Annotated in this window: 50 protein-coding genes, 1 other RNA gene, 1 pseudogene and 1 riboswitch (1 of these 53 only partly in view); of the genes and pseudogenes, 27 read left to right on the top strand and 25 right to left on the bottom strand. The window is 65.8% G+C overall.

Annotated features, from left to right (window positions below):
* The 5 genes from B0I00_RS00270 to glmU all read right to left on the bottom strand — a co-directional run.
* A protein-coding gene (locus B0I00_RS00270) for a putative bifunctional diguanylate cyclase/phosphodiesterase (RefSeq protein ID WP_100866399.1) crosses the window boundary here: on the bottom strand, positions 1–2,043 show its 5' portion. Its footprint begins 216 nt before the window's first position; 2,043 of the gene's 2,259 nt are visible here — the first part of the coding sequence; the start codon lies at positions 2,041–2,043; the stop codon falls past the left edge of the window.
* Positions 2,044–2,255: 212 nt separating this feature from the next.
* Complete coding sequence (glmS, locus tag B0I00_RS00265) at positions 2,256–4,079, bottom strand: glutamine--fructose-6-phosphate transaminase (isomerizing) (protein ID WP_100865385.1); 1,824 nt, start codon at positions 4,077–4,079, stop codon at positions 2,256–2,258.
* A 15-nt stretch (positions 4,080–4,094) separates the two neighbouring features.
* Positions 4,095–4,463 (bottom strand): PIN domain-containing protein, encoded by a 369-nt coding sequence (locus tag B0I00_RS00260; RefSeq protein ID WP_100865384.1) that lies wholly within the window; start codon positions 4,461–4,463, stop codon positions 4,095–4,097.
* A complete protein-coding gene (locus tag B0I00_RS00255; RefSeq protein WP_100865383.1) occupies positions 4,460–4,645 on the bottom strand; it encodes a CopG family transcriptional regulator in 186 nt (61 codons plus the stop codon). Before B0I00_RS00255 ends, B0I00_RS00260 begins: the two co-directional genes overlap by 4 nt.
* Before the next feature lie 31 nt (positions 4,646–4,676).
* Positions 4,677–6,044: a bifunctional UDP-N-acetylglucosamine diphosphorylase/glucosamine-1-phosphate N-acetyltransferase GlmU gene (glmU, locus tag B0I00_RS00250; RefSeq protein WP_100865382.1), complete on the bottom strand. Its 1,368-nt coding sequence runs from the start codon at positions 6,042–6,044 to the stop codon at positions 4,677–4,679.
* Positions 6,045–6,106: 62 nt separating this feature from the next.
* Between glmU and B0I00_RS00245 the strand changes: the two genes are divergently transcribed.
* Together B0I00_RS00245 and B0I00_RS00240 are read left to right on the top strand one after the other, a co-directional pair.
* Positions 6,107–6,763, top strand: coding sequence for an HAD-IA family hydrolase (locus B0I00_RS00245; RefSeq protein WP_100865381.1), 657 nt, complete (start codon positions 6,107–6,109; stop codon positions 6,761–6,763).
* Between the two features lie 139 nt (positions 6,764–6,902).
* Positions 6,903–7,811: an SDR family oxidoreductase gene (locus tag B0I00_RS00240; RefSeq protein WP_100865380.1), complete on the top strand. Its 909-nt coding sequence runs from the start codon at positions 6,903–6,905 to the stop codon at positions 7,809–7,811.
* A gap of 59 nt (positions 7,812–7,870) precedes the next feature.
* On the opposite strand, the gene B0I00_RS00235 is transcribed toward B0I00_RS00240, so the two are convergent.
* From B0I00_RS00235 to B0I00_RS00220, 4 genes are read right to left on the bottom strand one after another with little or no spacing between them, the layout of a single operon-like run.
* Entirely contained in the window at positions 7,871–8,218 is a 348-nt protein-coding gene (locus tag B0I00_RS00235) for a DUF2794 domain-containing protein (RefSeq protein WP_100865379.1), read from the bottom strand.
* Positions 8,215–8,931 carry a serine O-acetyltransferase EpsC gene (gene epsC, locus B0I00_RS00230; RefSeq protein WP_100865378.1) on the bottom strand — a complete coding sequence of 239 codons (717 nt, stop codon included), beginning with the start codon at positions 8,929–8,931 and terminating at the stop codon, positions 8,215–8,217. The genes B0I00_RS00235 and epsC overlap by 4 nt, the downstream gene beginning before the upstream one ends.
* A 29-nt stretch (positions 8,932–8,960) precedes the next feature.
* Positions 8,961–9,575 carry a P-loop NTPase family protein gene (locus B0I00_RS00225; RefSeq protein WP_100865377.1) on the bottom strand — a complete coding sequence of 205 codons (615 nt, stop codon included), beginning with the start codon at positions 9,573–9,575 and terminating at the stop codon, positions 8,961–8,963.
* On the bottom strand, positions 9,575–10,858 hold the full coding sequence (locus tag B0I00_RS00220) for a heavy-metal-associated domain-containing protein (RefSeq protein WP_232730050.1): 1,284 nt from the start codon (positions 10,856–10,858) through the stop codon (positions 9,575–9,577). Before B0I00_RS00220 ends, B0I00_RS00225 begins: the two co-directional genes overlap by 1 nt.
* Before the next feature lie 72 nt (positions 10,859–10,930).
* Here B0I00_RS00220 and purM point away from each other — a divergent pair, with 72 nt between their 5' ends.
* A complete protein-coding gene (purM, locus tag B0I00_RS00215) occupies positions 10,931–12,022 on the top strand; it encodes a phosphoribosylformylglycinamidine cyclo-ligase (protein WP_100865376.1) in 1,092 nt (363 codons plus the stop codon).
* The gene (gene purN / locus B0I00_RS00210) at positions 12,015–12,968 is read left to right on the top strand and encodes a phosphoribosylglycinamide formyltransferase (RefSeq protein WP_100865375.1); all 954 of its coding nucleotides are present in this window, start codon (positions 12,015–12,017) and stop codon (positions 12,966–12,968) included. The genes purM and purN overlap by 8 nt, the downstream gene beginning before the upstream one ends.
* Here purN and B0I00_RS00205 read toward each other — a convergent pair.
* Complete coding sequence (locus B0I00_RS00205) at positions 12,965–13,207, bottom strand: hypothetical protein (protein WP_100865374.1); 243 nt, start codon at positions 13,205–13,207, stop codon at positions 12,965–12,967. The two genes, purN and B0I00_RS00205, sit on opposite strands and share 4 nt — an antisense overlap.
* Positions 13,208–13,275: 68 nt before the next feature.
* Here B0I00_RS00205 and cls point away from each other — a divergent pair, with 68 nt between their 5' ends.
* The gene (gene cls, locus B0I00_RS00200; protein ID WP_100865373.1) at positions 13,276–14,721 is read left to right on the top strand and encodes a cardiolipin synthase; all 1,446 of its coding nucleotides are present in this window, start codon (positions 13,276–13,278) and stop codon (positions 14,719–14,721) included.
* 64 nt (positions 14,722–14,785) lie between these two features.
* Here cls and ndk read toward each other — a convergent pair whose 3' ends face one another.
* The gene (ndk, locus tag B0I00_RS00195) at positions 14,786–15,208 is read right to left on the bottom strand and encodes a nucleoside-diphosphate kinase (protein ID WP_100865372.1); all 423 of its coding nucleotides are present in this window, start codon (positions 15,206–15,208) and stop codon (positions 14,786–14,788) included.
* A gap of 173 nt (positions 15,209–15,381) precedes the next feature.
* Here ndk and B0I00_RS00190 point away from each other — a divergent pair, with 173 nt between their 5' ends.
* The gene (locus tag B0I00_RS00190; RefSeq protein ID WP_157812437.1) at positions 15,382–16,026 is read left to right on the top strand and encodes a dioxygenase family protein; all 645 of its coding nucleotides are present in this window, start codon (positions 15,382–15,384) and stop codon (positions 16,024–16,026) included.
* A 2-nt stretch (positions 16,027–16,028) separates the two neighbouring features.
* On the opposite strand, the gene B0I00_RS00185 is transcribed toward B0I00_RS00190, so the two are convergent.
* The 3 genes from B0I00_RS00185 to B0I00_RS00175 are packed head-to-tail and all read right to left on the bottom strand — an operon-like array spanning position 16,029 to position 18,079.
* Positions 16,029–16,463 carry a DNA polymerase III subunit chi gene (locus B0I00_RS00185; RefSeq protein ID WP_100865370.1) on the bottom strand — a complete coding sequence of 145 codons (435 nt, stop codon included), beginning with the start codon at positions 16,461–16,463 and terminating at the stop codon, positions 16,029–16,031.
* Positions 16,463–16,603 carry a DUF2256 domain-containing protein gene (locus B0I00_RS00180; RefSeq protein ID WP_100865369.1) on the bottom strand — a complete coding sequence of 47 codons (141 nt, stop codon included), beginning with the start codon at positions 16,601–16,603 and terminating at the stop codon, positions 16,463–16,465. The genes B0I00_RS00185 and B0I00_RS00180 overlap by 1 nt, the downstream gene beginning before the upstream one ends.
* A gap of 12 nt (positions 16,604–16,615) precedes the next feature.
* On the bottom strand, positions 16,616–18,079 hold the full coding sequence (locus B0I00_RS00175; RefSeq protein WP_100865368.1) for a leucyl aminopeptidase: 1,464 nt from the start codon (positions 18,077–18,079) through the stop codon (positions 16,616–16,618).
* A gap of 97 nt (positions 18,080–18,176) precedes the next feature.
* Between B0I00_RS00175 and B0I00_RS00170 the strand changes: the two genes are divergently transcribed.
* From B0I00_RS00170 to rsmA, 4 genes are all read left to right on the top strand, one after another.
* Positions 18,177–20,465, top strand: a complete 2,289-nt coding sequence (locus B0I00_RS00170) for an LPS-assembly protein LptD (protein ID WP_100865367.1) — start codon at positions 18,177–18,179, stop codon at positions 20,463–20,465.
* A gap of 216 nt (positions 20,466–20,681) precedes the next feature.
* On the top strand, positions 20,682–21,977 hold the full coding sequence (locus B0I00_RS00165; protein WP_100865366.1) for a peptidylprolyl isomerase: 1,296 nt from the start codon (positions 20,682–20,684) through the stop codon (positions 21,975–21,977).
* Positions 21,977–22,981, top strand: a complete 1,005-nt coding sequence (pdxA, locus tag B0I00_RS00160; protein WP_100865365.1) for a 4-hydroxythreonine-4-phosphate dehydrogenase PdxA — start codon at positions 21,977–21,979, stop codon at positions 22,979–22,981. The genes B0I00_RS00165 and pdxA overlap by 1 nt, the downstream gene beginning before the upstream one ends.
* Positions 22,982–23,007: 26 nt before the next feature.
* Positions 23,008–23,832: a 16S rRNA (adenine(1518)-N(6)/adenine(1519)-N(6))-dimethyltransferase RsmA gene (gene rsmA, locus B0I00_RS00155; protein ID WP_100865364.1), complete on the top strand. Its 825-nt coding sequence runs from the start codon at positions 23,008–23,010 to the stop codon at positions 23,830–23,832.
* Here the strand turns inward: rsmA and B0I00_RS00150 are convergent.
* The gene (locus tag B0I00_RS00150) at positions 23,829–25,931 is read right to left on the bottom strand and encodes a malate synthase G (RefSeq protein ID WP_100866397.1); all 2,103 of its coding nucleotides are present in this window, start codon (positions 25,929–25,931) and stop codon (positions 23,829–23,831) included. The genes rsmA and B0I00_RS00150 overlap by 4 nt on opposite strands.
* 181 nt (positions 25,932–26,112) lie before the next feature.
* On the opposite strand from B0I00_RS00150, the gene B0I00_RS00145 reads away from it, so the two are divergent.
* The 4 genes from B0I00_RS00145 to B0I00_RS00130 all read left to right on the top strand — a co-directional run bounded on the left by B0I00_RS00145 (position 26,113) and on the right by B0I00_RS00130 (position 29,959).
* On the top strand, positions 26,113–27,318 hold the full coding sequence (locus B0I00_RS00145; RefSeq protein ID WP_100865363.1) for a hydrolase: 1,206 nt from the start codon (positions 26,113–26,115) through the stop codon (positions 27,316–27,318).
* A 3-nt stretch (positions 27,319–27,321) separates the two neighbouring features.
* Positions 27,322–28,353 (top strand): arginine N-succinyltransferase, encoded by a 1,032-nt coding sequence (locus B0I00_RS00140; protein WP_100865362.1) that lies wholly within the window; start codon positions 27,322–27,324, stop codon positions 28,351–28,353.
* 2 nt (positions 28,354–28,355) lie between these two features.
* Positions 28,356–29,621 (top strand): N-succinylarginine dihydrolase, encoded by a 1,266-nt coding sequence (locus B0I00_RS00135; RefSeq protein ID WP_100865361.1) that lies wholly within the window; start codon positions 28,356–28,358, stop codon positions 29,619–29,621.
* A 95-nt stretch (positions 29,622–29,716) separates the two neighbouring features.
* Positions 29,717–29,959: a hypothetical protein gene (locus tag B0I00_RS00130; protein WP_100865360.1), complete on the top strand. Its 243-nt coding sequence runs from the start codon at positions 29,717–29,719 to the stop codon at positions 29,957–29,959.
* Positions 29,960–30,011: 52 nt separating this feature from the next.
* On the opposite strand, the gene ssrA is transcribed toward B0I00_RS00130, so the two are convergent.
* Both ssrA and mscL read right to left on the bottom strand, forming a co-directional pair.
* Positions 30,012–30,357: a transfer-messenger RNA gene (gene ssrA / locus B0I00_RS00125) on the bottom strand.
* A 26-nt stretch (positions 30,358–30,383) separates the two neighbouring features.
* Positions 30,384–30,791, bottom strand: coding sequence for a large conductance mechanosensitive channel protein MscL (gene mscL / locus B0I00_RS00120; protein WP_100866396.1), 408 nt, complete (start codon positions 30,789–30,791; stop codon positions 30,384–30,386).
* A 175-nt stretch (positions 30,792–30,966) separates the two neighbouring features.
* On the opposite strand from mscL, the gene B0I00_RS00115 reads away from it, so the two are divergent.
* The 5 genes from B0I00_RS00115 to B0I00_RS00095 are packed head-to-tail and all read left to right on the top strand — an operon-like array spanning position 30,967 to position 34,504.
* A complete protein-coding gene (locus B0I00_RS00115; RefSeq protein WP_100865359.1) occupies positions 30,967–31,641 on the top strand; it encodes a LemA family protein in 675 nt (224 codons plus the stop codon).
* Positions 31,642–31,661: 20 nt separating this feature from the next.
* A complete protein-coding gene (locus B0I00_RS00110) occupies positions 31,662–32,498 on the top strand; it encodes a TPM domain-containing protein (RefSeq protein ID WP_232730049.1) in 837 nt (278 codons plus the stop codon).
* Positions 32,498–33,184 carry a TPM domain-containing protein gene (locus B0I00_RS00105; RefSeq protein WP_100865358.1) on the top strand — a complete coding sequence of 229 codons (687 nt, stop codon included), beginning with the start codon at positions 32,498–32,500 and terminating at the stop codon, positions 33,182–33,184. Before B0I00_RS00110 ends, B0I00_RS00105 begins: the two co-directional genes overlap by 1 nt.
* Before the next feature lie 8 nt (positions 33,185–33,192).
* A complete protein-coding gene (locus B0I00_RS00100) occupies positions 33,193–33,717 on the top strand; it encodes an NUDIX hydrolase (RefSeq protein ID WP_100865357.1) in 525 nt (174 codons plus the stop codon).
* 4 nt (positions 33,718–33,721) lie between these two features.
* Positions 33,722–34,504 carry an SDR family oxidoreductase gene (locus B0I00_RS00095; protein ID WP_100865356.1) on the top strand — a complete coding sequence of 261 codons (783 nt, stop codon included), beginning with the start codon at positions 33,722–33,724 and terminating at the stop codon, positions 34,502–34,504.
* 42 nt (positions 34,505–34,546) lie between these two features.
* On the opposite strand, the gene B0I00_RS00090 is transcribed toward B0I00_RS00095, so the two are convergent.
* The 4 genes from B0I00_RS00090 to uvrA all read right to left on the bottom strand — a co-directional run bounded on the left by B0I00_RS00090 (position 34,547) and on the right by uvrA (position 41,790).
* The gene (locus B0I00_RS00090) at positions 34,547–35,677 is read right to left on the bottom strand and encodes a DNA adenine methylase (RefSeq protein ID WP_100865355.1); all 1,131 of its coding nucleotides are present in this window, start codon (positions 35,675–35,677) and stop codon (positions 34,547–34,549) included.
* Between the two features lie 125 nt (positions 35,678–35,802).
* The gene (locus B0I00_RS00085) at positions 35,803–36,642 is read right to left on the bottom strand and encodes a hypothetical protein (RefSeq protein WP_157812436.1); all 840 of its coding nucleotides are present in this window, start codon (positions 36,640–36,642) and stop codon (positions 35,803–35,805) included.
* 299 nt (positions 36,643–36,941) lie between these two features.
* Complete coding sequence (locus B0I00_RS00080) at positions 36,942–38,537, bottom strand: anti-phage dCTP deaminase (RefSeq protein ID WP_100865353.1); 1,596 nt, start codon at positions 38,535–38,537, stop codon at positions 36,942–36,944.
* A gap of 358 nt (positions 38,538–38,895) precedes the next feature.
* Positions 38,896–41,790 (bottom strand): excinuclease ABC subunit UvrA, encoded by a 2,895-nt coding sequence (uvrA, locus tag B0I00_RS00075; RefSeq protein WP_100865352.1) that lies wholly within the window; start codon positions 41,788–41,790, stop codon positions 38,896–38,898.
* 224 nt (positions 41,791–42,014) lie between these two features.
* On the opposite strand from uvrA, the gene B0I00_RS00070 reads away from it, so the two are divergent.
* The 3 genes from B0I00_RS00070 to B0I00_RS00060 all read left to right on the top strand — a co-directional run bounded on the left by B0I00_RS00070 (position 42,015) and on the right by B0I00_RS00060 (position 47,065).
* Positions 42,015–44,231, top strand: coding sequence for a calcium-binding protein (locus B0I00_RS00070; RefSeq protein ID WP_100865351.1), 2,217 nt, complete (start codon positions 42,015–42,017; stop codon positions 44,229–44,231).
* 152 nt (positions 44,232–44,383) lie between these two features.
* Complete coding sequence (locus B0I00_RS00065) at positions 44,384–44,758, top strand: hypothetical protein (RefSeq protein ID WP_100865350.1); 375 nt, start codon at positions 44,384–44,386, stop codon at positions 44,756–44,758.
* Positions 44,759–44,923: 165 nt separating this feature from the next.
* Entirely contained in the window at positions 44,924–47,065 is a 2,142-nt protein-coding gene (locus tag B0I00_RS00060; RefSeq protein ID WP_198519111.1) for a M3 family metallopeptidase, read from the top strand.
* Here B0I00_RS00060 and B0I00_RS00055 read toward each other — a convergent pair.
* From B0I00_RS00055 to B0I00_RS00040, 4 genes are read right to left on the bottom strand one after another with little or no spacing between them, the layout of a single operon-like run.
* On the bottom strand, positions 47,058–47,795 hold the full coding sequence (locus B0I00_RS00055) for an ABC transporter ATP-binding protein (protein ID WP_100865348.1): 738 nt from the start codon (positions 47,793–47,795) through the stop codon (positions 47,058–47,060). The genes B0I00_RS00060 and B0I00_RS00055 overlap by 8 nt on opposite strands.
* Positions 47,792–48,754: a FecCD family ABC transporter permease gene (locus B0I00_RS00050; RefSeq protein ID WP_100865347.1), complete on the bottom strand. Its 963-nt coding sequence runs from the start codon at positions 48,752–48,754 to the stop codon at positions 47,792–47,794. Before B0I00_RS00050 ends, B0I00_RS00055 begins: the two co-directional genes overlap by 4 nt.
* On the bottom strand, positions 48,751–49,572 hold the full coding sequence (locus B0I00_RS00045; RefSeq protein ID WP_100866394.1) for an ABC transporter substrate-binding protein: 822 nt from the start codon (positions 49,570–49,572) through the stop codon (positions 48,751–48,753). The genes B0I00_RS00050 and B0I00_RS00045 overlap by 4 nt, the downstream gene beginning before the upstream one ends.
* Complete coding sequence (locus B0I00_RS00040) at positions 49,569–51,398, bottom strand: TonB-dependent receptor plug domain-containing protein (protein ID WP_198519110.1); 1,830 nt, start codon at positions 51,396–51,398, stop codon at positions 49,569–49,571. The genes B0I00_RS00045 and B0I00_RS00040 overlap by 4 nt, the downstream gene beginning before the upstream one ends.
* Before the next feature lie 96 nt (positions 51,399–51,494).
* Positions 51,495–51,681: riboswitch (cobalamin riboswitch) on the bottom strand.
* A gap of 162 nt (positions 51,682–51,843) precedes the next feature.
* Between B0I00_RS00040 and B0I00_RS00035 the strand changes: the two genes are divergently transcribed.
* The 5 genes and pseudogenes from B0I00_RS00035 to B0I00_RS00015 all read left to right on the top strand — a co-directional run.
* Complete coding sequence (locus tag B0I00_RS00035; RefSeq protein WP_100865345.1) at positions 51,844–52,989, top strand: cell wall hydrolase; 1,146 nt, start codon at positions 51,844–51,846, stop codon at positions 52,987–52,989.
* 115 nt (positions 52,990–53,104) lie between these two features.
* Entirely contained in the window at positions 53,105–53,416 is a 312-nt protein-coding gene (locus B0I00_RS00030; RefSeq protein ID WP_100865344.1) for a hypothetical protein, read from the top strand.
* Positions 53,417–53,523: 107 nt separating this feature from the next.
* The gene (locus B0I00_RS00025) at positions 53,524–55,458 is read left to right on the top strand and encodes a putative bifunctional diguanylate cyclase/phosphodiesterase (RefSeq protein WP_100865343.1); all 1,935 of its coding nucleotides are present in this window, start codon (positions 53,524–53,526) and stop codon (positions 55,456–55,458) included.
* A 217-nt stretch (positions 55,459–55,675) separates the two neighbouring features.
* Positions 55,676–56,638: a malate dehydrogenase gene (gene mdh / locus B0I00_RS00020; RefSeq protein ID WP_100865342.1), complete on the top strand. Its 963-nt coding sequence runs from the start codon at positions 55,676–55,678 to the stop codon at positions 56,636–56,638.
* Between the two features lie 34 nt (positions 56,639–56,672).
* Positions 56,673–56,766, top strand: a pseudogene (locus B0I00_RS00015) (succinate--CoA ligase subunit alpha); the annotation flags it as partial.

Genomic DNA, 56,766 nt, shown 5'->3' with positions numbered 1-56,766 from the left:
ACTGCCGGTTGCAGCGCCCTGGACGAAGCTGCGATCGACCTTGATCGTCGAGAAACGCAGGTTGCGGATATAGGCGAGCGAAGAATACCCGGTCCCGAAATCGTCGAGCGCGATGCCGCAGCCCAGCGCCATGATCTGTTCGAGCGCCGCCCGCGCCGTTACCGCGTCGCGCACGAAGATGCTTTCGGTCACTTCGAGTTCGAGCCGCTGGGCAGGCAGGCCGCTGATCGACAGCGCGTTGACCACGCTGGGAATGAACTGGGTGTCGAGCAATTGTTCGCCCGAGACGTTGACCGCCACCTTGACGTGGGCCGGCCAGCGCGCGGCCTCGCGGCAAGCCTCGCGCAGCACCCATTCTCCGATCGGGACGATCAGTCGGGTATCCTCGGCCAGCGGGATGAACTTGGCCGGGCTGACGAAGCCGTGCTCGTCGCTGTTCCAGCGCAGCAGCGCCTCGAAGCTGACGATATTCTCGTCCTTGGCATCGACCACCGGCTGGTAGTTGAGCAGGAACTCGTTGCGCTCGAGCGCACGGCGCAGCGAGAATTCCAGCTTGCGGCGTTCTTCCGCCAGGGCGTGCAGCTCGGGCTCGTATTTGAAATGCTGGCCGCCGCCTTCTTCCTTCGAGCGGTAGAGCGCCAGGTCGGCGTTGCGCATCAACGTCTCGACCGTGGTCCCGTCGCGCGGGCCGGTCGCCGATCCGACGCTGGCACCGATGTAAAGCGTGTGGTGATCGATCTCGTAGGGACGCGACAGCACCTCGATGATCGCGTTGGCAATTCGGCCCACGCGGGTCGGATCGGACGCATCCTTGACCACGATCGCGAACTCGTCACCGCCAAGGCGGCCGCATAGCTCGTTATCGCTGCAGATCGAGCGCAGCCGCTCCGAAACCTTGGCGAGAAGCTGGTCGCCGACCAGATGTCCCAGCGTATCGTTGACCGCCTTGAACCGGTCGAGGTCGATCATCAGGAAGGCGCAGCGGGTGCGCCACTGGTCGGCGTAGCGCATGGCCTCGCCAAGCGCCTCGGTGATCATCATGCGATTGGGCAGACCCGACAGCGTGTCGTAACGCGCCATGTGGGCGATCTTTTCCGAGCTTTCGCGCTCGTGCGTCACATCGGACCCGACACCGCGGAAACCGTCGAAATTGCCGTTGTCGTCAAGCTTCGGCGTGCCCGACAGTTCCCACCAGCGCTGGTTGCCGCCGATCGTCACCCGCACCAGCAGGTTCGAAAAGCTTTCACGCCGCTTCAGCCGCTCGGCAAGGTCGTGCAGGCTGGGCGGAAACATTCCGGTTTCCCAGGCCGGGCCGGCGACAAGCTGGATGAACGACTTGCCGTCGATTTCATCCGGGCCAAGCCCGAGCGCAAAGGCAAAGCGCGGGCTGGCCGAGCGGACGCGGCGCGAGGTGTCGATCTGCCACAGCCAGTCTGCCTCGCCCTCCTCGAATTCCTTCAGCAGAAGCGAGACCACTTCGTTGCGTTCGGCCATGCCGGCTTCGGCAACGCGGGCAGTGAGGAACGAGCGCGCGTTCTCGATCGCGCCCTTAACCACTACGGCGATGAACAGCAGCGAGACGATCATCATCTCGAAGGTCAGGGTATAGGCAAAGCTTGCGAGCGAGGCGAGACCGACGATGCCGGTGAACATCAGGTTGGCCAGCGGGACCGCCGGCAACATCACCGCACAGGCAGTCATCAGCATGGCGCAGATCGCCCAGAGCTCCATCTTGGCAAGGTCGGAACCATAGGGCGCGAAGAACGCCATCGGTATGACCCAGGCGAGCGCGTTGGCGATTGCGCCCACGGTCTGGCGCTGCACCTCGTCGCGGCCGATGCGGCGGCGGTCGGCGTCGACCAGGTCGGCATCGATCCGCGCGCCGTAGTAGAGCGTAGCGCCAAGCGTGCCGAGCCAGGCCAGCAGGAAGGCCCAGTGCACCGTGCCGAAATAGATCCAGCACACGCCCAGCGAGGCCAACGCATGCGCGCCGACGCGCAGCGTGGTGACGCGCGCCAGGCTGGAATACTGAAGGCCGCGCATCCGCGTCCAGTCGCCTTCCGCCGGATCGCTCAATCCGAGGACGGCGTTGACGGGAAGCGCCTTGGGCAGGACGGGGGCAGATGATTTCTTGCTCACCCGTGCTGCATAGGCGACCAATGGTTATCGCCCGGTAAAGCGCCAGCCAGCACTGCGACGAACCGCAGCGGACTTTAATCGCGGCGGTTCAATGCCTTGCCGGGGCGCGGCCGATGCTATTCGACGGTTACCGACTTGGCCAGGTTGCGCGGTTGGTCGACGTCGGTGCCCTTCACGCAGGCGACATGATAGGCCAGCAACTGAACCGGGATCGCATAGACCAGCGGCGCGATCAGGGGATGGACCGAAGGCATCTCGATCGTCGCGAGGCACCCCTCGCCCGCTTCATCCAGACCTTCGCGGTCGGAGATCAGCACGATCTTGCCGCCCCGGGCCCGCACTTCCTGCATGTTGCTGACGGTCTTTTCGAACAGGGGGCCGCTGGGTGCGATGACGATAACCGGCACGGCTTCGTCGATCAGCGCGATCGGCCCATGTTTCATCTCGCCGCTGGCATAGCCTTCGGCGTGGATGTAGCTGATTTCCTTGAGCTTGAGCGCCCCTTCAAGCGCCAGCGGGTAGTCCTGCCCGCGCCCGAGGTAGAGCACGTCGCGCGCCGGTGCGATGAGGTGCGCCATGGCCGCAATCTCATCGTCGTGGCGCAGTGCCGCGTTGAGGCTGGCAGGCGTTTCGAGAAGGTGCGCGACGACATCGGCTTCCTCGGCGCGGTCCATCCGGCCGCGCTTGACCGCCAGATGCGCAGCGAGCGCCGCCAGCACGGCAAGCTGGCAGGTGAAGGCCTTGGTGCTGGCAACCCCGATCTCGGGACCCGCGTGTGTGGGCAGCAGCAAGTCCGCCTCGCGGGCCATCGAACTGGTCGGCACGTTGACCACGACCGCGATGGTCTGACCGTTGTCCTTGCAATGGCGCAGCGCGGCCAGGGTATCGGCGGTTTCCCCGCTCTGCGAGATGAACAACGCCAGCCCACCCGGCTCGAGCACCGGATTGCGGTAGCGGAATTCCGAGGCGAAATCGATGTCGGCGGGCAGGCGCGCGAACTGCTCGAACCAGTATTTCGCGACCATCCCTGCATAATAGCTGGTCCCGCAAGCGACGATTGTGACCCGGGTAATCGCCGACAGGTCGAAGTCGAACTGCGGCAGCGCCACCGACTGGTCGACCTGGCGGATGTAGCTGCGCAGGGTCTGGGCAACGACGGTCGGCTGCTCGAAGATTTCCTTCTGCATGAAGTGGCGGTAGTTGCCCTTTTCGATTTCGGCAGCCGAAGCGCCGGACGTGGTCACCTCGCGCTCGGCCGGATTGTTGTCCTTGTCGTAGACCTGCGCTCCCTGGCGGGTGATCACCACCCAGTCGCCTTCGTCGAGATAGGCGATCTTCTGAGTCAGAGGCGCGAGTGCCAGGGCGTCGGAGCCGAGATAGGTCTCGCCATCCCCGAAGCCGAGCACCAGGGGCGAACCCAGCCGCGCGCCGATCAGCATGCCGGGGTGGTCCTTGAAGGCGATCGCCAGGGCAAAGGCCCCGCGCAGCTGCGGCAGGGTGGCCTTGACCGCCTCCTCCGGGCTCATCCCCGCCTCGACCTGTTCGGAGACCAGGTGGGCGACGACCTCGGTGTCGGTGTCGCTTTCGAACACGCGGCCGCGTGCGGCGAGCGCTTCCTTCAGTTGGCGAAAGTTCTCAATGATGCCGTTGTGCACGAGGGCCAGCACCGCCGTCGCGTGCGGGTGGGCGTTGGCGGCAGTCGGTGCGCCGTGGGTTGCCCAGCGGGTGTGGGCGATGCCGGAGGTGCCCGGCGCGGGATCACGCGCCAGTTCCCGCACGAGGTTGACCAGCTTGCCCGGCGCACGGCGGCGGACGAGCTCCCCGTCGTGCACGGTGCAGACCCCGGCGCTGTCATAACCACGGTATTCCATCCGCTTGAGCCCGTCGACCAACCGGTCGGCTACCTCTTCCTTGCCGACGATGCCGATGATGCCACACATGCGCTGCTGCTTTCGTTAGAGGCTGTAGGGAACGCGGATGCCCGGCATGGCTGCCGGAAAATCCGCCGTATTGCGGGTTATGAGGATCCGGCCGGCGACCTGCGCCGAAGCCAGTATTACAGCATTGGTGAGCGACAACCCTGTCCGCTGGCCGCATAGCTGTGCGGCGCTGCGGGCGATCTCGTCGCTTATCTCGACCACGCTGAAGTGCGACAGAAAGGCGTCCGCCCGCTGCGCGTCGTCGGGCTGGGCGAGGCTCATCACCTCGATCCATGACAGGCGGCTGATGAAACGCTGGCGAATGCGTTTCAGTTCGGCCGCCGCTCCGGCATGGCCGTGCAGCGCATCGACAAGGATCGCGGTGTCGAAGGCAGCCACGCTCATCGCTGCGCCTTGCGTTCGGCCCAGATGCCGAAATACTGTTCGATGCCCTGCTGCTCAGCAACCTGGCGATAAGCCTGAACCGCATCGCGCAGAACAGAGGCGCGCGATTTGCCCTGCTCGGCCGCGCGGGCGTCGAGCCAGCGGATGTCCTCTTCGGCAAGATCGGCGAGAATGCGGGTCACTGATATACCGATATCATATCATGATATCATATCAAGCCTTACCCTTCTCGGCCGCCTTCTTTTTCTTCATCGCGTCATGAAAACGGTCGGCCCAGCCCGGCTTGACGAGTTGTTCGCCGCGCACGATGCGCAGCTCTCCGTCGAGCACGTCGCGCGTCACGGTGCTGCCTGCCCCGACTATCGCATCCGCCCCGATCCGGACCGGCGCGACCAAGGCCGAGTTCGAGCCAATGAAGGCGCGCTCGCCGATCACGGTCTTGTGCTTGAAATAGCCGTCGTAATTGCAGGTTATGGTACCCGCGCCGAGGTTCGCGCCGGCGCCTACTTCGGCATCGCCGATGTAGGACAGATGGTTGGCCTTGGCGCCCTTGCCCATCACCGCCTTCTTCACCTCGACGAAATTGCCGATCTTGGCCCCTTCCTCCAGCACCGCGCCGGGCCGCAGGCGCGCAAAGGGCCCGACCTCGACCCCGCTGGCAAGGCGCGCGCCCTCGATGTGGCTGTTGGCGCGAATCGTGACCGCGTCGGCGACGACGACACCGGGGCCGAAGAACACGTTGGGTTCGACCAGAACGTCGCGGCCTAGCTGGGTATCCCAGGCGAACCAGACGGCTTCCGGCGCGATCAGGGTGGCGCCGTCGTCCATCGCGGCGCGGCGGCGACGGTTCTGCCAGCGGTGTTCCGCGACGGCCAGCTCGGCGCGGCTGTTGATTCCCTCGACTTCGTGTGGATCGGCCGTGACCACCACGGCGCAGGTCCGCCCGACCGCGTTCGCGACGTTGACCACGTCCACTAGGTAGTATTCCCCCTGCGCGTTGTCATTCCCGACACGCGCGAGCAAGCCGAACAGGTCCGCGCTGCGTACCGCCATCAACCCGGAATTGCACAGGCGACAGGCGCGCTCGGCCTCGGTCGCGTCCTTGTGCTCGACCATCTTCACGATGCGGTCACCCTCGGCAATGACGCGCCCGTAACTCAGCGTATCGGCCGGCTCGAAGCCGAGCACGACTACCGCCGGCTCGTCAGCGCCGTGCAGCCGTTCGATCATCGCGCGCATGGTCGCGGCGCTGACGAAGGGCACATCGCCGTAAAGGATGAGCACGTCGCCCGCGAACCCGGCGAGCGCTGCCTCGGCCTGCTGCACCGCATGCCCGGTGCCAAGTTGCGGGTCCTGCACCGCGATATCCGCACGATCGCCAAGCTGCGCCTCGAGCTGTTCGCGCCCGTGGCCGGCGATCACGACCGAGCGTTGCGGCGCAAGTTCGGCGGCGGCGGCCAGCAGGTGTTCGATCATCGGCCGCCCGGCGATCGGATGGAGAACCTTGTGCAGGTCGCTTTTCATGCGGGTGCCCTTGCCGGCGGCAAGGGTGACTATGGCAAGGGGAACAGGATCGGTCATCACCCCCGACCCTTGCCACCAAACTCTTGCCGTTTCCACACGCGCCGTGCGAGGGGCCGCGGATGATCCACCGCTTTGCCATCGTCGGCTTCGATCTCGACGGAACGCTGCTCGACACGTCGGGCGATCTGGGTGCCGCCGTGAACCACGCTCTGGCCCTGGCCGAACGCGATGCAGTGCCCCCTGACCAGGTTGCCAATCTGATCGGCGGCGGCGCCCGCCTCATGCTGCGGCGCGCGCTCGAATTGACCGGGGGGAGCGTGGGGCTGGACGAGGACGCCTTGTTCGAGGCGCTGCTGGCCTATTACGAAGCCAATATCGCGGTCCATTCGTCCCTCTATCCCGGCGGCGCGGCGATGCTCGACGCGCTGCAGGATGCGGGCACCCAGATTGCGATCGTCACAAACAAGCGCGAAGCCTTCGCCCGCAAGCTGCTTGGCGCACTCGGCCTGGACGATCGCTTCGCGGCGATAATCGGCGCCGGGACCTATCCGCTGAAACCCGCACCCGACGCGCTCCACGCCATGGTGGAGCAGTGCGGCGGCGGGACTGCTGCCTTCGTCGGCGACACGACCTTCGATACAGCGGCCGCGCGGGCGGCGGCCCTGCCTTGCATCGCCGTCAGCTTCGGCTTCAACGACCGGCCGGCCCGGGATCTCGGCGCCGATGCCGTTATCGACCACTTTGACGACCTGATTCCGGCCCTTTCCCGCCTCTAGCCGCGCGAGTCGCGGTTCCGCGATCGCGACTTGACGCTAGGGAATATGGCGCTGTGGCACAGGGCATTGCCAGCGCGTGTTCTCCGTGCCATCGACGCCGCGCTTCCCAAGGATTCAAGCCAGTCAGCGGAGAGAAATCATGACTATCTCGTTCAAGGATCGCGTCGCGATCGTCACCGGCGCAGGCGGCGGACTGGGCCGGGCCTATGCCCTCGAACTGGCGCGCCGCGGCGCCAAGGTCGTGGTCAACGACCTCGGCGGATCGCGCGACGGCACCGGGCATTCCGACGCCGCGCTGAAGGTGGTCGAGGAGATCAAGGCGGCCGGCGGCGAAGCCATGTCGAATGGCGGATCGGTCACCGAATACGAACAGATGGTCGAAATGGTCGCCAAGGCGAAGGAAGCCTGGGGCGGCGTCCATATCCTGATCAACAACGCGGGCATCCTGCGCGACAAGAGCTTCGCCAAGATGACGATGGACGACTTCAAGCTGGTCGTCGACGTGCACCTCAACGGCAGCGCCAATTGCACCAAGGCCGTGTGGGACCTGATGCGCGATCAGACCTATGGCCGCATCCTGATGACCGCGAGCAGCACCGGGCTGTTCGGCAACTTCGGCCAGGCCAATTATGGCGCGGCGAAGCTTGGCCTGGCCGGCTTCACCAAGACGCTGGCGCTGGAAGGCGCGAAGTACAACGTGCGGATCAACACCCTGGCACCGGTCGCCGGCACCCGGATGACCGAGGATCTCGGCATGTCCGAGCAGTTCTTCCAGATGCTCGCGCCCGAAAACGTCGCCCCGATGGCGCTCTATCTGGTCAGCGAGGACGCGCCGACCAACATGATCTGCGGAGCCGGAGCCGGCGCCTATCACGCCGCCTACGTCACGCTGACCCCGGGCGTGGCCCTGCCGCTCGACGAACGCACCCCCGAAGGAATCGCGGCGCATTGGGACCAGATCATCGACCGCACTGGCGAGATCGTCCCCCAGTCTGGCGGAGAACAGAGCCAGATCGTCATGGCGGCGCTGAGCAAGCTCGGCGCCTGACCGGCTGAGAGAAGACGAAAGGCCGCGCGGTGCACCAGGTGCCGCGCGGCCTTTTCGTGTCAGTTGTCGACGACTTTCAGCAGGCGCCGTTCGAGCGGAAACAGCACGCCGGGCAATTCGTGCCCGCGCTTGAGCACCTGGCCGGCCTCGCCGATCAGGCTCCACATGCCCTGCTTGCCGCGCATGGCTGGGCGCTTCTCGATGCGCGACTCGGGGCGTTCGGCGGTGCGGCGATAGGCGGCGAAGCTGGCCGCGTCCTTGGTGAAGTCCATCGCGTAGTCGCGCCACATGCCGGCGGCGACCATGCGGCCATACAGATCGAGGATGCGCAGCAGTTCTTCGCGATCGAAGCCGACCTGAAGCGGTCGTCCGGCGCCGGTCGGAAACGGAGTGACGACCGCGCTCAAGCCGATTTCTTCTCCCCGCGCTTGCGGGTAGCGGCCTGCTTGGTCGCGGCGGCGTCACGCTCTTCCATCAACTGGGCAATCCGCTTCTGCATCGTCTCGATCTCGCACTGCATCAGTTCGAGCTTCTGCGTCGCGGGATCGAACCGGTCGGAGCACGGGGTGCCGTAGGGGACGAAGTTCTGCGTTTCGGGCTTGACCTCGACCAGCGTGGCCTTGGCCGGAATGCCGACCATGGTCGCGCCTTCGGGCACGTCCTTTGTGACGACGGCGTTGGCGCCGATCCGCGCCCCTTCGCCAACGGTGATGGGACCGAGGATGGCGGCGCCCAGACTGACGATCACGTTGTCGCCGATGGTCGGGTGGCGCTTGCCGCCGATGCCGTTGGTCGGGTTTGTCCCGCCCAGGGTCGATCCCTGGTACATGGTCACGTCATCGCCGATCTGCGCAGTTTCGCCGATCACGACGAAGCCGTGGTCGATGAAGAAATTGCGCCCTATGACCGCGCCCGGATGGATGTCGATCGCGGTCAGGAACCGGCTCAGCGAGTTGACCAGCCGAGCCAGGAAATAGAGTTCCGCCTCGAACAGCCAGTGCGCGACGCGGTGCAGGCCGAGCGCCAGAACGCCCGGATAAAGCAGCACTTCCCAGCGCGAACGCGGGCTGGGATCGCGGGCGACGATCGAGTCCAGATAGCTGATCAGGCGTTGCAGCATTGTCCCCCCTTTGTCCCACCAAGTTGCGCTCAAAGCAAGCGCGGCTCCTTGGGGCCCATGATCTCCTCGAGCGCGTCGCGCCAGACCGAAAGTGTCGGCGCCACCTTGCGTTCGAGGCTGAGCCGGTCGATCACCGTGACCAGCCGCTCGATCCCCAGATGGGAGCGCTCGGCGCGCGGAACAAGATAGGCGGGCGCATCCGGGCCGAGTGGCAGGCCCCGCTGCTCCGCATGAACCGCCAGCAGATCGGCCAGCATGGCATCGTCGGGCGTGCCGATTGCAAGGTGCAGCGCCGCCCCCAGCCGCGACCGCAAGTCGGGCAAGGCGATGGTCCAGGCCTCGGCATCGCGGCCGCTGACCAGCAGCAAGGGCGCCCCGCCCTCCTGCGCGCGGTTCCAGCGGTGGAACAGCACGGTCTCGTCCATCCGGTCGGCATCGTCGATCGCCTCGCCGATGCCGTGTTCGGCAAACCAGCGGGCGATCAGGCTTTTGCCCGAGCGCGGCGGTCCGTGAAGCACCGCAGTGCGGAAAGGCCAGGTCGTTGCGGCGGCCATCGCCTCGAGTGCGGCAGAATTGGCATTGCCGACCACGATCCGCGACGGGGCCGCTTCCCCCCTGCCCAGCGGCAGTGCGATCTGCGTCATCACTTGCGAATGGAAAGCGCGTTGTTGCCGACCGAAACCGTGTAACCGCGGGCGCGCAAGGCCGCGGCCAAGGCCTGCAATTCGCCGGCATAGCTGACCCGCATAAGCGAGGTTCCGCCCATCGCCAGACTGGTGGTCGACGCGCCCTTCACCCCGGGGGCCGAGCGCACCGCGCCAAGCGCCGAATCCACCGCCGACGCATCGGGGGAAGCGAACTGGACAGTGAAGGTGTTGACCTTGGCTTCCTCGGTCGGCGTGGCAGTGGGCGTCGCTGCCGGATCGATGGCCGGACCGGTCGCCGCCGCTGCCGGCGCCTCGTCCTCGGCCTGGCCTGCGGCGATCAGCGCGGCAAGCGCGGGATCGATCTGCGGACGGACATTGAGCGTCGCGTCGGGGCTCAGCACGCCCTGCTGCAATGCATTGGCGTAAAGCGCGTCGATCCGGACGACGGCCTGGGCCAGCATCTTGGGAACGCCTGCTTCGTCAGGCGCGGTCATCTCGAAGCTGCCGAGCCATTTGTTGTCGGGGCCGAATCGCGCGGTGAATACGCCGCGCACCGGACCGCCAGGCCATTGCCGTTCGAGCCGCGCTTCGGGGATCAGAACGTCGGACGCGCCGAATTGGTCGAGCACGTTGCGCCACCAGGCGCGGCTGCGACGCCCGGGCTGGCCTGCCGTGATCAGCAGCGATTCGCCCCCGGCGCCGGACGGGCGGACGTAATCGATCGGGCTTTGCCCGGCACGGAACTGGGCCCAGGCAGCCTGCCACTGGCCCTTGACCTCGTAGACCTGCGAGACACCGCCCGAATAGAGCACCGGGATGATCATCATCGGCGCCGACCGCGCGATCGCGCTGCCATCTGCGCTAAGGTACTGGCCGGCGCGGGTCCGGTCGAACACCACGCCAAGCGTTGCGACGTAACGCTTTGGGCCGATCTGCTCGCGCTCGATAACAATCGAAGAGACCATCGACTGGATCTGGCCTTCGGGCAGGTCGGGTCCGCCGGCCTTGGCCCAAGCCAGCTTGGCCGCCTGCTGCCAGCCCTTCAGCCGCGCATCGCTGCCGTTGTCGCCCGTCACGTTGACCTCAACGCCGTCGATCTGGATGTCCTGGCTGGCAGCGACCGGAATGATTCCGCGATCGCCTTCGACCTGGGCGACGAGGCTGGCGGGATCGAGCAGCAGCAAGGCCCCGACCAGCCCGAGGCCCAGCGTGCCAAGGAGCAGACCGGCAGGTCCGGGGCGCCAGTTCTGCGCGGAAAGGGAGTGCGACGGGGGTGTCATCGGGGAAAACCGGGTGCCTTTTGCCCAAAGGCAAGTGGAAATCCAAGCCGGAAAAGGTTAGGCGCACGCTCCATGTCCGAAAAGAGCTACAGTTACGAGCAGGCCGGCGTCTCGATCGCGGCCGGAAACGCGCTGGTCAAGGCCATCGGCCCGCTGGTCAAGGCGACCGCGCGGCCCGGCGCCGACGCGGAGATCGGTGGCTTCGGGGGCTTCTTCGATCCCAAGGCGGCGGGGTATTCCGATCCGCTTCTGGTCGCGGCAAACGACGGTGTCGGAACCAAGGTCAAGCTGGCGATCGACCATGATCGCCACGACACCATCGGCCAGGACCTTGTCGCGATGTGCGTCAACGATCTGATCGTCCAGGGCGCCGAACCGCTCTTCTTCCTCGATTATTTCGCCACGGGGAAGCTGGAAACCGGCGTTGCCGAGCGCGTCGTCGCCAGCATTGCCGAGGGCTGCAAGCTGGCGGGATGCGCGCTGATCGGCGGCGAAACCGCCGAGATGCCGGGCATGTACGCAAAAGGCGACTACGATCTGGCAGGCTTCTGCGTCGGAGCGGTCGAGCGCGGCGAGCAATTGACCGGCGACAAGGTGGCCGCAGGCGATGTCCTGCTGGGCCTTGCCAGTTCGGGGGTCCATTCGAACGGCTATTCGCTGGTCCGCCGGCTTGCTGCCGACAAGGGCTGGAAGCTCGATCGCCCGGCCCTGTTCGATGCCGACCGGTTGCTGATCGATCACCTGATCGAACCGACCCGGATCTATGTGCGCAGCCTTCTGCCCGTGATCCGCGCCGGGCGCATCCACGCGCTGGCCCACATCACCGGCGGCGGCCTGCTTGAAAATGTGCCGCGCGTCCTGCCCGAAGGGCTTCACGCCCGCATCGACGCCGGCGCCTGGGCCCAGCCGCGCCTGATGGCGTTCCTGCAGGCGCAGGGAAACATCGAGCCGGAGGAAATGGCCCGCACCTTCAATTGCGGCATCGGCATGGTCCTGGCAGTCAGCGCCGACGATGCTGCCGCGGTCAAGGCCGACCTGGAAGCAGCGGGCGAAACGGTCTTCGTGATCGGGGCGATCGAGGCAGGTTCGAGGGGCTGCACGGTGCAGGGCAGCGCCGACGACTGGTCGGCCCGCGCCACCTGGGAAGCAATCCACCTTGCCTGACAGGGCGCGGGTCGCCGTGCTCATTTCGGGCAGCGGCACCAACATGGCGGCGCTGCTCTATGCCAGCCGCGCCGAGGATTGCCCGTACGAGATCGTGCTGGTCGCCTCGAACAACCCGGAGGCCGGCGGGCTCGCCCTGGCCGCTGCGGAGGGCGTGCCGACTTTCGCACTCCCGCACAAGGGCATGGTCCGTGCCGATCACGACGCGGCGATGGACGCGGCAATCCGGCAAAGCGGCGCGCAGTTCGTGGCACTTGCCGGCTACATGCGGATCCTGACGCCAGGCTTTGTCGAGCAATGGGGCGGCCGGATGGTCAACATCCATCCCTCGCTGCTTCCCAAGTACACGGGACTCCACACCCACGAGCGGGCTCTGGCGGCGGGCGACAGCCATGGCGGCTGCACCGTTCATCTCGTCACCCCGGCGCTCGATGACGGGCCGATGCTGGGCCAGACCGCGGTGGCGATCCTCCCCGGCGACACGCCCGATAGCCTTGCCGCGCGCGTGCTGATCGCCGAGCATCAGCTCTATTCGCGGTGCCTGGCCAATCTGGTCCAGCAAGGCACCTCGCCCGCCTATCTGACCGCACAGGTGCGCCAACGCGCTCTCGATCTTCCTGAGAGCGACGAGATCGTAAGCCACGGCATGGCCTGCTTCGGGGTGATCAAGGGCAAGAAGTTCGCCTACGTGTCGAATGACCATCACGGCGACGGTCGGGTTTCGCTGCTGGTCAAGATCAGCGGCGCCGACGAGCAGTCGCAGCTGATCGCCAACGATTCGGCACGCTACTACCGCCCTGCCTATTTCGGCGACGGCTGGATCGCGATCCGGCTGGACCTGGGCGATACTGACTGGGATGCCGTTGCCGACTGGCTGGCGCGGAGCTGGCGCAGCGTTGCGCCCAAGCGCCTCACCGCGCTGTTGGATGCGGCCGACGCGTTCTAGATCTCGCTCCCGTCGACCATCGGCCGGCTTTCACGGGTCCCGCGATAGCGCGCGTCGGGTTCGGTCGGTCCCGGCGATATGACCACATGGTCGGCGTGCACTTCGAGCAGGGTGCCGACGAAGGGGAAATCGTCCATCGTGCTGACCCGGTAGCTGACCGTGTCGCCAACCTTGAACGTCGCCGCATCGAAATTGAACACGAAGGGGCAATCGTCTCCGCCCTGGCCCATTCCCAGCATGGCTGCTCTCCTTTGCCGGGCAACATAAGGCTGGCCACGAATAAGAAAAGACGCTCAATGCACCCTTGATGCAGCAGGACGTGACCTTCGCGCTTACGGTTGCCCTGATCGTGGCCGAGGTGGCCATGGTGCTGCGGGCGATGTTGCGCCCTTTGCGCGAGCCGACCTCGCGCATCGCTTGGGTGATCACGATCCTGGTGCTACCGGTGGTCGGCATCGTCGCCTACCTCTTGCTTGGCGAGGCGCGGATCAGCGCCAAGCGGCGTGACCGCTTCGCCGCAGTCGACCGCCTGCTGCCCCGCCCCGACGGCGATCCCGAAGCCGCGCACCTCGTCGGCGCAGGGGCGCACGCGGCTCCCTTCGCACGAGGCCGCGCGGTCAACGGGCTGCCGCCGACGCTGTTCAACAGCGCGACGCTGTTTGCCGACAGCAACACCGCCATTGACGCCATGATCGCCGATATCGACGCTGCCGAAACGACAGTTCATCTGTGCTTCTACATCTGGCTTGCCGATACCAACGGGATCAAGATGCGCGACGCGCTGATCCGCGCCAGCCGCCGCGGGATCGCGGTCCGCGTGCTGACCGATGCGCTGGGATCGCGCAGCTTCCACAGGTCCGATCACTGGCAGCGACTGCGCGCGGCCGGGGTCGATGCGCGGATCGCGCTGCCGGTCGGTGGGCTGGTCTGGACGCTGATCCGCGGGCGGCTGGACTTGCGCAACCACCGCAAGACGCTGGTCGTCGACAATCGCATCGGCTGGTGCGGCAGCCAGAACATCGCCGATCCCGAATTCCGCATCAAGGCACGGTTCGGGCCCTGGATCGATGTGATGACCCGCTGGGAAGGACCGGTCGCGCGGCATTTGCAGTTCCTGTTTGCCGGCGACTGGATGGCCGAGGACGGCGATGACATCACCGCTCTCCTCGCCCCGCGCTCGCATGCTGCACCGCCGGGTGCGCCCGGCATCGCCGCGCAGGTGATCGGCACCGGCCCCAATGTCACGCACCCGGCCATGACCGAATGTTTCGCCGAACTGGTTCATGCCGCGCGCAGAGAATTGACCATCACGACGCCCTATTTCGTGCCCGACGACCAGTTGCTCTACGCCCTTCTTTCGGCCGCGCGGCGAGGCGTTCGGGTCGCGCTGATCGTGCCGCGCCGCAACGATAGCTGGATCGTCGCCGGGGCCAGCCGGAGCACCTATGCCGACCTGCTGCACGCCGGTGTTGAACTCTACGAATTCCGCCCTGGCCTGCTCCACGCCAAGACCATGGTTGCCGACGGGGTCACCGCGCTGATCGGGTCGGCCAATCTAGACCGCCGCAGCTTCGAACTGAATTTCGAGAACAACGTTCTGTTCGCGGACGCCGTGCTGGCGGGCGAGGTCGGGGCGCTGCAGGAACGGTGGATCGCCCAGTCGGACCGCGTCACCTTGCAGCGGGTCAGGTCCTTCGGCGTGCTGGAACGTCTGTGGCAGAACCTCATGGCGATGTTCGGCCCGGTCCTTTGACCCATAAGAAAAGGGCCGCCAGATTGCTCCGACGACTCCTGAACTTTGTGTGTCAGCTAATTGATCAACCGACGATTTCTTCCGGCTTGAAGAAGTAGGCAATTTCGATCGCCGCATTTTCGTCGCTGTCGCTGCCGTGGACCGAGTTTTCGCCGATCGACAGGGCGTGGGTCTTGCGGATGGTGCCTTCGGCGGCTTCTGCCGGGTTGGTTGCGCCCATGACGTCACGATTGCGGGTCACGGCATCCTCGCCTTCGAGTACCTGGACGACAACCGGTTCGCTCATCATGAATTCGACCAATTCGCCGAAGAAGGGGCGTTCCTTGTGGACCGCATAGAAGCCTTCGGCCTGTTCGCGGGTCATGTGGATCCGCTTCGAGGCGACGACGCGCAGGCCTGCTTCTTCCAGCATCCTGGTGACCGCGCCGGTCAGGTTGCGGCGGGTGGCATCGGGCTTGATGATCGAAAAGGTGCGGGTAACCGCCATTGTGCGTTCCTTGAGTAGGTTGATGCGGGAGAGTTGCGCGCGCCCCTAGCGGGAACCGCGCTGCACTGCAAGGCGGACGCTGGCCCGCGTTAAGCCATGCTTTAGTTATCGTTAGGCCGTTTCGGCAAGCGATGATAGGCTGGTGCCAGGGTCGCATGGGAGGAAAAAGGGCCATGCACACGACCGACAACCTGATTTCGCGCCGCGCCTTTGCCGGTTCGGCGCTTGCCGCAGCGACCATGGCGGCGGCATCGCGCGCCGGTGGTGCCGTCGCCGAATTGCCGCAGACACCAGGCCAGGACATCGGCCCGTTCTACCCCGTCCAGCATACCCTTGAGGTCGATGCGGACCTGACCCGCGTGGCGGGGCACGGCAACCGCGCCAAGGGGACGATCGTCGAAATCACGGGGCGCGTCCTCGACCGGTTCGGCAATCCCGTCAGCGGGGCGCGGCTGGACATTTGGCAGTGCAATGCGGCCGGCCGCTATGCCCATCCCAACGAGGTCTCGAAGCAGCCGCTCGATCCTGGTTTCCAGGGCTTTGCCAAGATCGCGACCGGCAAGGGCGGCGAATGGCGGATGACGACGGTCAAGCCAGGCGGTTACGATTCGCCGATCGGATTTCGCACGCCGCACATTCACTTTGACGTGAGCGGCCGCAGCCACCGACTGATCACGCAGATGTATTTCCCCGAGGACGCGACAACCAACGCCAAGGACGAGTTGTACAAGGCGATGGGCGGAGCGGCTTCGCACACGGTTGCCCGCGTCGACGGCGTTGCCCGCTATACCTGGGACATCGTGCTGATGGACGGCTGAGCCTATCCGGCCTGGACCCAGCGGCCGCCGTCCTGTTTCCAGTACCGGCATTCCACCCCGTCGCGCGCAGATAGGTCGCGCCAGGTTGCCCGCGCGTCGTCGATCGTTGCGCCGTCGAACAGCAGGAACACACGGTCGAAGGCCAGTCCTTCGTCCCGCCAGCGCCCGTCGGCAAAAGCGGCGAAGCGGGCCTGGTTGGCCGGCTCGACCTGCCCCGACAGCAGGATGGGTTGGCGCGCATCGTGCGCGCCGCCGGCCTCGCCGTTGGCCAGGAACGCCTCGCGCCGTTCCCAAAGGGCAAGACCGATCCGCTCGCGCAGGTTTGCATCGTCGGCAACCACCAGCAGGCGCTGACCGGCATCGAGCGTCTTGGCGGCAAGCAGGGCCAGCGCCGTTTCGGCAGGATCGCGGCTAAGCTGGTAGAAATCGACCTGCATCACGCCTTCCCCTTCGTGGCCCGGCAGCGATCGGAACAATAGCGCACCTGGTCCCAGTCGCGTTCCCACTTCTTGCGCCAGGCGAAAGGGCGGCTGCAGGCAAGGCAGATCTTCGTCGGAAGGTCCACCTTGCGCCGCATCCGCCCCAAGGATCAACCTTCCAGCGTGTCGCGCACGTAGCGGTCGAGGATGCGCACGCCATAGCCGGTCGCACCCTTTTCCCAGGTCGCTCCGGGCTTGGCCGACCAGACCATGCCCGCGATGTCGAGGTGCGCCCAGGGGCGGTCCTTGTCGACGAAGCGCTGGATGAACTGGGCTGCAGTGATCGAGCCCCCCTCGCGCGGACCGACGTTCTTCATGTCGGCGATCGGCGAATCGATCAGCTTGTCGTAGGCCGGGCCCATCGGCATCCGCCACAGCCTGTCGCCCGAGGTTTCGCCGGCGGCAAGCAATTTTGCGGCCAGTCCCTCGTCGTTAGCGAACAGCCCGCCCTGCTCGAAGCCAAGCGAGATGATCATCGCGCCGGTCAGCGTGGCCAGGTCGACGACCGCGACCGGATCGTATTCCTTCTGCGTCCAGGTAATCGCATCGCACAGCACCAGGCGGCCTTCGGCATCGGTGTTGATGACTTCGATCGTCTGCCCCGACATCGAGGTGACGACGTCACCAGGGCGCTGGGCGTTGCCGTCGGGCATGTTCTCGACCAGGCCGACGACGCCGACTACGTTGGCCTTGGCCTTGCGCCGCGCGAGCGCGAGCATCGTGCCGGCCACCGCCGCCGATCCGCCCATGTCCCACTTCATGTCCTCCATTCCCGCCGCCGGCTTGAGGCTGATGCCGCCCGTATCGAAGGTCACGCCCTTGCCGACGAAGGCGGTCGGCTTTGCGCCTGCCGCGCCGCCCTTCCACTCCATCGCAAGGATGCGCGCCGGGCGGACCGAACCCTGGGCCACGCCCAGCAGGGCGCCCATGCCCAGCGCTTTCATCTCTCCGTCGTCAAGGACGCGCAGCGCGATTCCCGCGCTTTCGAGCCGCTTCGACACGCGTTCGACGAAGCTTTCGGGATAGATGACGTTGGCCGGCTCTGTCACGAGTTCCCGGGCCAGTTCGACCCCTTCCGCCAGCGCCGATTCGATCGTCCAGGCTTCTTCGGTCCCGGCCGGCGCGGCGACGACGCGGATCTGTTCGAGCGTCGGCTTCTGTTCGTCGGTCAGGCGGGTGCGGTAGGCGTCGTGCCGCCAGGCGCGCAGCCGCGCGCCGAGCAGTACGGCCGCTGCCTCGGCAGGCGTCAGTGCGGCGCCGGTGAAGTCGAGTGCCAGCGCCTTGACCCCCGAGGTCAGGTACTTTGCGGTCAGCGCGGCCCCGGCCTTTTCCAGCGAGGCAATGCGATCCTTGCCCTTGGGGTCGCCCGCGCCTGCAAGGACGACGTGCGCCACGCCGCCGTCGACCGACGCAAACCCTTCGTAGACCTGGCCCGCCTTGCCGGTGAACCGCCCCGCACGGGCCCCTTCGGCCAGCGCCGGATCGAGATCCGCCGGCAGCGCGTCGAGGTCGACGATGCGGGCGACCGGGCCCGCAGTGGCGGCAAAGAGGGCGGGAATGAATTCGATCTGCATGCGTGCTCCCAGGGAACGTGGTGGCCTTGCGACGAAGCGGAAAGGCAATTGATTGGCGTGGATTGCAGTTAGGCGCGGGCGGTGCGATAGGCAAGCCATGCACCCCCTCCCGCAGCCGTGGCTGCCACGTTTCGATCTGGCTTCGGACGGCTGGCGCCTTGGTGCCGCAGCCGTGGCGCTGGCGCTTGCCGCGCAGCCCGGTGCCCTCCGCGCGCAGGACGCGGCACCTCCGCCTGCCACGATGCCCGAACCGGCGCCGGCACCTGTTTCCGCCGAAGGCGGCCCAGTCGCTTTCGAGGCGGACGGCGTCAGTTATGACAGCAACGGCGAAACGGTGACCGCCTTCGGCAGTGTCATCCTGCGCCGCGGCGAGCAGTCGATGCGGGCCGACCAGGTCACCTGGAACCGCGCGAGCGGCCAGATCGTCGCAACCGGCAACATCCGTTTCGTCGACGAGGACGGCAACCAGCTGTTTTCCGATCGTCTTGAATTGACCGACGAGTTCAAGACTGGTGCCATGGAGAACATGCTTCTGGCGCTGCGCGAAGGTGGCCGGCTGGCAGCGCAGAAGGGCGAACGTGGGGAAGACGGGCGGATATACCTGACCAACGCGGCCTATTCGGCCTGCGCGGTGGAAGACGCCGAAGGATGCCCCAAAAGCCCGAGCTGGCGGATCACGTCGGAACGGGTGATCTACGATCCCGAGGCGAAGAAGGTCCGCTTTACCGGCGCGCGGCTCGAACTGTTCGGCGCCAGGCTGTTCCCGCTGCCCGGGCTGGTCCTCGCAACCGACGGACGCCCGATCAACGGATTGCTGATCCCCGACGTTCGCTATTCGTCTTCGAACGGGATCGAACTGGTCAACACCTGGTATCAGCGCCTGGCGGTCAACAAGGACCTGGCCGTATTGGGCTATGTCTATACCAAGGCGGCGCCAATGGTCAGCGGCACCTACCGCCAGCTGGCCTCGGAGGGCGCGTTCCAGATTACCGGCTATGCGACCTACGGATCGCGCATTCCGCTGGGCAGCGCCGATCCGACCAGCCAGAAGGATTTCCGCGGCTATTTCGCGGCCAACGGCAAGTTCCAGTTCGACCCCTACTGGAGCCTGACCTTCTCGGGCCGCGTCGCGTCCGACCGCACGTTCCTGCGCCGCTACGACATCAGCCGCGACGATCGGCTGCGCTCGATGGTCGACCTCGAGAGGATCGACGACAAGAGCTACCTGTCGCTGGCCGGATGGGCCACCCAGACGCTGCGCGTGGGCGAACCGCAGGGGCAGGTGCCGATCGCGCTGCCCGTGCTCGACTACCGCCAGCGGCTCGACGATCCGGTCCTTGGTGGAAAGGTCGAATTGCAGCTGAATTCGCTGGCGATCACCCGGACCGCAGGGCAGGACACCGCGCGCGCCTTTGCCAGCGCGCGCTGGGACCTGCGCCGTCTGACCCCGTGGGGCCAGGAGGTCTCGTTCACCACCCTGCTGCGCGGGGACGTCTACCACTCGGACGAGAATTACCTGACCTCGACCGCGATCTACCGTGGCAATCCGGGCTGGCAGACGCGTGGCATCGGCGTGGCTGCGGTGGACGTGAAATGGCCGCTGGTCGGCAGCTTCCTTGGCGGCAGTCAGATCCTGACCCCCCGCTTCCAGGTCGTCGCCAGCCCGGCGATCGCCAACCTGTCGGTCCCGAACGAAGACGCCCGCGCGATCGACCTCGAGGATTCGAACCTGTTCGCCCTCAACCGTTTTCCGGGTTACGATCGGGTCGAGGACAGCGTCCGGTTTACCTATGGCCTCGACTGGTTCTGGGAACGACCCAACTGGCGGATCAACGCGACTATCGGTCAGTCCTACCGCCTGACCAGCCGCCCGACCCTCCTGCCCGACGGCACCGGCCTGTCGAACCGCGTGTCGGACATCGTCGGCCGTACCGAGGTCCGCTTCAAGGACTTCGTCAAGTTCACCCACCGCTATCGGGTCGACAAGGACAATTTCGCGGTGCGCCGCAACGAATTCGACGCGACGGTCGGCTCCAGCCGCACCTATGCCGAAGTCGGCTACCTGCGCCTCAACCGTAACATCGCCGCCGGTATCGAAGACCTGCGCGACCGCGAGGAAGTGCGCTTTGCCGGCCGCGTCGGCTTTGCCCGATACTGGTCGGTGTTCGGCGCGGGCGTGATCGACCTGACCAGCACCAACGAGGACCCGGCCGCGATCGACGCCGACGGGTTCCAGCCCGTGCGCACGCGCCTTGGCATCGCCTATGCGGATGACTGCCTGCAGTTCGATTTCACCTGGCGGCGCGACTATGTGGCGACGGGTGACGCGCGCCGCGGCAACTCGTTCGAGATCCGTCTCGCGCTGCGCAATCTCGGCTTCCGGTGATAGGCGGCTCTGGTGCATTGGCAGGCTTGACCAACTGCGCTATCCGCGCCGCAAACGCGCCGGTGCTGCCGGACCGCGCTCAGCTTGCGTTAAGCCGCTGAACGGCAAGGCGCGCGGCTAATACAGGCGGGCAACTGGCCCGTCGCATATGGGAATTGGAACACAGTGAAACCCACGTCGTCCCTTCGTACCGCGGCCCGCCTGGCCATACTGCCCATGGTCGGCACCGCTCTTGTGCTAGGTGCATCGGTGCGCGCGCAGGACGCGTCCGGCTCGCTCAACCTGCCGTCGAACCCGCAGTTCTTCGCCAAGGAAGACCCGAACAACCGTCGGGCCAAGGTCATCATCAACGGCGAGGTGATCACCGGCACCGATGTCGACCAGCGCGTCGCGCTGATCGTCAATGCCAGCGGCAACAAGATCGGCGACGAGGAATTGCAGCGGCTCAAGCTGCAGGTCCTGCGCAATCTGATGGACGAAACGCTGCAGATCCAAGAAGCCAAGGTCCAGGACGTCGCGATCGACCAGGCCGAGGTTGACCAGACCTATGCCCGCGTCGCCTCGCAAAACTTCGGCCAGGATACCAAGGCGATGGACGCCTACCTGAACCGCATCGGTTCGTCCCCGGCCTCGCTCAAGCGCCAGATCCGCGGCGAACTGTCGTGGCAGCGGCTGCTGCGGCGCAACGTCCAGCCCTTCGTCAACGTGTCCGACGAAGAAGTGCGCGACGTCATCAAGCGAATGCAGGAATCGAAGGGCACCGAGGAATTCCGCGTCGGCGAGATCTTCCTTTCGGCGACCGAGGAAAACAAGGCGGCGGTGTTCGCGAACGCGCAGAAGATCGTCGAGCAGTTGAAGCAGGGCGGATCGTTCCAGGGCTATGCCCGGCAGTTCTCCGAAGCATCGACTGCAGCGGTCGGCGGCGATCTGGGCTGGATCCGCGCCGCGCAGTTGCCGGCCGAGCTGGCGACCCCGCTTCAGCAGATGAGCGCAGGCCAGCTCGTCGGTCCGATCGAAACCCGCGGCGGCTTTTCGATCCTGCTGGCCATCGACAAGCGCCAGGTGCTCACCGCAGACCCGCGTGACGCGTTGCTCAGCCTCAAGCAGATCTCGATCAGCTTCCCCAAGGGCACGACCGCGGCCCAGGCCAGCGCCAAGGCCAAGGCGTTTTCCGACGCCATGCAGGCCGCGCGCGGTTGCGGCACGGTCGATCCGATCGCTGCCGGGCTCGGGGCAGAGGTCGTGACCAACGATCAGATGAAAGCGCGCGATCTGCCGGCGCAACTGCAGAACATGGTCCTGGCCCTGACGCTCGGAGAAACCACCCCGCCCTTCGGTTCGATCGAGGACGGCGTGCGCGTCTTGATGCTGTGCGGCCGCGACGATCCCAAGTCGTCGGTCGAGCCGAACTTCGAGCAGGTTCAAACCTCGATCGAGGATGAGCGCGTCAACAAGCGTGCCCAGACCTACCTTCGCGACCTGCGCCGCGACGCGATCATCGATTATAACTGATGCCGCCCGTTCCGCTCGCTGCATCGCTGGGCGATCCGGCGGGCGTCGGGCCGGAACTGCTGGCTGAAGCCTGGATTCGGCGGGAGACGGACGATCTCCCGCCGTTCTTCGTCACCGGCGGAGCGCAGCTGATGGCTGCGGCGGCGCGCCTGCGCGGCCTGTCGGTGCCGGTCGCAGAGATATTCCATCAGGCCGAAGCGGCTGAGTGCTTCGCCCGCGCCCTGCCGGTTCTGGCGGGACCCGACGGCGATTACGCCCCGGGCCGGCCCGATCGCGCCGGAGCCGAACTGGCGCTCGCCTCGCTGACCGAGGCGACACGCCTCGCCGTCGATGGCGAAGTCGACGGCGTTGTCACCGGCCCGATCCACAAGGCGCGCCTTGCCGAAGTGGGCTTCATCCATCCGGGGCAGACCGAGTTCGTCGCCGAGGCCTGCGGCGTCCAGCCGGGCGATGCGGTGATGATGCTGGCCGGGCCGCACTTGCGCACCGTACCACTGACCGTGCACGTCGCTTTGGCCGAGGTGGCCGCTGCGATCAGCGAGGCCCTGGTCGAGCGCAAGGGCCGCATCGTGGCCGCGGCATTGAAACGCGATTTCGGCCTCGACGCACCGCGCATCGCGGTCGCCGCACTCAACCCCCACGCCGGCGAGGAAGGCCGCATGGGCGACGAGGAGGCGCGACTCATCGCCCCGGCTATCGAGCGCCTGCGGGCCGAAGGGATCGCGATCGACGGTCCTTTCGCTGCCGACGGCCTCTTCGCCCCGCGCCAGCGCGAAACCTTCGACGTCGCGCTGTGCATGTACCACGACCAGGCCCTGATCCCGCTGAAGGCGCTCGATTTCGATCAGGGCGTCAACGTGACGCTGGGCTTGCCGATCATCCGCACCAGCCCCGACCACGGCACCGCTTTCTCCATTGCCGGGACCGGCAAGGCCGATGCCGGCGCGATGATCGCCGCGATCCGCATGGCCGGGGACTGCGCGCAGCGGCGATTTGGCAATTAGCGCACTGATCGCCTAAGGCTCGGCCCGTGCCTGCCGCTCTGCCCCCCCTGCGTGACGTCATCACCCGCCACGGCCTGTCTGCCTCCAAAGCGCTGGGCCAGAACTTCCTGTTCGACGAGCAGTTGCTCGACCGGATCGCGGCCATCCCGGGATCGCTCGACGGGCAACAGGTGCTCGAGATCGGACCCGGTCCCGGCGGGCTGACGCGCGCGCTGCTGCGCGCCGGAGCGCAGGTCACCGCAATCGAGATGGATCGCCGCTGCCTTCCGGCCCTGGCCGAACTGGCTGATGTCTTTCCCGGCCAGCTGCGCGTTATCGAGGGCGACGCGACCAGGGTCGACCACGGCCTGACCGGTCCGTTCCACGTCGTCGCCAACCTGCCCTACAACGTCGGTACGGCGCTGCTGGTCGGCTGGCTGGGCGGACAGGACTGGCCGCCGCAGTGGGCCTCGCTCACCCTTATGTTCCAGCTCGAGGTCGCCCAGCGCATCGTCGCCGAAAGTGGCAGCGACGCCTACGGTCGCCTCGCGATCCTTTCCCAATGGCGCTGCCAGGCGCGGATCGCGATGAAGGTTCACCGCAGCGCCTTCACTCCGCCGCCCAAGGTGATGAGCGCGGTCATCCACCTGAGCCCCGCCGCCATGCCCCACGGCGTCAGCGCCCGCGTGCTGGAACGTGTAACCGAAGCCGCTTTCGGCCAGCGCCGCAAGATGTTGCGGCAGAGCCTGAAGGGCGTGCCGGGCGCGCTCGCCGCGCTCGAATCCCTTGGCATCGACCCCCAACGCCGGGCCGAAACGCTGCGCGTGGACGAGTTCGTCGCGATCGCCCGCGAGCTCTCGAAAGCGACCTAGCCCGCCTTCTTCACCTGCCGCCAGTGGTGCAGCAGCGGTTCGGTGTAGCCGCTGGGCTGCTCCACGCCCTTGAACACCAGGTCGCAGGCGGCGCGAAAAGCCGGCGCATCCTCATTTCCGGTCAGCGGTTCGTAGGCCGGATCGCCAGCGTTCTGTGCATCGACCTTGGCCGCCATGCGGCGCAGCGAATCCATCACCTGGTCTTTGGTGCAGACCCCGTGCAGCAGCCAGTTGGCCATGTGCTGCGAGGAGATGCGCAGCGTCGCGCGGTCTTCCATCAGGCCGACGTCGTTGATGTCGGGCACCTTCGAGCAGCCGACGCCCTGATCGATCCAGCGCACCACATAGCCAAGCAGCCCTTGCGCGTTGTTGTCCAGTTCGTCGCGCACCTCCTCGTCCGAGAAGTTGCGCCCGATCGCCAGTGGGACCTCGAGCAGCGCCTCGACCTTCGGCGTCGGCTGCGCGGCCAGTTCGCGCTGCATGTCGAACACTCCGACCTGGTGGTAATGCATCGCGTGCAGCGTCGCGGCGGTAGGCGACGGCACCCAGGCGGTGTTGGCCCCGGCGCGCGGGTGCGCGATCTTCTGGATCATCATGTCGTGCATCATGTCGGGCGCGGCCCACATGCCCTTGCCTATCTGCGCCTTGCCCGACAGTCCGCAGGCAAGGCCGATCTGCACGTTGCGCGCTTCATAGGCGGCGATCCAGCCGCTCTGCTTCATTTCACCCTTGCGGATCATCGGCCCGGCCCGCATCGAGGTGTGGATCTCGTCGCCGGTACGGTCGAGGAAGCCGGTGTTGATGAAGACGATGCGGTCCTTCACCGCTTCGATGCAGGCGGCAAGATTGGCGCTGGTTCGGCGCTCCTCGTCCATCACGCCGACCTTGATCGTGTGACGCGGGAGGCCGAGCAGATCCTCGACCGCGTCGAACAGGGCGTTGGTGAATCCGACCTCCTCGGGCCCATGCATCTTGGGCTTGACGATATAGATGCTGCCTTCGCGGCTGTTGCGATGCTTGCCAAGGCCGTTCACATCGTGCGCGCCGATCGCGCTGGTGATCGCGGCGTCCATGATCCCTTCGGGCACTTCGCTGCCGTCGGCCAGCAGGATTGCCGGGTTGGTCATCAGGTGGCCGACGTTGCGCACGAACAGCAGGCTGCGCCCGGGCAGGACCAGTTCGTCGCCGTCTCGTCCGGTCCACCGGCGGTCGTCGGCAAGGGTCCGGGTCATGGACTTCCCGCCTTTTTCGAAGGTGTCGGCAAGGTCGCCACGGATCACGCCCAGCCAGTTGCGGTAGGCGGCAACCTTGTCTTGGGCATCGACCGCAGCGATTGAATCTTCCAGATCGCAGATCGTGGTCAGCGCGGATTCCAACAAGACATCGGCGATCCCCGCCTTGTCGGTGCGGCCGATGGGGTGGTTGCGGTCGAGCACGACTTCAATGTGCAGGCCATGGTGGGCGAAAAGAAGACCGCCGGGGCGCGTTCCGCAGAAGTGGCCGGGATCGCACAATGGTGGCGCACCTTCGCCGTCCCAGTCGCTCCAGCTCGTGCCGTCTAGCGGCAGCGACAGATCGAGGAAGGCGCGCGCCGCTGCGATCACCGCCTCGCCCCGCACCGGGTCGTAGCCGCCCGGCCTCGCGGCGGGCGCGGCCAGCGCGTCGGTTCCGTAATAGGCGTCGTAGAGGCTTCCCCAACGCGCGTTGGCGGCGTTCAGGAGGAATCTCGCGTTGAGCACCGGGACGACAAGCTGCGGCCCGGCCATGCCGGCAATCTCGCGGTCGACGTTCCGCGTTGTGACCTCGAACGGAGCCGGCTCGGGCACCAGGTAGCCGATCTCGGTCAGGAAGGCCTTGTATTCGCCCATGTCGATGGACTTGCCGGCGCGGGCCACGTGCCAGGCGTCGATTTCGGTCTGCAGGGCATCGCGCTTGGCCAGCAGCGCCCGGTTCAGAGGGACGAAGGTGTCGAGCAGGCGGGCAAAGCCCTGCCAGAAGATCGCCGCGTCGGTTCCGAGCGGGGCCAGCACCTCGCGCTCGACGAAGTCCGCCAGACCCGCTTCGACCTGCAATCCGCTTTTCTCGATTCGATTGGTCATTCCATCCTCGTTTTGCGCAACCGCATGGTCCCTGCCTGCGGCACGGTCCATGCTTATCGTCAATTCCGGGGAGGAACGCGAGCGCCTATGAAGCAAGCTCAAGGGCTTGGCAACCGCTTGGCAACGGGCCTGGGGATCGGGGGTTGGACGGGCCCGCAGCCTCGGCTAGGAGTGGTTTCATATGCAACAGCTTTCGCCATCCGAACGCGACGTGATCGCGCGTGTCGACGCCGCGCCGATGCTCGACCAAGTCCTCGCCTGGAGCGCGATCAACACCGGCACAGGCAACCTTTCCGGCCTTTCGCGGCAATGGGATGCACTGGCCGACGCCCTTGCAGCGCTGCCCGGCACGATCCGCGCGGTCGCGCCCTCACCAGTCGTCACCGTGGCGGCCGACGGCAGCGAGCGCGAGCAGGCCTTTGGCGCTCATCTGGTGCTGAGCGTGCGACCCGACGCCCCTCGCCGTCTGCTGCTGACCGGACACATGGATACGGTTTTTCCCGCTGACCATCCGTTCCAGCAGACCCTCCGCCAAGACCCGGACGTACTCAACGGCCCGGGCACGGCCGACATGAAGGGGGGCATTGCGGTGATCCTCGCCGCGCTCAGGGCGTTCGAGGGCAGCGCGGCAGCGGCCGGGGTCGGCTATGACGTTATGATCAATTCGGACGAGGAAACCGGCAGTCTGTCGTCCGCGCCGCTGATCGCGGATCTGGCCCGCGACAAGCTCGCGGCGCTGACCTACGAACCTTCGGCCCTGCCCGACGGCTCCCTGGCCGGCGCGCGCGCGGGCAGCGGCAACTACAGCGTGGCCATCAACGGCAAAGCGGCCCATGCCGGGCGTAATCCCGACGATGGACGCAACGCCATCGTTGCGGCCGCCGCGCTGGCCGTGCGGCTCAAGGCGATCCACCGCGACGGCCTATCGGTCAACCCCGCCAGGATCGACGGCGGCAGCGCCAGCAACGTCGTGCCCGACCATGCCGTGCTGCGCTTCAACATCCGCCCCAGGACGAGCGAGGATGCCGCCGCCTTCGATCACTATTTCGCCGCCCTCATTGCCGAGATCAGCGCCGGCCACGATGTGACCTGTCATGTTCACGGCGGCCTGTCGCGCCCGCCCAAACCGCTCGACGCCGGAGCCGAAAAGCTGTTCGCCCTGGTCGAAGAATGCTCGGCGCTGCTGGGCCAGCCGATCGGACGGATCGCCTCGGGCGGGGTTTGCGACGGCAACAACATTGCCGCCTGCGGCGTCCCGGTGGTCGATACCATGGGCGTCATCGGCGGCGCGATCCATTCCCCGCAGGAGTTCATGCTGGTGTCCAGCCTCGAACACCGCGCGCAGCTTTCGGCGCTGGTGCTCCACCGCCTTGCCACCGGAGCCTGATACGTGACCCACGTGATCCGCGCCGCCACCGAGGCGGACCTGCAGCACCTCTACGACATGGCGAAAAGCACCGGGGGCGGTTTCACCAACCTGCCCCCCGATCGCAAGGCGCTGACCGCCAAGCTGGAGCGGGCCGCCACCGCCTTCGCCCGCGAGGGCGACGACATCAGCGACGACATGTTCGTCTTCATGCTGGAGGACACCGCCACCGGCGACGTGCGCGGCACCTGCCAGGTATTTTCGGCCGTTGGCCTCAAGTATCCGTTCTATTCCTACCGCATCGGCTCGCTGACCCAGCACAGCGAGGAGCTTGGCCGCACCTTCCGCGCCGACATCCTCAACCTGTCGACCGACATGGAGGGCTGCTCCGAAGTGGGCGGCCTGTTCCTCCATCCCGGCGAAAGGTCGGGCGGGCTCGGGATGCTGCTGGCGCGCAGCCGCTATCTGTTCATCCGCAATCACCGTGCGCGCTTTGCCGACAAGACCTTTGCCGAGCTGCGCGGCGTGATCGACGAAGCCGGCGGATCGCCGTTCTGGGACGGCGTCGCGGGCCGCTTCTTCGGCATGAACTTCCAGGATGCCGACGAATTCAACGCCAAGCACGGCAACCAGTTCATCGCCGACCTGATGCCCAAGCATCCGGTCTATATCGCGATGCTGACCGAACAGGCCCGCGCCGTGATCGGCGTACCACACCCGACCGGGCGCGCCGCCATGCGGATGCTCGAGAACGAAGGGTTCGCTTGGGAGAAGTACGTCGACATCTTCGACGGCGGACCGACCCTGTCGGCGCGCACCGACCAGATCCGCTCGATCAAGGAAGCCGCAGACGCGTCCGTAGTCGCGGTCGATGAGGGTGTAGACGAACACTCTGGCGCCGAGCGACGCCTGGTTTCGGTCGGCCGCATGGCCGAGTTCCGCGTTGCCTATGGCTGGGTCGACCAGCGCGACGAAGGAGTGGCGATCGACCCCGTTTGTGCCCAGGCACTCGGCGTCGAACCCGGCATGACCGTTTCGCACGTGGCAAGGTGGTGACCATGGCTGTTCAGGAAATCAACTTCGATGGCATCGTCGGCCCCAGCCACAACTATGCCGGGCTCAGCCTCGGCAATCTGGCGGCCACGGCTCATGCCGGCGACACCTCGTACCCGCGCGCGGCGGCGCTGCAAGGCCTGGCCAAGATGCGCCACAACATGGCGCTGGGACTTACCCAGGGCTTCTTCCTGCCCTTGCCTCGCCCCAATTCCGGCTTCCTTGCCGCGCTGGGCGCCGACGGCAGCGAGGATCGGCGATTGCTCGCCGCGGCCTGGTCGGCAAGTTCGATGTGGACCGCCAACGCCGCCACCGTCTCGCCGGCCGCCGATAGCGCCGACGGGCGCTGCCACCTGACAGTCGCCAACCTGTTGACGATGCCCCACCGCTCGCAGGAGTGGCCCGACACGCTTGCTCAGTTGCGGGTTGCCTTCGCTAGTGCGGCGCATTTTGCGGTGCACGACCCGGTACCGCCATGCTTCGGCGACGAGGGCGCGGCCAACCACATGCGCATGTGCGCGCGGCATGGCGAACCGGGGATCGAGATCTTCGTCTACGGCCGCAGCGGCGGCGCCTTTCCCGCTCGCCAGCACGAACAGGCGAGCCGTGCGGTGGCGCGGCTTCACGGCCTCGACCCGGCGCGGACCCTGTTCGCCGAGCAGAACCCCGACGCGATCGCCGCCGGCGCGTTCCACAACGACGTTGTTGCCGTCGCAAACGAGCGCGTGCTGTTCACCCACGAACTCGCCTTCGCCGATCCCGATGGGACCTATGCCGCGATCCGCTCCGCCCTGCCCGAGGCAGAGATCGTTATCGTTCCGGCAGAGGCGGTCAGCCTGGCCGATGCCATTGCTTCCTACCTGTTCAACGCGCAGTTGCTGACCTTGCCGGCCGGCGACATGGCGTTGGTCATTCCGCTCGAAGCCTGGCAGCATCCGCGGGTCCATGCCTGGCTCGACGCGATGCTCGCCTCCAACGGCCCGATCCGCCAGGTCCTGCCAGTCGATGTGCGCCAGTCGATGGCCAATGGCGGCGGCCCCGCCTGCCTGCGCCTGCGCGTGGTGGCGGAACCGGACCATGTCGACCCGCGTTTTCTGCTCGATGCGGCGAAGGCCGAACGGATCGAGACGATCATCGCCGCCTACTGGCCCGAAGCGATTGCTCCGGCCGATCTGGGCGATCCCGATCTGGCCGACAAGGTTAACACCGCGCGCGACGCGCTGCTCGAATCTCTCGATCTTTCCGAGCTTTGCGCCCCACGCTGTCGCTAAGATTTACAGTTGCCGGAGCGTTAACCACCGTCTTGCGCGGGTGCCCGATGCTGGCATGATCGTTGCTACGATGGCTGCCAGAGGACGTGAACGCCATGTTGAAGAAGATCGGCCGCCTGTTTGTGATAAAGACCCGCTTCGAGGCGTGCCTGATCATCTATGCGCTGGGCCTGGGAGCGATCGAACGCGGCAAGGTCTATCTCGATGCGTTTCCAGGCGTTGGCGGATGGCTGCTGATGGCCGCCTGCACGGGCTCGGTGTTCCTGGCCGGCGCCAAGATCTTCGATTGCATCGCCCACGAAAAGCGCGTCCGGGACAAGCCCGAAACGGTGTTCTGATCTGCCTGGGAATGAAGTGGGGGTTTCTGTTGCTACGTACCCCCGGACGCCCGGTTTCCGATTCTGTTACCCGGTTCGGTCCGAACCGTGCTTTCGCTTTGTAAGATCAGGCCGTTAGGCCGTCAGGTTACGCGGCGAGAGCAAGTGCTTCGTTGTCGTTGGCACTTGTGAGTTTTGAGCCTTGAACGGGTTACTCAGCCCGGGTGAAAACAACGCTTTTCAACACACGTCGATCCTGGTTCGGCCCCGTCATTTCCCCCGCGACAACGAGAGAGGTGGTGGAGCCGCCGGGTACTGCCCCCGGGTCCGCTGTGCCTATTGCACGCCGCAATTTATCACCATAGCCGGCCGAAACCGGCAGGCCCGATATAGGGCGGGTGCAATCAAAAGAAAAGGGGCGCTACGGCAAGCGCCCGCTTTTCAATCACTTGCGCAGCGAATCGCGGATTTCGGTCAGCAGTTCGATCTCGCTCGGTCCGGCCGGGGCAGCATCCTTGCGCGGCATGGCGCGGTTAGCGGCCTTGACGATCAGGAAGATAACCCAGGCCAGGATCAGGAAGTTGATCAGGGCAGTCACGAAACTGCCATAGGCCAGGACGTTGGCCCCTGCCTTGCGGGCGGCGTCGAGCGGCGTGCCGGGCGCGACGTCCCCGCTCAGCACGACATACTTGCTCGTGAAATCGAGTCCGCCGAAAACCTTGCCGACCAGCGGCATGATCAGGTCCTCGGTCAGGGAGGTCACGATCTTGCCGAAAGCCGCGCCGATGATCACGCCGACGGCCAGGTCGAGCACGTTCCCCCGGGCGATGAACTCCTTGAACTCTGACATCATGGACATGGTCAAATCCCCTCTTCAAGCCGATCCCATGCGCTAGGTGACACAGGCCAGCACCAGCGACAACCACATGATCGGTCGAATTTTTGCGAACTGTCTTGCGCAGGTCAAACAGTGCATTACATTTGCTGGACCATGCGGCACGGCTGCCGCCGGAGAAGAGGAACACCTGATGGCCCACCGTTTTTCGAGCATCCTGCCCCGCACCATCGTGGTCGCGCTGGCCGCCTCCTCGCTGGCCGGTTGCGGCATCAACTCGGTCCCCACTGCCGAGGAGAACGTCAACGCCAAGTGGGGTGACGTCGAAAGCCAGTACCAGCGCCGCGCCGATCTCGTGCCCAACCTGGTCGCGACCGCCAAGGGCGCCGCAGCATCGGAAACCACGATCCTGACCAACGTCACCAACGCCCGCGCCGCCGCGACCTCGATCAACATCACCACCGACGACCTGTCGGATCCGGCGACGTTCGAAAAGTTCCAGGCCGCGCAGAACCAGCTCACCCAGGCGCTGGGCCAGTTGCGCACCGTGGTCGAGAACTATCCTCAGCTGCAAAGCCAGGCCCGTTTCGGCCAACTGATGGACGAATTGGCCGGAACCGAGAACCGAATTAACGAAGCCCGACGCGATTACAACGCGGCCGTGCAAAACTACAACACCACGATCCGCACATTCCCGGACGCGATCGGCGCCAAGATCTTCTACGGTGCCAAGCCGAAGCAGGCCTTCACCGCCGACGCCGGTGCCGCAAACGCGCCCAAGGTGGACTTCGACATGGCGCCCGCACCCAAGGCTGCAGGAGCCAACGATAACGCTGCAGCGCCGGCCTCGTCCGCCGCAGCCAACTGACGCGGTCGGAAGGAACGGCCATGAGGCTCGTTTCCTCCCTGCAGGCTCCCGTGCGTCTGCTGCTCGCCCTGATGGCGCTGTTGCTGGCTTTCGCCGGTACGGCCGCCAGGGCCGAGCTGCCCGCGCGCCCGGACGGCCCGATCCTCGACGCCGCGGCTATCCTGCCTGATGAGCCGAAAAGCGCGCTAGATAAGAAGTTGCGTGCCTACAACAGGGCAACCGGCAGAGCGATCATCATCGCTACAGTCCCCTCACTCGATGGGCAGGTTCCCGAACGCTATGCGCAAGATCTCGCCCGGGCTTGGGGCATCGGCGGGGCGGAAAGCCAGGAAGGCGTGCTTTTCCTTGTCGCGCCGACCGAGCGCAAGGTCCGTATCCAGACTTCGGTCGGCGCGCAGGGCCGTCTAACCGACGGGTTCGTCGGCGAAACGCTTCGCAACACCGTGACCCCGCGCTTCAAGGAAAACGACTACGCGGGCGGTATCGTCGCAGGCGTCGACGCTATTATCGCCCAGCTCGACCGTGACCCGGTCGATGCCAAGGCAGTGGCTGAGGCGGCCGACGCGGCCGCTGCGCAGCGCGCGCAGCGCAGTTCGCCTTCCGGGGGCGCAGCTAGCGTTTTCATATGGCTGGTCGTGTTCGTCGTTCTAATCGGTTTCTTTGGCCGCCTGGGACGTCGCCGAGGCTATCACCGCAGTGGGATCGATCCCGGCATTGTGCTGTGGGGCATTAGCGAAGCGATGCGTCATGGCAGCAGTTCTGGCGGTTGGAGCGGCGGGTCCGACGACGGCGGCTTCGGCGGCTTCGGCGGCGGCGGCGGCGGCTTTGACGGCGGCGGCGCCTCGGGGGACTGGTGATGGCTGGACCGACGCAAAAGCTGACGGATGCCGATCACGCGCTGATATCGTCCGCGGTCGAGGCGGCCGAACGCAAGAGCTCGGGCGAGATCGTGACGATCGTTTCGGGCCAGTCGGACGACTATTTCGACGTCGCGCTGGCCTGGTCGGCTCTGGCGGCGATGACCGCGCTGATGGTCGTATCGCTTCTGCCCACGTTCTACCTCGGCGTGATCGACCGCCTTCTCGGCCATTGGTCGCACGAATGGACCCCGCAGCAGGCGCTGGTGCTGGCCGCCTGCATCGCCATGGCCAAGTTCGTCGGCATGCTGGTGCTGCAACTGTGGCGCCCGCTGCGGCTGTTCCTGATCCCGCGTTTCGTCAGCAACCCGCGCGTGCGCGCCCGCGCCGTCACGCTGTTCCGCGTCGGGGCCGAACGGCGCACCACGGGCCGCACCGGCATACTCGTCTACCTCAGCCTGGCTGAACATCGCGCCGAGATCGTCGCGGATGAAGCCATCGCCAGCAAGGTTTCGCCCGAAGTCTGGGGCGAAGCCATGGCCGCCATGCTGGTCGAACTGCGCGCCGGCCGGATCGCCGCCGGCATGGCCGCAGCCGTCACCAAGGTCGGCGAGGTGCTTGCCTTGCACCTGCCCCGTGCCGACGACGACAGCAACGAATTGCCCGACCGCCTGATCGAGGTCTGATCCCAGCCATGACCGACGAACCCGAAACGACCGTCTGGGCCGGCAAGTTCATCGCCGCCAAGATCCGCGGCAAGTGGGAGTACGTCAGCCGTACGCGCGGCATCAAGGCTGCGGTGATCCTGGCCGTCGACGCCGACAACCACGTGATCCTGGTCGAGCAGTTCCGCGTGCCGCTGGGCCGCCCCTGCATCGAGTTTCCCGCCGGCCTGATCGGCGACCACGGCGAGGACGAGGACGCGGCCGGTGCCGCCGCGCGCGAGCTGGAAGAGGAGACCGGCTACCGCGCCGGGCGGATGGAGGTGCTGGGCGAGTTCTATTCCTCGCCGGGCATGGTCACCGAAAGCTTCACCCTGCTGCGCGCGCACGACCTCGAACAGGTCGGCCCCGGCGGAGGGGTGGACGGCGAGGACATCGTGGTCCACCGTGTCCCACTTGACGGGATCGAGGATTTCATCGCCGCATCGCGCGCACGCGGGCTCGGCATCGATGTGCGCCTTCTGATGCTGCTCGGCAACCGGATCATGGAAGGATAAGAGGATGGCAGGACGGGTCGCAGGGAAGAAGGCGTTGGTCACCGGGGCGGCGCAGGGGCTTGGCGCGGCGCAGGCGCGGATGCTGTGCCGCGAAGGCGCGCAGGTGCTGCTGGCCGACATCAACGACGAACTGGCCACCAATGTCGCCAACGCGCTGAACGAGGAATTCGGCGCCGCCCATGCCCTCGCCTGCCACCTCGACGTGACCCAGCCGGCACAGTGGGAGGCTGCGGTTGAGCTAGCCCGCGACGCCTTTGGCGGGCTGTCGATCCTGGTCAACAACGCCGGCATCGGCGTGCGCGGCAATATCGAGACGGCGACGCTGGACGACTGGCACCGCGGCTTTGCGGTCAACGTCGATTCGGTTTTTCTCGGCTGCCAGAAGGCGCTGGGCCTGATGAAGGACAGCCAGCCCGGCTCGATCGTCAACATCAGCTCGATCGCCGGCTTGATCGCCAGCGACACCATGCCCGGCTACAACGCCAGCAAGGCGGCGGTGTGGATGCTGTCGAAATCGGTCGCGCTGTACTGCGCCAAGATGGGCTGGGACATCCGCTGCAACTCGGTCCACCCGACCTTCATCGACACCCCGATCCTCGATGGCATGGTCGCTAGCACCGGCAAGGCCAAGGACGTGATCATGGACAAGCTCGCGCGCCAGATCCCCTTGAAGCGCGTCGGCCACCCCGACGACATCGCCTATGGCGTGCTCTACCTCGCCAGCGACGAGAGCCGGTTCGTGACCGGCGCCGAACTCAAGATCGACGGCGGTATCTCGGCGATGTAGGCGCGCTGACCGCATCCGCGGTCAGCTTGCGACAACGGCCCGCTACCGCTTGTCCACCAGGTACAGGTATTCCGTCACGTGCACGTCGCGGGCAGACAGGTTGCGGCTGCCGCGGAAGGTGTTGTAGCGCGCGTCCATCACGCTCACCTCGCCCACCTCGGCCAGCATGGCCAGCAGCCGTTCGTGCGGAATGAAGCCTTCCGAATTGTACGACAGCAGCACCATCTTCGCCTTCACGTTACGCAGCAGGGCGGCCAGCGCGGCTTCGGCGGTCGCCTCGCGGTTGTAGGCGCTGCGGTTCCACGCCTTGGGAATGCCGGACACGCGGCTGATCGCGGCGGGGCGGCGGTATTCGCACAGCAGGTTCAGCATGAAGTAGTTCGAGCCGTAGGGATGCTGGTTGTACGGCGGGTCGAGGTAGGCCAGGTCCACCTCCCCGATCTCGTGCACCAGGTCGCCCGCATCGCGGCGATGCACCTCGACCGGGCAGGACAGGCGGCTCAGCACCGGGGCCTCCACCGCGATGGGGCGCAGGATCCGGCCGAGCGCGTTGGCGCCCCGGCCGCCGAACTGCCCCACCCCGTCGCGGTTCTTGTAGAACCCCTTGAACACCCCGGCGGTGTTGGCGTGGACCGATGCCTGGGCCAGCACCGGGGCGAGCACGAAGGGGCGCAGCTCCTCCGGCGTATCGTCCAGCACCTTGCAGAAGGTGTCGAGGAACACCGCGTTGGCGCGGGTGTAGAACGCGCGTTCGCCGGGACGGATCGCATGATCGTCGGCCGGGGCGTAAAGCTCGGCGATGAAGCCGGGGGCCAGGCTGCGCGCCGCCGCCCGCTCCACCCGCGCCAGTTCGTCGGCCAGCGCCGCCCGGTCCACCCCGGCAGGGTCCGCCTGGTAACAGCGCGCCGTCACCGCCGCATAGGGTTCGAGGTCGTTCACCACCAGGCGGCTGGCATGGGCCCGCGCCATGCGGGCGACCACGCCCGATCCGGTGAACAGGTCGGCGACCGACATCGGCCCACCCCCCAGCCGGTCACGCGCCGCCACCAGCCCCGCCTCGATCAGCGGCAGCAGACGGCGCTTGTTGCCGATGCAGGTGATCAGCTGCCCGCGCAGATAGGCCGGGTCCTCGCCCCCCTGCTCGCTGCGCCTGAGAAGTGCCGCCCGCCTCATCCCGCCGGTCTAGGTGCCGCGCCCCGCCCTGCCAAGGGGCGGGCGTAGGCGGCGCGGAAGTTCACAAACCTGACAGGGTGCAATCGGGGAAAAAGCGCCCTGCCCAAGACGCGCCCACCCCCGCGTCAGCGCGGCCAGCAGCCGCCCGGGTTGGCGGCGCGCAGGCTGGCTTCCTCCGCCGCCGTGGTCAGCCCGCAGGCCGAGCGGGCATAGAGCGCCAGCCGCGCCGCCTGCGCCGCCGCGCGCGCCGCGTCCATGCGGGCGATTCCTTCCGCCTCCGCAGGCAGCAGCGCGCGGAACGCCTCTTCCAGCCCGGGCCACTCCTCGCCGTCGTCGGCCATGGCAGGATCGGCGGGATCGCGGGCGATCGGCTCGGCCTCCGCCTCGTCCGAGGCCACGCGGTACCACTGGCCGCAAAAGCCCTCGGACGCGGGCCAGTTGGTCAGTAGGCTCTCCCCGTCCGGGGCATGGTGAAAGCGGTAGAGCCCGACTTCGAGCTGCTGCGCCTCGTCCATCACCTCGCCGTCAAGGTCGCGCTCCTCGGGCAGAGGCGGCGGCACGTCCTCCTGCTCTCGCTCATCCTGAGCCGGCCCAAGAGCCCGCTCACCCTGATCCTGCCCGAGGGCGTCCGCCTCCAACGCCTCGCCCCGCTCGGCCCGCTCCAGTGCCGCCTCCCAGTCCAGCGCCACCGCCGCGGTCACCTCTGGCGGAGCCACCAGCCCCTGCTCGACCAGCACTTTCCGGTTCTGCGCGATCAGCCCCAGCAGCAGGCGGTTGTCATAATGGCGCACCTCGCCCACCACTTCGCCGTGCCAGACCAGCGGGCGCAGCTCGCCCTCCACCGCGCGGTCCCAGGCGAGGTCGACCAGGTGCTCGGCGGCGAGCAGCCGCGCCGCGTCCCACGCCTGGGCAAAGCCGCGCGCATCGGCCCGCCGCCGCAGGGCATAGGCGCTCTCCCGGCTCATCCCCACCCGCCGCGCCGCCGCGCCGACCGAACCGCACGAGGCCAGCGCCTCCAGAAAATCCCGCTGCCGCTGCGGCGTCCACCCATCGGCCCGCGCCCGCGTGGGAACCAGCGGCGGAAGGATCACATCGGCCTCCGCCGCCGCGCCGGTGCTGTCACTGTGGGAAAAGGTCAGCCCGAAACGGCCATCCGCTGCGTCGTCCATGATCGGTCTCCTGCGAAGGGAAACCGATCATTTTGCAGATTTTGGGGTTGTAGGAAATATCCGTAAATTTGCTCGATCGCTAAGAAAATCAATAGTCAATTTAGATTCTTAGTCGCTGCATCCTCAAAAAGAACATACGATGGAAGTGTGACATGTACCATCGGAGCAGCACCTTCTTGTGCAAGCCACCGCAATGCTTTCCCGTCCTTCTTCCTTTTACCCTTAGCAAAAACTTGCCTGAACAAGCTAGGAGCAATGCCCATGAAAGGTACAAAAACGACTTTACCCTCTTCTTCTGACTCTATTGAAATCTCATTCTTAAACAACTCTCTTGCCTTGCTTTTTGGATAAGGCTCTAGATAAATAACTCTTCTAATTCCGGAGGATATTATATGCTTTGTGCAGTTATGACACGGGAAAGTTGTGCAATATAATATACTATCCCCCACTTTGTGACCAAGTCTGCTAGCCTCACAAATTGCATTCATCTCGGCATGAACGACACGCCCGTATTCAGTAATATCTAACGCTACAGCATCTCTCAACGCGCCTGTTCCATCAGTTAACTGGTCTTTGCTCGTCAATTTTTTTACGATACCCATCATATCGGGTGATAATTCTTTAATCTTCGGCGACAGAAGTCCAGCATCTTCAAGGCGCTCGATTAAATCTCTTATTACCTCGTCTTTTTTTATGTCATTTGGATCATATCCGAGTTTGACATCCCTGAAGTCCGGCAATTCCCCATCCCAATAAGTTCCACCAAACGCTTTCGGTACCTCATTACAACCCTGAGAAACTAGTTCGCCATTCTCTGTGAGAATTGCAGCACCCACTTGCCGAGACAGATCCGACGACCTCAAAGCCGCTGTGCTAGCTAAAAACAAACCAAACTCTGATTTCGTCGGGGCCACATCGGTCGCTCCAAACAGCGCCTTTACAAGCCGTCCTATACCCGCATCCATCTTGGATCGATCAATTCCATCAACAAATGCATCAGCCTGATAATATGAGTCGCGCAAATGCTGCCCATGAGCATCCGCTCCCTCATGCATATCGCGTAATATTAAATCCTCTACTTGGCTTCGCAATTCTAGAGAAGATATAGACACAGGAAGCGATTCTCTTAACTTTTCTTCGAGAATATTTCGTCTGTCATATTCAGATCCATATGCAGATATAAGAATAAACTGTTTGCCGTATACAGTTCTCAGGAACTGAATCTCCTCAGGTCTTTTGATTTGCCTTATAATGTAGGCAACCTTATGCTTGAATTTATATTTATCTGCCTCATCCGCCGAATCATATTTATCTAAAATTTCATTCGGGTCAAATATTGGCTCAACATCTACAAGTGGTAAATCATCAAGCTGAGGATCAGATCTTTCCCTCTTAATCGCCTTTAACGCATAGTGCATCAACCTGCTAGGATCGTCCGCCTCACGACAGATTTCACTTGCATGATCCATTTTGTATTTCATTAAATTATAGAAGCTCGGCCCGTCTGGCTTCTGAACGCTCGATTCAACGTCACTTATTTCAGATGTTATTTTTATGAGTCGAGACTTATATTCAACATTATTTAGAGCCTCCTTTAGGGACTCGCATATTTCGTCGATTTTTATCCCGATCGGCCCGGCAATTCCAAAGACCAATTCCGGCCAAACGAAATAGTGGAACTTCCCAGTCATTTTTAACCTTCAGGGCTCTAGGGTTGCGTAATATCGATCTTATGGCTCTGATCGAATATATCAACTAAATAGGAAAATCGACGCCCTCGTAATTCGCAATTTTTTCTATTCGGTAGATCGATTCGAACGTGAGCGCGCCGACGAAGGATGCACTTCAAAAACTCTACCGAGTCATACCGCATCAATCCCACTTGCTCGGCAGAAACCCCTCCAACCCGAACCAGGCTAAAGGCCGACCTTATTCCAGCTACTTGCTGAAGAACGGCGTCATATAGCCGTCAATGAAGTTCTCCGCGTTGCACTCGACGCCTTGCAGAACGCCCTTCGGCACCCCTGCCTATGCTGGGGCAGGCTGTGATTACCGGTCGAGCAGCGGAGCCAGATACGTCCCGGTAAACGACCGCGGCTCCTTCACCACCTGCTCCGGCGTCCCCTCGGCAATCACCTCTCCCCCGCGCACCCCGCCCTCCGGGCCGAGGTCAACAATCCAGTCGGCGACCTTGATCACGTCGAGGTTGTGTTCGATCACCACCACCGAATTGCCCTGGTCGACCAGCCGCTGCAGCACTTCGAGGAGTTTGCGCACGTCTTCGAAGTGGAGGCCGGTGGTCGGTTCATCGAGGATGTAGAGGGTCTGGCCGGTTGAGCGGCGGCTGAGTTCCTTGGCCAGTTTCACGCGCTGCGCCTCGCCGCCAGAGAGGGTGGTCGCCTGCTGGCCGACCTTGACGTAGCCGAGGCCGACCTCGTTCAGCATGTGCATCTTGTCGCGGATCGGGGGGACGGCCTTGAAGAACTCTTCCGCGTCCTCGATCGTCATGTCGAGCACGTCGGCGATCGAGTGGCCCTTGAACTTCACCTCCAGCGTTTCGCGGTTGTAGCGCTTGCCGCCGCATTCCTCGCAGGTCACGTAGACATCGGGGAGGAAGTGCATCTCGATCTTGATGAGGCCGTCGCCCTGGCACGCCTCGCACCGCCCGCCCTTGACGTTGAACGAGAAGCGCCCCGGCTTGTACCCGCGCGCCTGGGCTTCGGGCAGGCCGGCGAACCAGTCCCGGATCTGGGTGAAGGCGCCGGTGTAGGTGGCGGGGTTGCTTCGGGGCGTGCGGCCGATCGGCGACTGGTCGATCTCGATCACCTTGTCGCACATTTCGAGGCCGGTGATCTTGTCGTGCGGCCCGGCGACGACCCGCGCGCCGTTGAGCGTACGCGCCGCCCCGGCATAGAGCGTATCGAGGGTGAGCGAGCTTTTGCCACTGCCCGACACGCCGGTGATGCAGGTGAAGGTGCCGAGCGGAATCTTCGCGGTCACGTTCTTGAGGTTGTTGGCCCGCGCGCCGTGGACGGTGATGTGGTGGCCGTTGCCCTTGCGGCGCTTGGCCGGCACCTCGATCTTGCGCTTGCCCGACAGGTACTGGCCGGTGAGGCTGTCCTTGGCCTTGAGGATGTCCTTCAGCGTGCCCTGGGCGACGATCTCGCCCCCGTGGACGCCCGCGCCGGGGCCGAGATCGACCACGTGATCGGCGGTGCGGATCGCGTCCTCGTCATGCTCGACCACGATCACCGTGTTGCCGAGGTCGCGCAGCCGCTTCAGCGTGGCGAGCAGCATGTCGTTGTCGCGCTGGTGGAGGCCGATGGAGGGTTCGTCGAGCACGTAGAGCACGCCCGACAGGCCCGAGCCGATCTGGCTGGCAAGGCGGATGCGCTGGCTTTCCCCGCCCGACAGGGTGCCGCTGGTCCGGTCGAGGTTGAGGTAATCGAGGCCGACGTTGTTGAGGAAGCCCAGCCGCTCGTTGATTTCCTTCAGGATGGCGCGGGCGATCTGGCGCTGCTGGTCGGTCAGCTGCGCGTCGAGCTTGCCGTACCAGTCCACCGCCGCGGCGACCGACAGGCGGGTGACGCTGGAAATGTCCGCCCCGGCGACCTTGACGCTCAGCGCCTCGGGCTTGAGGCGCTTGCCCTCGCACACCTCGCACGGCTGCGCGGTCTGGAACTTGCCCAGCTCCTCGCGCATCCAGGCGCTTTCGGTTTGCAGCATCCGGCGGCTCAAGTTGCCGATCACCCCTTCGAACGCCTTCTTGACCGTGTAGCTCTTCTTCCCGTCGATGAAGGTCAGCGGCACCGCCTTGCCCCCCGTGCCGTGGAGTACGATCAGCTTCACCTCGCCGGGCAGCTCGTCCCACGGGGTTTCGAGGCTGAAGCCGTATTCCTTGGCCAGGCTGGCCAGCACCTGCATGTAATAGGGCGACGGCGGGTTGCTCTTCGCCCAGGGGACGATCGCCCCCTGCTTGAGGGAGAGATGCTCGTTCGGCACGACCAGCTGCGGATCGAACAGCAGCTTTTCGCCCAGCCCGTCGCAGGCCGGGCAGGCCCCCATCGGCGCGTTGAACGAGAACAGCCGCGGCTCCAGGCTTTCGAGCGTGAAGCCGGAGACCGGACACGCGAACTTTTCGCTGAACACGATGCGGTTGGCGGGGAGCCCTGCGCCCTTCATCGCGCCGCCGGTTTCCTCCTCCTCGCGCCCCGGAACGACGCCATCGGCCAGGTCGATGTAGGCAAGGCCGTCAGCCAGCTTGAGCGCCTGTTCGAAACTGTCGGCCAATCGCGTTTCCATGCCTTCGCGGACCGCAATCCGGTCGACCACGACCTCGATGTCGTGCTTGTACTTCTTGTCGAGCGCGGGCGCGTCTTCGATCGCATAGAATTCGCCGTCGATGCGCACGCGGGTGTAGCCGGCCTTCTGCCACTCGGCGAGTTCCTTGCGGTATTCGCCCTTGCGGCCGCGCACCACCGGGGCCAGCAGATAGGCGCGCGTGCCCTCGGGCAGGGCCATCACCCGGTCGACCATGTTCGACACCGTCTGCGCCTCGATCGGCAGGCCGGTGGCGGGGCTGTACGGCACGCCGACCCGCGCCCACAGCAGGCGCATGTAGTCGTATATCTCGGTCACCGTGGCGACGGTGGAGCGCGGGTTGCGGCTGGTGGTCTTCTGTTCGATCGAGATGGCGGGCGACAGACCGTCGATATGCTCGACATCCGGCTTCTGCATCATTTCCAGGAACTGGCGCGCATAGGCGCTGAGCGATTCAACATAGCGCCGCTGCCCTTCGGCATAGATCGTGTCGAACGCGAGGCTGGACTTGCCGGAACCCGACAGCCCGGTGATCACGATCAGCGCGTCGCGCGGCAGCTCGACGTCGAAGCCCTTGAGGTTGTGTTCCCGGGCGCCCCGGACGACGATTTTCGATAGCGACATGGCGCGCGATGTGTTCCATATTTGTTCGCAAGGTTCAAGGGGTGGACACCCGCTTCATGTGGGAAGATGGGCACCGCGGCACGGCGGCGCAAGGTCGCATGGCACCTGGCTCGGACACGAGACGCGCCGAACCCGTGCCGGTCCGGCAACGCGTTGCTTTGGCGGGCAAATTGCCCTAGCCAAATGCCAAGGCGGCATCTCAGCGCGCCGGGCGGGAGCGCGCAGTGGCTGAAATCCTCGGGACCGAAGGCAACGATTATCTTGCCGGAACCACGCAGGCGGATTCGATCTCAGCGCTTGGCGGGGACGACTATATCGAGGCCGGCCTCGGCGATTCGGTCGACGGCGGCGACGGCTTCGACCGGCTGCTCCTCGACCTGCGCGGCGCCGCCAGCGGCTTGACGCTGGTGAACACGCCGCTGGGTTCGAGCGAAGGCGCGGTGATCTTCGGCGCCACGATCCGCAACGTCGAACAACTCCAGGTCCTCTTCTTGCCGGACCATACGAACATCGTGACCTTCTACTACCCGGCCCCGGCTCCCGCTCCGGGTGTCGAGGTGTTCGGCGGCAGCGGTGTCGACATAATAACCGCCAACACCGGCCAAGATACCTTGCATGGCGGCAATGACGGCGACAGCCTGTCCGGCGGCGCTGGCGACGACCGGCTCTATGGCGATGCCGGCAACGATTTCCTGGTCGGCGGCTCCGGGCATAACCTTATCGACGGCGGTTCGGGCCTGGACGTGGCGGGTTATTTCGATTCCGTCCACGCGGTGACGATCGATCTTGCCGCCGGAACCGCCAGCAACGGCGTGGACATCTTCGACATCCTGACTTCGGTCGAAGTCGTCTATGGCAGCGGCTTTGCCGATACCCTGCGCGGGTCCCCGCTTGGCGACACGTTCAACGGCTGGGACGGGGACGATCTGATCGAGGGGCTCGACGGCAACGACTCTCTCAACGGCGATGCCGGCGCCGATACCCTGCGCGGCGGCGCCGGAAACGACACGATCAGTTCGGGCGATTCCTACCTCGACAACCGCGATGCGTGGCTGGACAGCATCGAGGGCGGCGATGGCGACGACACGATCGATTTCGGGATCGGCGACACCGTCGATGGCGGCGCGGGCGCCGATGTCGGGACACTTCATCTGGGCGGATTGGGGCATGGCGTGTCGATCCGCCTGGCCGACGTAGTGGGCGGGATCGCCGGTGGAAACGGCGGCGGCACGGTAACCGGAATCGAGACGATCCGTGTGGTCAGCGGCAGCGGTTTCGCCGACACCGTGGATCTGACGGGAGTGCCCTGGGTTACCGTCGTTGCCGGCGCCGGTGACGACGTGGTGCTGGGTAGCGCCGGGAACGACGTGATCTTTGCGGGTTCGGGGACCGACCGGCTTTATGGCGGCGCAGGCAACGATGCCTACTTTCTCGACAGCCAGGACGACCTGGTGTTCGAGGACGCGGACGGCGGCTGGGACTATATCTACGCAGATACCTCGTTCTATCTCTACGCCAATGTCGAGCAGGTTATCCTGACCGACCTTGCGGGCGCCGGCTTTGCCGTCGGCAACGCGCTGCACAACCAGATCAACGGCAATGACAACGCCAACCTCCTGCTGGGCGGCGATGGCGACGATATCGTTTTCGGCGCGGGCGGCAACGACGTGCTCTATGGCGAGGCCGGCAACGACAATCTTATCGGGTGGGACGGAGTCGACTATCTGGTCGGCGGCGCAGGCGACGACGGGTTATCTGGCAGCAAGGACGCCGATGCCCTCTACGGCGAGGACGGTAACGACCAGTTGGACGGCGGCAATGACTTTGCCACCGACATCCTGGTCGGCGGCGCGGGCCAGGACGTAATCTACGCCAACAGCGGTCTTGGCGACTACGACATTCTCAACGGCGGTGCCGATAGCGACACCTATTTCGTCGATACGCCCGACGACATCATCTACGAGGCGGCCGGCGAAGGCCGGGATCGCGTCGTGGCCGATATCGTCGGGGCAGGCTACTACCTGTGGGCCAACGTCGAGGACTGCACCCTGGTCGGGACCACGCCGTTCGCAGCCGGAAACAACCTCGACAACGAACTCGAAGGCAGCGCCGCGGCGAACTGGTTGCTGGGCAACGAAGGGAACGACAGGCTGAAGGGCATGGGCGGCAACGACGTGCTGTTCGGCGATCGGCCTGACGGACTGGCCGGCAACGACGTGTTCATCTTCGGCGCGGGATCGGGACACGACGTGATCGGCGATTTCCACCCGGGCGAGGATCGAATTCACCTGGTCGGACTGGTCTACAGCTTCGAGGCTATCCGCACCGGATTCAGCCAGGTCGGCGCGGACGGCGCAATCGATCTGGGCGGTGGCAACTTCATCATCCTCCAGGGGGTGAACATGGACACCCTGACTGCGTCGGACTTCTCCTTCGGCTGAAACATAGGCGGCGAACGCCCCCTTTCGCACGCTAGCGCGGCAGAACCGCCTGTAATCACGACGAACCGCGCGCGGCTCGTCGCATTCGCGTTGAACGATTTGGCAAGGTTTTCCATCCAGCCTGACAGGGTTCAGGAGGAGGGTCGCATCTCATGAAGTTTACAAAGGTTCTGCTCGGGCTGACGCTCGGCGCTATCGTCATGCCGTCCATCGCGCTGGCAGACGATCCCAACGATCCGGACATGCGCGATCCGCGCAACCGTGCGCGGGACAAGGCGATCATCAAGAAGCTGAACCAGGATCAGCTGGCCTATGTGCGCAAGCGCGACGCCCAGTACGCCGAAGGCTGGCGCGCCTACCGCGAGCAGAACGGCAACGTGCGCGGCCGCGGCGTGGACGAAAGCGAATACCGCGATTCGATGGCCGATTACCAACGCGAACGCGCCCGTTACGAACGCGATCGCGCCGCCTGGCGCCGCGCGGTGCAGCTTTGCCAGTCGGGCCATTACCAGTACTGCGACGGCTGATCGGTCCGGCGCAGGCCGGCTGACACGACGCTGGTCAAGGCATTGAGGACGCTCGTCGAATAGGGACGAGCGCGAACTTGCGCTTCATCGGCAATTCAGGCGCATGCGGCCATCCCCGGGGCAGATTCCCGCCCCGCGGGACAAGACAAAACAAGGATGGTCGCAATGCAATCGATCAAGACCCTGCCGCTGGCAGCGCTCGTCTGTGCGCTGTCGCCGCTGGCTGCCGTTCCCGCCCTGGCCCAGACCAGCACCGCTCCGCTGGCCGATGGCGCCATTTTCGCGCAGGCATCGACCCTGCCGTTCCAGACGCCCGACTTCTCGAAGATCAAGGACAGCGATTTCCGTCCCGCCCTCCTCGAAGGGATCAAGCAGAAGCAGGCCGAGATCGATGGAATCGCGAACAACCCCGAAGCGCCGACCTTCGCCAACACGATCGAGGCGCTGGAACGATCCGGCCAGATGCTCGACCGCGTCAACGCCGTGTTCAGCGCGCTGACCGGCGCCAACACCAACGACACGCTCGACGCGGTGGACGCAGAAACCGCCCCGATGCTGACCGCGCTGTCGGATTCGATCACGCTCAACGACAAGCTGTTTGCGCGCATCAAGGCGCTCTACGATCAGCGCGCCGCGCTCAATCTTGCGCCCGACCAGCTTCAGGTGCTGACGCTGCGCTACGACAGCATGGTGCGCAACGGCGCGCTGCTGTCCGCCGCCGACAAGGCCAAGCTCAAGGACATCAACGGCAAGCTTTCGACGCTGGAAACGCAGTTCGGCCAGAAGCTGACCGCCGGAACCAAGGATGCCGCGCTTGTCGTGACCGGCAAGGGCGCGCTCAGCGGCCTGAGCGAGGCCGAAGTCGCCGCGGCGGCCAAGGCTGCGGCCGACCGCAAGCTGCCCGCCGGGCGTTTCGTCATTCCGCTGCAGAACACCACGCAGCAGCCGCAGCTTTCCAGCCTGAAGAACCGCGCCACGCGGCAAGCGCTGTTCGCCAAGGGCTGGACCCGCAGCGAACAGGGCGGCGCCAACGATACCCGCGCGATGATCCTTGAACAGGCCGCGCTGCGCGCCGAAAAGGCCAGGCTGCTGGGCTTCAAGGACTATGCCAGCCTGGCGATCAGCAACCAGATGGCCAAGACGCCGGAAAACGCCGTCAAGTTCCTGAACCAGATGGTCCCGGCCCTGGCCGCAGCGCAAAAGCGCGACGCGGCGGAGCTCAACAAGCTGGTCAAGGCGCGCGGCGGCAAGTTCGCCGTTACTCCCGCCGATTGGGACTATTATTCCGGCCTGCTGCGCCAGCAGAAGTACGCCTTCGACGACAGCCAGGTGAAGCCGTACCTCGAAATCACGAACGTGCTGGAAAACGGCGTTTTCTTTGCCGCCAACAAGCTCTACGGCCTGACCTTCACCAAGCGCACCGACCTGCCGGTCTATCATCCTGACGTGACCGTCTATCAGGTCAACGACCAGGACGGCAGCGAACTGGCGCTGTTCTATTTCGATCCGTGGAAGCGTGACAACAAGCGCGGCGGGGCGTGGATGTCGAACTTCGTCGACCAGTCGGGCCTGATGGGCACCAAGCCGGTGGTCTACAACGTGTCGAACTACGCCAAGCCTGCCCCGGGCCAGCCCGCGCTGGTGACCTGGGACGATGCCAACACCATGTTCCACGAGTTCGGCCATGCGCTGCACGGGATGCTGTCGAACCAGCGCTATCCCAGCATCGCGGGGACCAACACGGCGCGCGACTTCGTGGAGTTCCCCAGCCAGTTCAACGAGAACTGGATGACCGAACCGACCGTGCTGGCGAACTTCGCCAAGCATTACCAGACCGGCGCACCGATGCCGTCCGAACTGGTCGCCAAGATCGAGAAGGCGGCGACCTTCAACCAGGCCTATGCGCTGGGCGAGGTTGTGGCGGCGCAGCTGCTCGATCTCAAGTGGCATTCGCTGCCGGCCGGCACGGCACCCAGGGACGTCAACGCGTTCGAGAACGCGGCGCTCAAGGCCAGCGGGCTTGACGTGGCGCACGTGCCGCCGCGCTATCGCACCAGCTACTTCCGCCACATCTGGGGCGGCGGCTATGCGGCAGCCTATTACGCTTATGGCTGGACGGAAATGCTCGACCACGACGCCTACCAGTGGTTCAAGGACAACGGCGGCATGACCCGCGCCAACGGCCAGAAGTTCCGCGACACCGTGCTGTCGCAGGGTCACGCGGCGGACTATGCCACGATGTACCGCAACCTGACCGGTCGCGATCCCAGCATCGAACCGATGCTCAAGGCCCGCGGCCTCAAGTAACGATCAGCGCGCGCTGGCCGGGTTCGCCCAGCCAGCGCGCCTGCGTTTCCCAGACCTGTTCTATCAGCGCGGGCGTAAGCACTTCGCCCGGTGCACCATCGGCCGCAACAGCGCCCTGGGCCATCACGATCACCCGGTCCGCGTGGTTCATCGCCTGCGCCAGATCGTGCAGCACCAGCACCACGCCCAGCCCCCGATCGGCAAGGGCGCGAAACCGCGCCAGCAGCGCCTGCTGGTGCCTGAGATCCAGATTGGCGAGCGGCTCGTCCGCCAGCAGCCAGCGAGGCTGTCCGGCCAGCACGCGGGCCAGCAGCGCGCGGGCGCGCTCGCCGCCCGACAGGCGGTTCACGGCGCGGTCCTTTAGATCGGCAAGGTCCATCGCCGCGATCGCGTCTGCGATTGCTGCCTCGTCCTCGGCGCGGTCCTGCCGCCACGGCAAGCGGCCAAGGCCGACCAGCGTTTCGACGGACATGTCCCACGCTACTTCCGCGCTTTGCGGCAAAAAGCCGATCGCGCGGGCGCGTTCGCGCGGCGGGAGGGCGGACAGCGCGGCACGGTCCAGCGCCACCGTCCCCCTTTCGGCGTCGAGCAGACCCGCAAGGCAGGCGATCAGGCTCGACTTGCCCGCACCGTTGGGGCCGAGGATCGCGGTCACTTCGCCGGGGCGCAGTGCGACGCTTGCAGCTGTCAGGCGTCCCGCCACGGTCAGCTTGTCGGCGGTCAGGCTCATGCCAGGTCCTTCCGCAGTCGCAGCAACAAATGCAGGAAGAACGGCGCGCCCAGCAGGGACAGCGCGATACCGAGCCGCAGCTCGCCCCCGGCCAGCGGCAGCACGCGGCACAGGCAATCGGCCACCAGCAGCAGGAGCGCGCCTGCCAGCGCGCTCGGCAGAAGCAGCTGCGAAGGACGCCCGTCGGTCAAGGGGCGCATCAGGTGGGGCACGATCAGGCCGACGAAGCCGATAATCCCCGCCACGGCCACGCTGCCCCCAACGGTCAGCCCGATCCCGGCAATCATCAGCCAGCGCAGCCGCGACGGATCGACGCCGAGCGAGCGTGCAGCCGTTTCCCCCAGCGTCAATGCATCGAGCGCGCGGCCGGCAGAGGCCAGCACCGCGATGCCCGCCAGGCACAGCGGCGCGGCGATCCACACATCATTCCAGCTGCGATCGGCCAGCGCACCCATCAGCCAGGTCACGATCTCGCTCAGCGCAAAGGGCGTGGGCGCAAGGCTGATCGCCACGCTCATCAGCGCGCCCGCCAAGCTGGCGATCATCATGCCTGCGAGCGTGAACAGGATCACCGAACCGCTGCGCCCCGCGATCAGCGCCAGCAGCGCCATGGCGGTCGCCGCGCCGATCAAGGCGAAGGCCGGAAGGGTCCAGCCCTGCGCCGCATAGCCGGTCCACAGGCTCAGCACCGCACCCAGCGCCGCGCCCGGCGCGATGCCGAACAGGCCCGGATCGGCCAGCGGATTGCGCAGATAGCCCTGCATCGCCGCGCCCGCCGCGCCAAGTCCGCCGCCGACCAGCAGCGCCAGCACGGCGCGCGGCAGGCGTAGTTCCATGACAATCGAGGTCGCCCCCGCAGGCAGAGGCCCCGATGGATCGATCCACACCCGGCCCGCCAGCAGCGAAAGCGGGACGGCCAGAACCAGCAGCCAGACCAGGGTGAGGTTCAGCCGGTTCACAGCGTAGCCCTCACCTGCGCCAGCCGGTCCAGCGCGCGCGGGATGGTCGGCCCGCCGCAATAGAGCAGCGATCCGTCCAGCGGCGCGCGCAGTGTGTGCTTGAGCCCGTTCAATCCCGGATGACGCAGCATCCGGTCTTCCTGCGCGCCGTCGCTGCCGGCGGTGAAGATCACGCGCGGCGGATCGGCCAGCATCCTTTCCAGCGGCATCAGATCGGCCTGCCGCATCCCGCGGCTCGCTGCCTGGTTCTCGAACCCGGCATGGTCCAGCAGGCGCGAAATCAGCGTGCCCTCGCCCGCAACGATACCGCCCGATTGCCAGACCACGGCTGGCACCCTGCCCCCATGCGCGGCGGACCGCGCCAAGGCCGCATCGATCCGGCGCACCAAGGCTTCGCCTCGTTCCGGGTGCCCCGCCAGCGCAGCCAGCGCGCGGACCTGCGCCTTGCTGTCCTCTACCGTCGAGGCGATGCCGACCAGTTCGGTCCTCATCCCCAGCCGGTTGAACGCGGCGCGCGTCGCCGGAGGCATGAAAGTTCCGGCCACCACCACGTCGGGCTGCAGCGCGATGACTTCCTCCACGCTGTCGCCCACCGCGCGAAACCGCCGCGCCGTCCTCAGATCCATCGACGAGGCGCCCTCGCGCTGGCTGTAGTGCGAGATCGCCAGGATCTGCTGCGGATCAGCAACTTCGGCCAGGATCGCGTCGGTACAGGGGTTGAGGCTGACCAGCGTCGGGCGCGGCCCGGCCCGCTCGCCCTGGGCAGCGGCAGTGCAGCCCCCCAGCGCCAGAGCGAGCAAGGCCGCGGCCCGGATCACCACCGCAGCCGCGCTCCGGCATAGGCGGAACGGCCATAGGTGCCGTAGCCCGCCGCGATCTGGTAGGCTTCGTCGGTCAGGTTCTCGACCCGGCCGAACAGCTCGACATTCTCGCCCAGCGGCAGGCTGGCGCGCACGGTCAGCAGTCGGTAGCCGTCGAGCCGCACGGTGTTGCTGACGTTGTCGAAACTGTCGCCCACCATGCGCAGGTCGGCGCCGAGTTCGAGCCCGGCCAGCGGCGTCGTCCAGTCAAGCGAGGTGGTCACCGCGTGACGCGCCCGGCGGGCAAGGTCCAGCCCGGTGTCGCGGTTGGTTGGTTCGAGATAGGTGTAGGCCGCCTGCGCCCGCAGCGTATCGCTGATCCGCGCGCCCAGTTCGACCTCGAACCCCTGCGCCCGCGCGCGGGCTACGTTGAGGTAGCCGGTCGGCCAGAGGTAATCGATCAGGTCCTTGGAATCCCGCCGGAACGCCGTTGCCGCAAAGTGCAGCGGTGCGTTGCGGTCACCCTTCTCGATCCCGACCTCAAAGCTTTCGCTGCTTTCGGGGCGCAGGGCGGTGTTCCCGCCGTAGCCATAGAGTTGATACAGCGCAGGGGCCTTGAAGCCTTCGCCGTAGCTGGCGCGCAGGCGCCAGTCGCCGGTCAGGCCCACCGCGCCGTTCACGCCGAAGGTCCATTGCCCGCCGAAGCGGTCGTGATCGTCGTACCGCGCCCCGCCGCTCAGGCTGAAGCGCTCGCCGTGGTAGGTCAGCAGCGCATGGCCGCCGGTCAGCCGCGCGGTCTGGCGCGGGTCATAGCTCGACGAGAAACGCGACCAGTCGGCATCGGCCCCGAAATCGAGCCGCAGCGCCGGCGAAAGGTCGGCGCTGCCCTTGATGTCGGCGTGGACCGAACGGCCACTGGTGACATAGTTCGGATCGGCGCTGAACGCCGGGTCGAAGTATTCGCGGTGAGTGTTCGACAGGGCCACTCCAGCCGACAGGCGCAGGGCGTCGCCATTGTAGTTCAGCCCCACCCGGCCGCTGTCCACTTCGGCAGTCTGGTATTCGCCGTCATCGACGAACAGGAAGCTGTCGAAGGCCACCCGGCTGTCGCTGTGCCGGGCATTGGCGACCAGCGAGAGCGTGTCGGTCAGCCCCAGCCGCGCCTTGCCGCTGACGCGCCACTGGCGATAGGGATCGGGCTCGGTCCCGGCGGCGGCGGCGGAAATGCCATCACTGCGGGTGTAGCCGCCGCCCACGCTGAAGGCATAGCGATCGGTGGAAACCCCCGCGCCGCCATCCAGCACCCGCGTATCGTGCGCGCCGTATTCGGCGCTGGCTTCGACCCCGTCGATCTCGCGCGTCGTCACCGCCAGCACGCCGCCGATCGCGTCCGATCCCCAGGCGACCGAGTTCGATCCGCGCAGCAGTTCGATCTTGCCGATGCCGCCCGCTTCAAGGTTGCCGAAGTCGAACCCGCCCGATGGCGCGGCCATGTCTGCCACCCGCACCCCGTCGATCAAGACGACAAGCTGCTGCGAATTGGCGCCGCGCACGAACAGGCTGGTCGTGCTGCCCAGCCCGCCGTTGCGCGACAGGGTCACGCCCGGAAAGCGTTCAAGCACGCGGGTCAGGTCCGGCCCCTGCACGGCGTCGATCTCGTCCTGGCCGATGACGCTGATCGATTGGCCGGTCTGGTCGATCGGCAACTGAGTGCCGGTGGCGGTAACGACGATATCGGTGGCAGCGTCAGGATCGCGCTCGTTTTCCATCGTGACGATGGTGTCCTGCGCCCACGCGGCGACAGGAGCAGACAGGATAAGTGGCAAACAAAACAGGTATTTCACGGACAAACCTCCAGCAATGAACGAATGCCGTTCATGGCGAGAGGCCCCGCGCGAAATCACGGGTCCACGCTGCATTCCGGTACACCCCGCCCGGCTGCGGAACGACCGTCAGTGGCAGGTCTCCTGGCTCCCGGATCGCAACACCGCTCCCGCCTTCCCGGATTGATCCAGTGGCATGTGGGAGCGGCACTCCCCGGTCACAGTTGCGGGGGCAGCGCAGGAATTTCAGCCTGCTTCCCTCTTAGGCCGGCCAAGACCGGCAACCCATGACGTGGCCCGCCCTTAGGCGCGGCGTTTCGCGCAGGCAAGCCTTGGCGCAGTTGTTAACCGCTTCACGCTATCGCGGCCCGGCGTTTCCTTTTGGCACGGACCGGATGGGGCCGTGGCGCAAGGCCAGCGGGCGCGTTACGCGCCTTGCGCGTAGCAACCGTAGCTTCGAGGATCGATGGACCTGAGCCCTGCCTTTACCCTGGACACGCCGCCGCGGGAGTTTTCCGCCAGGCTGCCGCGCCGGGGGCTGCGCACGGTGGGCCGCCGGCACCGAGGCCGGCTGCGCGGACGGCGTATCGCCGTGTTGCTTGCGATGTTCGCCGTCCCCGCGCTTGCCGCGCCCGGGGGCTGGCAGGCCTTCGACATCGGCAACGCGCAGCGCAGCGCGACGGTGATCGACCCGATGCCGTTCGAACGCAGCGGCGACAGCTTTCCCGGCTCGGCTTTCTATTACCTGGCTCCCGATCCTGCGCTGCGGATCGGCGACGGGATTCGTTCCGATGCTGACGGCGCGATCGGTCCGGTCGATCCGCTGGTCGGCCCGCTCGCCCGCGCGCTGCGCGTCGACAACAGCGGGGTCGACCGCACCCGGGCGCTGCAATGTCTGACCGCCGCGATCTATTACGAGGCGGCCAGCGAACCCGATCAGGGCCAGCGCGCCGTGGCCCAGGTCGTTCTCAACCGCGTCGCCCACCCGAGCTTTCCGAATACGGTCTGCGGCGTGGTCTATCAGGGTTCGGAACGCACCACAGGATGCCAGTTCAGCTTCACCTGCGATGGATCGCTGGCCCGCGCGCCGAGCCGGTTCTTCTGGCAGCGCGCCATGCTGGCGGCCCAGGCGGCGCTTTCCGGCTATGTCGAGCCGAGCGTGGGCCTTGCCACCCATTACCACACCATTGCGGTCCATCCTGCCTGGGACCGCGACATGAACCACATCCGTACCATCGGCGCGCACATGTTCTTCCGCTGGAAGAGCCGCGCCGGCGATGCCGCGAACTTCCGCTTCGCCTACCTTGGCGGAGAGCCGCTGGCCGCACCGCACCCGCGCAATGCCGCGGCCGATCGCGTGGCCGATCCCAGCCTCGATCCGCTGACGCTTGCCCGCGCCTTCGAGGCCGGCCTGAAAGCCGCGCCCGGAGAGACTGGGTCGCAAGCGAACGCGGCCGGGTCGGTCCGCGCGTCCACCGTTCCAACCTATTCCGCCGATGTCGAGAACCGCGGCGGCGACGGCCTCTATCGTGGCGATCGCCTGCCCGGCGGCCAGCAGGTTCGACCCGAATACGCCAATTCGGGCGCCTGGATCGCACAACCCGGCACCTGACCACCGTCGCGGCTGGCTCTGTTAACCCGCTGCAAACCATAGCCTCACACTAAGACTTAGCCGCCATCGGCTAGACCGTGCCTTCACGCCAAGAACAAAGAGTCGCTGCACCAGGATGACCATTCGCCTCGCCCCCGCGCGCAAAGCCGCCCCGATCTTCTTCAGCCCTGTTCAGCAGCGCCGCGTCGCCCAGCGAGCGGCCAACGACAACGCCGTTGCGCCGCGCCGCGATCCCGTGCTGCGCGAGGCGCTGCTGCACTTCGCCCGCTTTGGCCTTGGCGCGGCGACCGTCGCCCGGGACAAGGCGCACGACGCCTTCTTCGCCGGCGACCGGGCCGGCTACGATCACTGGCTGGCGATCTGTCGCGCGCTCGACCAGCGCATGGCAGCGGCTGTCGCGGCGCACGCAAAATCCCCCGCCCGCTGAACGGGCCGGAAACCCGGCAAACACCGTAAGCGCACCGTTAACCGAACAGTGATCTGTCGCACTTACAGCAGCATACGAGCCGGTTGGGAGCCCTTCACATAAAGCGCATGCGAACCCTGTTGCGGGTACTGTTTCGTACCAACGCCATCGACGACAGGGTCCGCGGGATTCTGGTCGCGAACCTATACACCAAGCCGGGCGCGCTGACGCTGGGCGCGGCCAACGGGGTTATCGCAGCGTTGATCGCCGCGTCCTATTCCGACATTGCTCTGATCTTCCACACTGCCGTCCTGCTGTCCGCGATCGGCATCCTGCGCGTTGCCATGGCCCTGGCCCTGCCGCGCCTGGTCCACCGCGACACGGCCTGGCTGGAACGCTTGTACCAGCTCGGCGCCTTCTCGTTCTGTCTCGTGCTCGGCATCCTCGGCGGGATGACGATCCAGTTCGGTCTGCCCGGCCCCGCGCAGATGCTGATCGTGTGCTATGCGATCGGCTATGCCAGCGGCATGTCGTCACGCAACGCCGGGCGACCGGCCATCGCGATCTGGGGCATGGTCCTGGCCTTCGCGCCGATCTGCTGGGCGCTCATCATGCAACCGGACCTGGCCAGTCAGGCGCTCGCCGTGGCCATCGTCATCGCGTTCCTGGGCATGGTCACGATCGCCATCCAGATCTTCCGCACGCTGCGCGATTCGGTCTCGGCAGCGGAGACCAGCGCCCGCCTTGCGGAAAAGATGCAGGTTCTGGCCCGGACCGATGCAGTGACCGGCCTGCTCAACCGTGCCGGCCTCAACCATTTTCTCGTCGAGCATCTCGCCAGCTGGCGGGCCTCGTCGAATGTCGCGCTGTTCTGGCTCGACCTCGACAAGTTCAAGGAAGTGAACGACGCGCTGGGCCATCAGACTGGCGACCGCGTGCTGGTCGAGGTTGCGCAGCGCCTGCGCAGCCAGTGCAAGGTGGACAGCGTGATCGGCCGCTTCGGCGGGGACGAGTTCGTCATGGCCTGCGCCGTGCGCGACCGGCGCGAGGCGGAGACCATCGCACTGATGCTGCTGGGCGAGATCAGCCGCCCCTTGCGGGTCGACGAGAGCCGCCTCGAGGTGGCCTGCTCGATGGGCATCGCGATCTACCCGCATGACGGGCAGGACGTGGAAACGCTGATGCAGGGGGCCGATCTCGCGTTGTATCACGCCAAGGTCAACGGCCGGAACCAGGCCAGCTTCTTCGACCCCTTCATGACCCGCGACCTCGTCCGCCGGCGCGAAATCGAGGCGGAACTGCGCGTTGCCTTGCAGCGTGACGAGCTGTCGATCTTCTTCCAGCCGATCGTCGATCTCAATACCGGACGCATTCGCGCCTTCGAGGCGCTGGTCCGCTGGTTCCACCCCGAAAAGGGCGAGTTGCGGCCCGACGAGTTCATCCCCGTCGCCGAAGAGACCGGTGCGATCATCACGCTTGGCAACTGGATTACCGCGCAGGCCGCGCGCGCCGCAGCGCAGTGGCCCGAGGACGTGACGGTTGCGGTCAATCTCTCGCCGCTGCAGATCAAGGCGCCGGGCGCCGCGCTCGGCATCCTCAACGCCCTGCGCGAAGCGCGCCTGCCGCCGCACCGCCTCGAACTCGAAATCACCGAGACGGTGCTGCTCGACAACTCGAAGCAGACCGATGATTTCATGGCGGAGCTGTCGGCTGCGGGCGTACGGTTCGCGCTCGACGATTTCGGCACGGGCTATTCCTCGCTCGGCTACATCAACAAGTATCCATTCGGGAAGATCAAGGTCGATCGCAGCTTCGTTTCGGGCGTCAATGCCGGCAAGAAGAGCGAGGCGATAATTCGCGCCGTTTCCGAAATGGCCAGCACGCTCGACATGCAGATCGTCGCCGAGGGCCTGGAAACCGCGGACCAAGTGAACGCCGTGCGCGACGCCGGCTGTACGCTGGGACAGGGGTACTATTTCAGCCGGGCCGTTCCCGACTACCTGGCCGGGATGCTGCTTGCGCAGGAGCGCGAGAAGTTCGGTCTGCAGCAGGCGGCAGGTTGACGACGAGCCCTTTTCCGTAAGGTTAACCGCGCTTTTTGATATTGCGAATCGTTATCGCAAAATAGTTCGTTGCGCGCACGTTTAACTGGTTGCAATCGGCAAAACCGCAGCCTAGGGGCACCGGGTTCGCCGGGCTCTCCGCTTTTCCAGCGGGATGGAATGGATGTGCCTGTGGCCAGACGCTGATCCCGCATTTTGGGAAGGACATCGTCGGATTATGGCTCGCAAGAAGATTGCCCTCATCGGCGCCGGCATGATCGGTGGCACGCTCGCTCACCTCGCCGCGAAGAAGGAACTGGGCGACATCGTCCTGTTCGACATCGCCGAAGGGATGCCCCAGGGCAAGGCGCTCGACCTCGCCCAGTGCGGCCCGGTCGAGGGCTTCGACGCCAACATCAAGGGCACCAACGACTATGCCGACATCGCCGGCGCCGACGTGGTGATCGTCACCGCCGGCGTGCCGCGCAAGCCCGGCATGAGCCGCGACGACCTGCTCGGCATCAACCTCGGCGTGATGAAGGCGGTCGGCGAAGGCATCAAGGCCCACGCCCCTGACGCCTTCGTGATCTGCATCACCAATCCGCTCGACGCGATGGTCTGGGCGCTGCGCGAGTTTTCGGGCCTGCCCCACAACAAGGTCGTCGGCATGGCCGGCGTGCTGGACAGCGCGCGCTTTGCCACCTTCCTCGCCTGGGAGTTCGGCGTCTCGGTCAAGGACGTCAACGCCTTCGTGCTGGGCGGCCACGGCGACACCATGGTGCCGGTCACCAGCTATACCACCGTTTCGGGCATCCCGGTCGACGACCTGGTCAAGATGGGCAAGTCGAGCAAGGAAGCGATCGACGCCATCGTCCAGCGCACCCGTTCGGGCGGAGGCGAGATCGTCGGTCTGCTCAAGACCGGCTCGGCCTATTACGCCCCGGCCACCAGCGCGATCGCCATGGCCGAAGCCTATCTGGGCGATCAGAAGCGCATCCTGCCCGTGGCCGCCTTCGTCGAAGGCAAGTACGGTCTCGACGGGCTCTATGTCGGCGTGCCGACCGTGATCGGCGCGAACGGGGCCGAAGAAGTGATCGAGATCGCTCTCGACGACGAAGCCAAGGGCAACTTCCAGGTCAGCGTCGACGCGGTCAAGGAATTGCTGGTCGCCTGCAAGGCGATCGACGGCTCGCTGGCCTGATTCCTTTCCTTTTCCTCCCCGCGGAGACACCCGAATGTCCATTCTGATCAACAAGAACACCAAGGTCATCACCCAGGGGATGACCGGCGCGACCGGTTCGTTCCACACCCAGGCGGCGCTCGATTACG

The organism is Novosphingobium kunmingense (assembly GCF_002813245.1).
Classification (GTDB): Bacteria; Pseudomonadota; Alphaproteobacteria; order Sphingomonadales; family Sphingomonadaceae; genus Novosphingobium; species Novosphingobium kunmingense.
This window is presented reverse-complemented; position numbering and strand designations above follow the sequence as displayed.

Excerpts from the sequence above, each read along its gene's own strand:
- B0I00_RS00030 (WP_100865344.1), top strand. The coding sequence starts at position 53,105 with ATGACCATTCGCCTCGCCCCCGCGCGCAAAGCCGCCCCGATCTTCTTC.
- B0I00_RS00180 (WP_100865369.1), bottom strand. The coding sequence starts at position 16,603 with ATGCGGCGCAAGGTGGACCTTCCGACGAAGATCTGCCTTGCCTGCAGC.
- pdxA (WP_100865365.1), top strand. The coding sequence starts at position 21,977 with ATGCCGCCCGTTCCGCTCGCTGCATCGCTGGGCGATCCGGCGGGCGTC.
- glmS (WP_100865385.1), bottom strand. The coding sequence starts at position 4,079 with ATGTGTGGCATCATCGGCATCGTCGGCAAGGAAGAGGTAGCCGACCGG.
- uvrA (WP_100865352.1), bottom strand. The coding sequence starts at position 41,790 with ATGTCGCTATCGAAAATCGTCGTCCGGGGCGCCCGGGAACACAACCTC.
- ndk (WP_100865372.1), bottom strand. The coding sequence starts at position 15,208 with ATGGCGGTTACCCGCACCTTTTCGATCATCAAGCCCGATGCCACCCGC.
- B0I00_RS00090 (WP_100865355.1), bottom strand. The coding sequence starts at position 35,677 with ATGAGGCGGGCGGCACTTCTCAGGCGCAGCGAGCAGGGGGGCGAGGAC.
- B0I00_RS00175 (WP_100865368.1), bottom strand. The coding sequence starts at position 18,079 with ATGCAGATCGAATTCATTCCCGCCCTCTTTGCCGCCACTGCGGGCCCG.
- B0I00_RS00170 (WP_100865367.1), top strand. The coding sequence starts at position 18,177 with ATGCACCCCCTCCCGCAGCCGTGGCTGCCACGTTTCGATCTGGCTTCG.
- B0I00_RS00135 (WP_100865361.1), top strand. The coding sequence starts at position 28,356 with ATGGCTGTTCAGGAAATCAACTTCGATGGCATCGTCGGCCCCAGCCAC.
- B0I00_RS00110 (WP_232730049.1), top strand. The coding sequence starts at position 31,662 with ATGAGGCTCGTTTCCTCCCTGCAGGCTCCCGTGCGTCTGCTGCTCGCC.
- B0I00_RS00060 (WP_198519111.1), top strand. The coding sequence starts at position 44,924 with ATGCAATCGATCAAGACCCTGCCGCTGGCAGCGCTCGTCTGTGCGCTG.
- B0I00_RS00205 (WP_100865374.1), bottom strand. The coding sequence starts at position 13,207 with ATGCTGGGAATGGGCCAGGGCGGAGACGATTGCCCCTTCGTGTTCAAT.
- B0I00_RS00130 (WP_100865360.1), top strand. The coding sequence starts at position 29,717 with ATGTTGAAGAAGATCGGCCGCCTGTTTGTGATAAAGACCCGCTTCGAG.
- B0I00_RS00145 (WP_100865363.1), top strand. The coding sequence starts at position 26,113 with ATGCAACAGCTTTCGCCATCCGAACGCGACGTGATCGCGCGTGTCGAC.
- B0I00_RS00190 (WP_157812437.1), top strand. The coding sequence starts at position 15,382 with ATGCACACGACCGACAACCTGATTTCGCGCCGCGCCTTTGCCGGTTCG.
- B0I00_RS00055 (WP_100865348.1), bottom strand. The coding sequence starts at position 47,795 with ATGAGCCTGACCGCCGACAAGCTGACCGTGGCGGGACGCCTGACAGCT.
- B0I00_RS00225 (WP_100865377.1), bottom strand. The coding sequence starts at position 9,575 with ATGACGCAGATCGCACTGCCGCTGGGCAGGGGGGAAGCGGCCCCGTCG.
- B0I00_RS00085 (WP_157812436.1), bottom strand. The coding sequence starts at position 36,642 with ATGAGCCGGGAGAGCGCCTATGCCCTGCGGCGGCGGGCCGATGCGCGC.
- B0I00_RS00035 (WP_100865345.1), top strand. The coding sequence starts at position 51,844 with ATGGACCTGAGCCCTGCCTTTACCCTGGACACGCCGCCGCGGGAGTTT.
- B0I00_RS00095 (WP_100865356.1), top strand. The coding sequence starts at position 33,722 with ATGGCAGGACGGGTCGCAGGGAAGAAGGCGTTGGTCACCGGGGCGGCG.
- mscL (WP_100866396.1), bottom strand. The coding sequence starts at position 30,791 with ATGATGTCAGAGTTCAAGGAGTTCATCGCCCGGGGGAACGTGCTCGAC.
- mdh (WP_100865342.1), top strand. The coding sequence starts at position 55,676 with ATGGCTCGCAAGAAGATTGCCCTCATCGGCGCCGGCATGATCGGTGGC.
- B0I00_RS00100 (WP_100865357.1), top strand. The coding sequence starts at position 33,193 with ATGACCGACGAACCCGAAACGACCGTCTGGGCCGGCAAGTTCATCGCC.
- cls (WP_100865373.1), top strand. The coding sequence starts at position 13,276 with ATGCAGCAGGACGTGACCTTCGCGCTTACGGTTGCCCTGATCGTGGCC.
- B0I00_RS00245 (WP_100865381.1), top strand. The coding sequence starts at position 6,107 with ATGATCCACCGCTTTGCCATCGTCGGCTTCGATCTCGACGGAACGCTG.
- B0I00_RS00240 (WP_100865380.1), top strand. The coding sequence starts at position 6,903 with ATGACTATCTCGTTCAAGGATCGCGTCGCGATCGTCACCGGCGCAGGC.
- B0I00_RS00260 (WP_100865384.1), bottom strand. The coding sequence starts at position 4,463 with ATGAGCGTGGCTGCCTTCGACACCGCGATCCTTGTCGATGCGCTGCAC.
- B0I00_RS00220 (WP_232730050.1), bottom strand. The coding sequence starts at position 10,858 with ATGACACCCCCGTCGCACTCCCTTTCCGCGCAGAACTGGCGCCCCGGA.
- B0I00_RS00185 (WP_100865370.1), bottom strand. The coding sequence starts at position 16,463 with ATGCAGGTCGATTTCTACCAGCTTAGCCGCGATCCTGCCGAAACGGCG.
- B0I00_RS00025 (WP_100865343.1), top strand. The coding sequence starts at position 53,524 with ATGCGAACCCTGTTGCGGGTACTGTTTCGTACCAACGCCATCGACGAC.
- glmU (WP_100865382.1), bottom strand. The coding sequence starts at position 6,044 with ATGACCGATCCTGTTCCCCTTGCCATAGTCACCCTTGCCGCCGGCAAG.
- B0I00_RS00165 (WP_100865366.1), top strand. The coding sequence starts at position 20,682 with ATGGTCGGCACCGCTCTTGTGCTAGGTGCATCGGTGCGCGCGCAGGAC.
- B0I00_RS00080 (WP_100865353.1), bottom strand. The coding sequence starts at position 38,537 with ATGACTGGGAAGTTCCACTATTTCGTTTGGCCGGAATTGGTCTTTGGA.
- epsC (WP_100865378.1), bottom strand. The coding sequence starts at position 8,931 with ATGCTGCAACGCCTGATCAGCTATCTGGACTCGATCGTCGCCCGCGAT.
- B0I00_RS00105 (WP_100865358.1), top strand. The coding sequence starts at position 32,498 with ATGGCTGGACCGACGCAAAAGCTGACGGATGCCGATCACGCGCTGATA.
- purM (WP_100865376.1), top strand. The coding sequence starts at position 10,931 with ATGTCCGAAAAGAGCTACAGTTACGAGCAGGCCGGCGTCTCGATCGCG.
- B0I00_RS00150 (WP_100866397.1), bottom strand. The coding sequence starts at position 25,931 with ATGACCAATCGAATCGAGAAAAGCGGATTGCAGGTCGAAGCGGGTCTG.
- B0I00_RS00115 (WP_100865359.1), top strand. The coding sequence starts at position 30,967 with ATGGCCCACCGTTTTTCGAGCATCCTGCCCCGCACCATCGTGGTCGCG.
- B0I00_RS00065 (WP_100865350.1), top strand. The coding sequence starts at position 44,384 with ATGAAGTTTACAAAGGTTCTGCTCGGGCTGACGCTCGGCGCTATCGTC.